The sequence below is a fragment of the Acinetobacter sp. 228 genome (genome assembly GCF_048147885.1).
In genome coordinates, this window is the sequence record NZ_JAYWYV010000005.1 from 1 (window position 1) to 57671 (window position 57671).

General features: G+C 43.7%; 49 protein-coding genes, 5 tRNA genes, 1 other RNA gene and 2 pseudogenes (1 of these 57 running past the window's edge). 29 read left to right on the forward strand and 28 right to left on the reverse strand.

All coding sequences use genetic code 11. The features are described from left to right. Position 1: 1 nt before the first annotated feature. The 4 genes from VXQ92_RS05250 to VXQ92_RS05265 form a co-directional block, all read right to left on the reverse strand. Positions 2-76: transfer RNA gene (locus VXQ92_RS05250), tRNA-Gln, on the reverse strand. A gap of 2 nt (positions 77-78) precedes the next feature. Next, positions 79-906: a 4-(cytidine 5'-diphospho)-2-C-methyl-D-erythritol kinase gene (gene ispE / locus VXQ92_RS05255; RefSeq protein WP_416680859.1), complete on the reverse strand. Its 828-nt coding sequence runs from the start codon at positions 904-906 to the stop codon at positions 79-81. Between the two features lie 21 nt (positions 907-927). Further along, positions 928-1506 carry a lipoprotein insertase outer membrane protein LolB gene (gene lolB / locus VXQ92_RS05260; RefSeq protein ID WP_064102435.1) on the reverse strand — a complete coding sequence of 193 codons (579 nt, stop codon included), beginning with the start codon at positions 1504-1506 and terminating at the stop codon, positions 928-930. A gap of 7 nt (positions 1507-1513) precedes the next feature. Beyond that, a complete protein-coding gene (locus tag VXQ92_RS05265) occupies positions 1514-3226 on the reverse strand; it encodes a tetratricopeptide repeat protein (RefSeq protein ID WP_416680747.1) in 1713 nt (570 codons plus the stop codon). Between the two features lie 79 nt (positions 3227-3305). On the opposite strand from VXQ92_RS05265, the gene hemA reads away from it, so the two are divergent. Next, the gene (gene hemA, locus VXQ92_RS05270) at positions 3306-4595 is read left to right on the forward strand and encodes a glutamyl-tRNA reductase (protein WP_064096347.1); all 1290 of its coding nucleotides are present in this window, start codon (positions 3306-3308) and stop codon (positions 4593-4595) included. Between the two features lie 138 nt (positions 4596-4733). Here hemA and VXQ92_RS05275 read toward each other — a convergent pair whose 3' ends face one another. Then, on the reverse strand, positions 4734-6653 hold the full coding sequence (locus VXQ92_RS05275) for a DNA primase (protein ID WP_416680749.1): 1920 nt from the start codon (positions 6651-6653) through the stop codon (positions 4734-4736). A 196-nt stretch (positions 6654-6849) separates the two neighbouring features. After that, a complete protein-coding gene (locus VXQ92_RS05280; protein ID WP_416680751.1) occupies positions 6850-7845 on the reverse strand; it encodes an outer membrane protein assembly factor BamD in 996 nt (331 codons plus the stop codon). Between the two features lie 71 nt (positions 7846-7916). Between VXQ92_RS05280 and rluD the strand changes: the two genes are divergently transcribed. From rluD to VXQ92_RS05295, 3 genes are read left to right on the forward strand one after another with little or no spacing between them, the layout of a single operon-like run. Then, a complete protein-coding gene (rluD, locus tag VXQ92_RS05285; RefSeq protein ID WP_064102432.1) occupies positions 7917-8969 on the forward strand; it encodes a 23S rRNA pseudouridine(1911/1915/1917) synthase RluD in 1053 nt (350 codons plus the stop codon). A 37-nt stretch (positions 8970-9006) separates the two neighbouring features. After that, a complete protein-coding gene (gene pgeF / locus VXQ92_RS05290) occupies positions 9007-9747 on the forward strand; it encodes a peptidoglycan editing factor PgeF (RefSeq protein ID WP_416680754.1) in 741 nt (246 codons plus the stop codon). Between the two features lie 40 nt (positions 9748-9787). Continuing rightward, positions 9788-10348 (forward strand): flavodoxin family protein, encoded by a 561-nt coding sequence (locus tag VXQ92_RS05295; RefSeq protein WP_416680755.1) that lies wholly within the window; start codon positions 9788-9790, stop codon positions 10346-10348. A gap of 56 nt (positions 10349-10404) precedes the next feature. On the opposite strand, the gene smpB is transcribed toward VXQ92_RS05295, so the two are convergent. Then, positions 10405-10884 (reverse strand): SsrA-binding protein SmpB, encoded by a 480-nt coding sequence (gene smpB, locus VXQ92_RS05300; protein ID WP_064096341.1) that lies wholly within the window; start codon positions 10882-10884, stop codon positions 10405-10407. A 139-nt stretch (positions 10885-11023) separates the two neighbouring features. Here smpB and coaD point away from each other — a divergent pair, with 139 nt between their 5' ends. From coaD to VXQ92_RS05325, 5 genes are all read left to right on the forward strand, one after another. Next, a complete protein-coding gene (gene coaD, locus VXQ92_RS05305; protein ID WP_416680756.1) occupies positions 11024-11515 on the forward strand; it encodes a pantetheine-phosphate adenylyltransferase in 492 nt (163 codons plus the stop codon). Between the two features lies 1 nt (position 11516). Continuing rightward, a complete protein-coding gene (locus tag VXQ92_RS05310; RefSeq protein ID WP_064102430.1) occupies positions 11517-11780 on the forward strand; it encodes a YfhL family 4Fe-4S dicluster ferredoxin in 264 nt (87 codons plus the stop codon). Positions 11781-11806: 26 nt separating this feature from the next. After that, an RNA gene (gene rnpB / locus VXQ92_RS05315) (RNase P RNA component class A) lies at positions 11807-12184 on the forward strand. A gap of 72 nt (positions 12185-12256) precedes the next feature. Continuing rightward, positions 12257-12333: transfer RNA gene (locus VXQ92_RS05320), tRNA-Met, on the forward strand. 53 nt (positions 12334-12386) lie between these two features. Beyond that, on the forward strand, positions 12387-13178 hold the full coding sequence (locus VXQ92_RS05325) for a hypothetical protein (protein ID WP_252146097.1): 792 nt from the start codon (positions 12387-12389) through the stop codon (positions 13176-13178). Here VXQ92_RS05325 and VXQ92_RS05330 read toward each other — a convergent pair. From VXQ92_RS05330 to VXQ92_RS05345, 4 genes and pseudogenes are all read right to left on the reverse strand, one after another. Continuing rightward, positions 13162-13266, reverse strand: a pseudogene (locus VXQ92_RS05330) (antibiotic acetyltransferase); the annotation flags it as partial. The gene VXQ92_RS05325 and the pseudogene VXQ92_RS05330 sit on opposite strands and share 17 nt — an antisense overlap. 54 nt (positions 13267-13320) lie before the next feature. After that, the gene (gene clcA, locus VXQ92_RS05335; protein ID WP_064102862.1) at positions 13321-14697 is read right to left on the reverse strand and encodes a H(+)/Cl(-) exchange transporter ClcA; all 1377 of its coding nucleotides are present in this window, start codon (positions 14695-14697) and stop codon (positions 13321-13323) included. A 116-nt stretch (positions 14698-14813) separates the two neighbouring features. Continuing rightward, a complete protein-coding gene (locus tag VXQ92_RS05340; protein ID WP_416680758.1) occupies positions 14814-15431 on the reverse strand; it encodes a CatB-related O-acetyltransferase in 618 nt (205 codons plus the stop codon). A 112-nt stretch (positions 15432-15543) separates the two neighbouring features. Continuing rightward, a complete protein-coding gene (locus tag VXQ92_RS05345) occupies positions 15544-15939 on the reverse strand; it encodes a RidA family protein (RefSeq protein ID WP_416680759.1) in 396 nt (131 codons plus the stop codon). A gap of 137 nt (positions 15940-16076) precedes the next feature. Here VXQ92_RS05345 and VXQ92_RS05350 point away from each other — a divergent pair, with 137 nt between their 5' ends. Further along, complete coding sequence (locus VXQ92_RS05350) at positions 16077-16670, forward strand: TetR/AcrR family transcriptional regulator (protein ID WP_416680760.1); 594 nt, start codon at positions 16077-16079, stop codon at positions 16668-16670. Positions 16671-16743: 73 nt separating this feature from the next. On the opposite strand, the gene greA is transcribed toward VXQ92_RS05350, so the two are convergent. The 3 genes from greA to carA form a co-directional block, all read right to left on the reverse strand. Beyond that, complete coding sequence (gene greA, locus VXQ92_RS05355) at positions 16744-17220, reverse strand: transcription elongation factor GreA (protein WP_144724369.1); 477 nt, start codon at positions 17218-17220, stop codon at positions 16744-16746. Positions 17221-17311: 91 nt separating this feature from the next. Further along, positions 17312-20542 (reverse strand): carbamoyl-phosphate synthase large subunit, encoded by a 3231-nt coding sequence (gene carB, locus VXQ92_RS05360; protein WP_416680761.1) that lies wholly within the window; start codon positions 20540-20542, stop codon positions 17312-17314. A 13-nt stretch (positions 20543-20555) separates the two neighbouring features. Continuing rightward, entirely contained in the window at positions 20556-21698 is a 1143-nt protein-coding gene (carA, locus tag VXQ92_RS05365; RefSeq protein ID WP_144724371.1) for a glutamine-hydrolyzing carbamoyl-phosphate synthase small subunit, read from the reverse strand. Between the two features lie 309 nt (positions 21699-22007). Between carA and VXQ92_RS05370 the strand changes: the two genes are divergently transcribed. Next, positions 22008-22496, forward strand: coding sequence for a hypothetical protein (locus VXQ92_RS05370; protein WP_064102857.1), 489 nt, complete (start codon positions 22008-22010; stop codon positions 22494-22496). A 102-nt stretch (positions 22497-22598) separates the two neighbouring features. Next, on the forward strand, positions 22599-22823 hold the full coding sequence (locus VXQ92_RS05375) for a hypothetical protein (protein WP_064102856.1): 225 nt from the start codon (positions 22599-22601) through the stop codon (positions 22821-22823). 157 nt (positions 22824-22980) lie between these two features. On the opposite strand, the gene VXQ92_RS05380 is transcribed toward VXQ92_RS05375, so the two are convergent. Continuing rightward, positions 22981-23520, reverse strand: a complete 540-nt coding sequence (locus VXQ92_RS05380) for a DOMON-like domain-containing protein (RefSeq protein WP_064096329.1) — start codon at positions 23518-23520, stop codon at positions 22981-22983. An 11-nt stretch (positions 23521-23531) separates the two neighbouring features. Next, positions 23532-23855, reverse strand: a complete 324-nt coding sequence (gene yhbY, locus VXQ92_RS05385; protein ID WP_064096328.1) for a ribosome assembly RNA-binding protein YhbY — start codon at positions 23853-23855, stop codon at positions 23532-23534. 195 nt (positions 23856-24050) lie between these two features. Between yhbY and rlmE the strand changes: the two genes are divergently transcribed. From rlmE to VXQ92_RS05405, 4 genes are all read left to right on the forward strand, one after another. Then, entirely contained in the window at positions 24051-24701 is a 651-nt protein-coding gene (gene rlmE, locus VXQ92_RS05390) for a 23S rRNA (uridine(2552)-2'-O)-methyltransferase RlmE (RefSeq protein ID WP_064096327.1), read from the forward strand. Between the two features lie 132 nt (positions 24702-24833). Beyond that, a complete protein-coding gene (gene ftsH, locus VXQ92_RS05395) occupies positions 24834-26723 on the forward strand; it encodes an ATP-dependent zinc metalloprotease FtsH (protein WP_064096474.1) in 1890 nt (629 codons plus the stop codon). A gap of 314 nt (positions 26724-27037) precedes the next feature. Beyond that, complete coding sequence (gene folP / locus VXQ92_RS05400) at positions 27038-27889, forward strand: dihydropteroate synthase (protein WP_416680764.1); 852 nt, start codon at positions 27038-27040, stop codon at positions 27887-27889. 108 nt (positions 27890-27997) lie between these two features. Then, positions 27998-28312, forward strand: a complete 315-nt coding sequence (locus VXQ92_RS05405; RefSeq protein WP_064096325.1) for a DUF5713 family protein — start codon at positions 27998-28000, stop codon at positions 28310-28312. A 33-nt stretch (positions 28313-28345) separates the two neighbouring features. Here VXQ92_RS05405 and VXQ92_RS05410 read toward each other — a convergent pair whose 3' ends face one another. From VXQ92_RS05410 to VXQ92_RS05420, 3 genes are all read right to left on the reverse strand, one after another. After that, positions 28346-29029 carry a hypothetical protein gene (locus tag VXQ92_RS05410; protein ID WP_416680765.1) on the reverse strand — a complete coding sequence of 228 codons (684 nt, stop codon included), beginning with the start codon at positions 29027-29029 and terminating at the stop codon, positions 28346-28348. A 93-nt stretch (positions 29030-29122) separates the two neighbouring features. Further along, a tRNA-Leu gene (locus tag VXQ92_RS05415) sits at positions 29123-29208 on the reverse strand. A 171-nt stretch (positions 29209-29379) separates the two neighbouring features. Continuing rightward, entirely contained in the window at positions 29380-30108 is a 729-nt protein-coding gene (locus tag VXQ92_RS05420; RefSeq protein ID WP_416680766.1) for a hypothetical protein, read from the reverse strand. 173 nt (positions 30109-30281) lie between these two features. On the opposite strand from VXQ92_RS05420, the gene VXQ92_RS05425 reads away from it, so the two are divergent. Then, the gene (locus VXQ92_RS05425) at positions 30282-30788 is read left to right on the forward strand and encodes a hypothetical protein (RefSeq protein ID WP_064096322.1); all 507 of its coding nucleotides are present in this window, start codon (positions 30282-30284) and stop codon (positions 30786-30788) included. Between the two features lie 37 nt (positions 30789-30825). Here the strand turns inward: VXQ92_RS05425 and VXQ92_RS05430 are convergent, their stop codons facing one another. The 3 genes from VXQ92_RS05430 to VXQ92_RS05440 form a co-directional block, all read right to left on the reverse strand. Then, positions 30826-31104, reverse strand: coding sequence for a hypothetical protein (locus tag VXQ92_RS05430; RefSeq protein ID WP_416680768.1), 279 nt, complete (start codon positions 31102-31104; stop codon positions 30826-30828). A gap of 61 nt (positions 31105-31165) precedes the next feature. Then, positions 31166-32488: a hemolysin family protein gene (locus tag VXQ92_RS05435; RefSeq protein ID WP_064096320.1), complete on the reverse strand. Its 1323-nt coding sequence runs from the start codon at positions 32486-32488 to the stop codon at positions 31166-31168. A 127-nt stretch (positions 32489-32615) separates the two neighbouring features. Continuing rightward, complete coding sequence (locus VXQ92_RS05440; RefSeq protein ID WP_064096319.1) at positions 32616-33605, reverse strand: LysR family transcriptional regulator; 990 nt, start codon at positions 33603-33605, stop codon at positions 32616-32618. A gap of 660 nt (positions 33606-34265) precedes the next feature. On the opposite strand from VXQ92_RS05440, the gene VXQ92_RS05445 reads away from it, so the two are divergent. The 5 genes and pseudogenes from VXQ92_RS05445 to VXQ92_RS05465 all read left to right on the forward strand — a co-directional run bounded on the left by VXQ92_RS05445 (position 34266) and on the right by VXQ92_RS05465 (position 44534). Further along, positions 34266-35867, forward strand: coding sequence for an isocitrate lyase (locus VXQ92_RS05445; RefSeq protein WP_416680770.1), 1602 nt, complete (start codon positions 34266-34268; stop codon positions 35865-35867). Between the two features lie 255 nt (positions 35868-36122). After that, positions 36123-39218, forward strand: coding sequence for a multidrug efflux RND transporter permease subunit (locus VXQ92_RS05450; protein WP_416680772.1), 3096 nt, complete (start codon positions 36123-36125; stop codon positions 39216-39218). A gap of 160 nt (positions 39219-39378) precedes the next feature. Further along, positions 39379-42504, forward strand: a complete 3126-nt coding sequence (locus VXQ92_RS05455; protein ID WP_416680774.1) for an efflux RND transporter permease subunit — start codon at positions 39379-39381, stop codon at positions 42502-42504. A gap of 41 nt (positions 42505-42545) precedes the next feature. Further along, a pseudogene (gene mgtE, locus VXQ92_RS05460) lies at positions 42546-43881 on the forward strand (magnesium transporter). Positions 43882-43955: 74 nt separating this feature from the next. Continuing rightward, on the forward strand, positions 43956-44534 hold the full coding sequence (locus VXQ92_RS05465) for a DUF4112 domain-containing protein (RefSeq protein ID WP_416680775.1): 579 nt from the start codon (positions 43956-43958) through the stop codon (positions 44532-44534). Positions 44535-44636: 102 nt separating this feature from the next. Here VXQ92_RS05465 and htpX read toward each other — a convergent pair whose 3' ends face one another. After that, the gene (htpX, locus tag VXQ92_RS05470; protein WP_064096313.1) at positions 44637-45542 is read right to left on the reverse strand and encodes a protease HtpX; all 906 of its coding nucleotides are present in this window, start codon (positions 45540-45542) and stop codon (positions 44637-44639) included. Between the two features lie 176 nt (positions 45543-45718). Then, positions 45719-46591 (reverse strand): lytic transglycosylase domain-containing protein, encoded by an 873-nt coding sequence (locus VXQ92_RS05475; RefSeq protein ID WP_144724385.1) that lies wholly within the window; start codon positions 46589-46591, stop codon positions 45719-45721. 500 nt (positions 46592-47091) lie between these two features. Here VXQ92_RS05475 and ttcA point away from each other — a divergent pair, with 500 nt between their 5' ends. Then, entirely contained in the window at positions 47092-48018 is a 927-nt protein-coding gene (gene ttcA / locus VXQ92_RS05480; protein WP_416680776.1) for a tRNA 2-thiocytidine(32) synthetase TtcA, read from the forward strand. Positions 48019-48224: 206 nt separating this feature from the next. Further along, a complete protein-coding gene (locus tag VXQ92_RS05485; protein WP_004280536.1) occupies positions 48225-48611 on the forward strand; it encodes an SCP2 sterol-binding domain-containing protein in 387 nt (128 codons plus the stop codon). Positions 48612-48702: 91 nt separating this feature from the next. Here the strand turns inward: VXQ92_RS05485 and VXQ92_RS05490 are convergent, their stop codons facing one another. Further along, positions 48703-49818, reverse strand: a complete 1116-nt coding sequence (locus tag VXQ92_RS05490) for a transglycosylase SLT domain-containing protein (RefSeq protein WP_416680778.1) — start codon at positions 49816-49818, stop codon at positions 48703-48705. Between the two features lie 363 nt (positions 49819-50181). On the opposite strand from VXQ92_RS05490, the gene greB reads away from it, so the two are divergent. The 5 genes from greB to epmA all read left to right on the forward strand — a co-directional run bounded on the left by greB (position 50182) and on the right by epmA (position 53434). Further along, on the forward strand, positions 50182-50676 hold the full coding sequence (gene greB / locus VXQ92_RS05495; RefSeq protein ID WP_416680779.1) for a transcription elongation factor GreB: 495 nt from the start codon (positions 50182-50184) through the stop codon (positions 50674-50676). Between the two features lie 88 nt (positions 50677-50764). Beyond that, a tRNA-Ser gene (locus VXQ92_RS05500) sits at positions 50765-50854 on the forward strand. Positions 50855-51127: 273 nt separating this feature from the next. After that, a tRNA-Ser gene (locus VXQ92_RS05505) sits at positions 51128-51217 on the forward strand. Between the two features lie 178 nt (positions 51218-51395). Beyond that, a complete protein-coding gene (locus tag VXQ92_RS05510; RefSeq protein ID WP_144725253.1) occupies positions 51396-52463 on the forward strand; it encodes a 4-phosphoerythronate dehydrogenase in 1068 nt (355 codons plus the stop codon). Next, positions 52460-53434, forward strand: coding sequence for an EF-P lysine aminoacylase EpmA (gene epmA, locus VXQ92_RS05515; protein ID WP_416680780.1), 975 nt, complete (start codon positions 52460-52462; stop codon positions 53432-53434). Before VXQ92_RS05510 ends, epmA begins: the two co-directional genes overlap by 4 nt. Positions 53435-53516: 82 nt before the next feature. Here the strand turns inward: epmA and VXQ92_RS05520 are convergent, their stop codons facing one another. From VXQ92_RS05520 to VXQ92_RS05530, 3 genes are all read right to left on the reverse strand, one after another. Further along, positions 53517-54752, reverse strand: a complete 1236-nt coding sequence (locus VXQ92_RS05520; RefSeq protein ID WP_416680781.1) for a multifunctional CCA addition/repair protein — start codon at positions 54750-54752, stop codon at positions 53517-53519. A 94-nt stretch (positions 54753-54846) separates the two neighbouring features. After that, the gene (locus VXQ92_RS05525; RefSeq protein WP_416680782.1) at positions 54847-57126 is read right to left on the reverse strand and encodes an NADP-dependent malic enzyme; all 2280 of its coding nucleotides are present in this window, start codon (positions 57124-57126) and stop codon (positions 54847-54849) included. A gap of 140 nt (positions 57127-57266) precedes the next feature. Next, positions 57267-57671, reverse strand: the 3' end of a protein-coding gene (locus tag VXQ92_RS05530; RefSeq protein WP_416680783.1) for an EAL domain-containing protein. 2472 nt of this gene lie beyond the right edge of the window; 405 of the gene's 2877 nt are visible here — the last part of the coding sequence; its start codon lies off the right edge, out of view; the stop codon is at positions 57267-57269.

The window sequence follows — 57671 nt, forward strand, 5'->3', positions numbered from 1 at the left end:
ATGGCAGGGGTAGCTGGATTCGAACCAACGGATGCCGAGATCAAAACCCGGTGCCTTACCACTTGGCGATACCCCTATCTACACTTTAAACTGAACTAAAGGTGATTCTTGTAAACTGTTGACCAGGTAAGCTTTACATGGTGCATTTGCAAGAATATCTTCGATATTCAGATTTTTAGTGACTTCAATAAACACACAAGCACCTGTACCTGTAAGCTTTGCTTTTCCGAACTGGTCGAGATATTGCATTGCTTCATCGACTTCAGGATATAAGCTTCTTGCCAGTGGCTCAAAGTTATTTCCAAAATCAGATGGCGTTTCCTGATAGGCGCAAAATTTAGAGCTCTTCGTGTCTCTTGTCAATGCTTTTTGCGAAAAAAGCAGTTGAGTGCTGATAAAACAATCAGGTTTTAACACAATGAATTTTTTTTGATCTAAGTCTATGAATGTTAAGTGTTCACCAATGCCTTCAGCCCAGGCATTTTTACCATGCACAAATATCGGGACATCTGCACCTAGCTTGACCCCAAGCTCTGCCAGTTGTTCAACATTTAAACCGCACTGCCAGAGCTGGTTTATTACAATCAGGGTCGTCGCGGCATTGGAAGACCCTCCACCCAGACCTGCACCCATCGGAATGTTTTTTTCCAGACGGATCTTTAGCCCGCAAGGCGTTTTGGCATAAGGCTTCAACAACTGTATTGCCCGATAGATTAAATTCTGTTCCAGATCGACAGAGGCCAGACCTTCAATCTGAATCGCATCATCGGCACTTGGTTCAAGCTCCAGCCAGTCATACAGGTCAATCAGCTGAAAAATACTTTGTAGTTCATGATAGCCATTTTCACGGCGACCGGTAATATGTAAAAACAAATTCAGTTTGGCAGGCGAGGGAACACGAATTATCATGGGCTGGAATCAGGTCAATTAACGGTTTTCAATGATCATTGTAATACGGTTTTCCGCGCCATTTTCAAGTGACTGCTTTAAAATCAAGCGGTTTGGCATTCTGGCCTGCGCATTATAATTAAGATCGACTGTCCAGCCCTGTTCCATAATCTGGCTAATCCGTTGCGTGTCGTCTTTTTGTAATTTTGCAGAGGTAGTTGCAGGACGGGCCTGTACCCAGTCCACTAAATAACTGATCGGTGCTTGCCAGCCGGTTGCACGTTGCAGTAATTCTTCGGCACTGGCTGCTTGAATCACACCGGTTTTTGCGCTGTTTAAGGTTACTTGTCCCGGGGTGCCAGAAATTTGGGTTTTACCCACGCCTAAGATACCGCTGAGCTCAATATCAAATTCTTCCTGCTGTTGTACCCAGGTAAAGAATGCACTGCCAGTCTGTTGAGGAGTGCGAACACCAATTTTACCTTGCAGCTGGAATTGATTGTCTGCCTGGACAGAAGGCGTCACGGGCTTTTGTGGATTGATCATCTGCTGACAGCCAGTCAAGAATAAGGCAGTTGCTGCAAAGGCACAGCAACCCAATTGGCTCAAATTGCGCATAAATAAATTAACTCGTTTGGGTTTGTGGTGCTAACAATAGCGAATTAAGTTGTTTCAATTCTGGGTCATTTGGATGATTTTGTTGTAATTGTTGTAACACTTGATGAAATTGTTGCAGATCACCTTTCATGTATAACGCACGGGCATAACGCACGCCAATCTTCACATTCGGGTTCAACTGATAAGCTTTGTAGAGCACGTCCGCAGCCGTGGCAAAGTCATTCTGTAAATAACAGATATAACCATAGGTATCCAAAATTGATGCCTGTTCTGGTGCATATTCCAGTGCCTGTTCGACATAGCGACGTGCTTCTTCCAGACGGCGGTTCTGCATCGCCAGAGTATAGGCATAGGCATTCAGATAGGTCGGACTATTCGGTTCAATGTTGAGTAAAGTAGTGAGTAGTTCGTCCAGCTTGACGCGATCCTGGTGCGGGTCCAGTAACAGGACTTGCGCGTAAACCAGTTCAGGGTCATCCGGCAGATTTTTGCTGGCTTCTTCCAGCAGGCGAATAGCGGCTTTTTTGTTCTGCATACGCGTCAAGATATCTGCCTGGGCCAGATAGAGAAAGCTGGCATGTTGCGGATAATTCACCCTTTCCTGGGTTAAGAAACGCAGTGCATCATGCAGTTTATCCTGCTGGGCGAAAATTGAGATTATATTGCGACGTGATACGGTATACAGACTGCCATCGACCAGACGGTAATAGGCTTTAGCCGTTTCATAATGCTGTTTGCGTTCTGCATTGACAGCCAGATAGTAATAGGCTTCGTTCTGATACTGCGCAGAATAACGCAGTTCGACCAGATATTTTTCGGCCTTTTCGTATTCTTCCAGATCAATGCTGGTCAGTCCGGCAATAAACAGGGCTTCTTCAGCAGTCGGCCATTTTTTTAGAATATCCTGCAGTTTTTTCAGCGCCAAACTAGCTTCATTCAGCTTGACCAGATATTTGACTTCAGCCAGACGTACGTCCAGATTATTGCGGTGCTTGCGGCTGGATTTTGCATACCATTCCTGTGTGGCATTGGCGTCGCCTAACGCGCTCAGCAGGTTGGCCTTCATTAGAATATAACCAGTTGCCTTTGGACGTTTCTTCAAGGCACGGTTAATTGTGTTTAATGCCTGTTTCAACTGGCCATTTTGTGCTTCCAGTCCGGCCACAAGGACGAGAATAGACGGATTGTCCCGAGCCTTGGTGGTGCTTAAAGCCTGAATCAGATAAGTACGATCCTCTGTTCCTTCGGGGGAAATTCCTGCCAGAATTTCTTCCAGATCGGCACTATCATCAATTTGCAGGATTTTTTCCAAGGTCTCTGCAGCCAGTTCATACTCATGCGCTTTTAAAGCAATATGCGATAAATAAAATAGGGCAGGGACATCTTGCGGCTCTTGTACCACCCAGTGTGTGGAAATGTCCAGGGCCGCCTGCAAGTCATTATGTTCTAGTGCGACATTTAACGCACGCTGTTTGACTGAAGTGGAGTTGCTCTTGATCGCCAGCACCGTATAGTTGTGCAAAGCAGTGGGAATGTCATGGGCAGCGATGGCAAACTCGGCCATCATACTTTGTTTTATCGCATCATAATTTTGATTTGCATGGTAAACTGCTTCCGCTGCATAGAGATGCGCAGTCGAAGCCATGCTACCCACCAGTAGGAATGTGGTAGAATATTGCTTAATTGTAGGGCCGTTGATACGGCTGATTGTTTGACGCAATTTTTTCTTGATCCAAGTAATGCTTTTTATGACACCGATGTTGCACAATAGCATAAATTTAGTGAAATGATGACCTGATATGTCTTTCTTTGCATTGGGTGTCAACCATCAAACTGCCTCTGTAGAATTGCGGGAACAGGTGGCTTTTAACCCTGAAAAGTTAAGAGACATTCTTGCCGAACAAAGCCAGCACCCTGAACTGAATGACATGGTGGTGGTGTCTACATGTAACAGGACCGAAGTTTATGCCATGTCAGAAAACGCTGACATGGTGCTGAACTGGCTCGCCCAAAAAAATGGGGTGGATGTCAAGCAACTGCAGCAGCATGTCTATCGTTACGAAAATGCGCAGGCAGTAACTCACTTGATGCGTGTCGCCAGTGGTTTGGATTCACTGATGTTGGGTGAACCGCAAATTCTGGGACAGGTCAAAACCGCCCTCTCTTTGGCCAAAGACTCTCATACAGTTTCGCGTGATCTCAACCGGATTTTTGAATATGCCTTTTATGCCGCCAAACGCGTGCGTTCGGAAACGGCTGTCGGCAGCCATGCCGTCTCGATGGGATATGCGGTGGCGCAACTTGCTCTGCAAGTATTTAGTCACCCTGACAAGCTGACCATTATGATCGTGGCAGCCGGGGAAATGAACAGTCTGGTGGCCAAACACCTCGCAGAGATGGGGGTAGGCAAGATCATTATCTGTAACCGTACCCGCGAGCGTGCGGATATTCTGGCACAGGAAATTGCACATCGGGTTGAGGTCGAAATTATAGATTTTGATCAGCTTGCAGAAAATCTGCATCGTGCCGATGTCATTTCCAGTTGTACCGGCAGTTTGCATCAGGTGATCCATTTTGCCGATGTGAAGGCTGCACTGAAAAAACGCCGTTACCAGCAGATGCTGCTGGTCGATCTGGCCGTACCGCGTGATATTGATGCCAAAGTAGAAAGCCTGGACGGGGTTTATCTGTATGGGGTCGATGACCTGCAAAGTGTCATTGAGGAAAATCTGGCACAGCGGCGTCAGGCTGCGGTTGAAGCCGAGATCATGGTCAATCAGTTGGCTACAGAACTGCTGACCCAGCAAAAGGTCAAACAGGCCGGGGCGACCATTCATGCTTACCGTGACCACGGGGAAACATTACGTCAGGAAGAGCTGGCATTGGCAATGCAGCGTATTGCCAAGGGCGAAAAGGCGGAAACGGTACTGGCCGATTTTTCACATCGCTTAACCCAAAAACTGTTGCATCCAACTTCTATTGTGCTGCGTGAAGCAGCCAAAGCGGAAGATCCTGCCTATTTTGAGCTGTTACAGGAAGAACTGGGCAATGTAGTTGCGAAGCGTCGTAAATCCAGGCACTCACTGTAATCAGCATGATGAGAGGCTTGGTTCTTTGCGGATTTGTACTTCAACATAAAACCCAGCCTGATTATTTGAGAAAATTATAAATAATACTGTGATCTAGTCTGACTTCATTTGATTCAAAAGAATCAATAATTTGAAAAATCAGTCTTCTAACAGGGTCATCGAGCGTTTGCGATCAATCTCATAAATCTGCATTTTCAGGTTTTTCATTTCAGCAATGCTGCTAAATTTCTTGGATTTAATCTTATTTTTCAAGCACTGATATTGCAGCTTGGTTGAAAAATCAGCCGCGAGCTTATCGGCCTGTTCTGGCGATGAGGTGTAATCGCTGACATTGGCATGCTGCAAAATATGCTGCAGTTCATGATGATGGGCTGCGCAGGCACCGAGCACATAATAGATCGACAGTTCTGGGTCATCCGGCAGGTCATCAAAAATCACATTCAGAATATTCAGAATTTTAAACAGCAGCTGATCTTCAGAGACCAGCGCGCGCAACGGTTCAAAATGAATATACAGATAAGGGTGATTCATCAAGATCGCAATTACATATTCTTCGGCATCAATTTTGGTACTAAAGCTTAAGGATGCATCCGTATTGACCTTGGGTTGCCATTTACGGTTAAAGCCCAGTTTTTCACGGAAAAATTGCTGCAGCAGATAACGGAAGGAACCGTGTTTGGGCAGTAGCTCGGTCAGATTTTTTAGTTCACCCATAACCTGACTCTTGCCTTCAGGTGTGGTGATGTCCTGATTTTGGGTCAGATGGGCAAACACGAAGTCCGACATCAACGGCGCCTGTTCCAGCAAGCGTCTGAAGTTTTCTATCCCTTCACGACGGATCAATGAATCCGGGTCATGGTCAGCGGGCAAAACAAAGAATTTCAGCTCTCGGCCATCATTCAGCAGGGGCAGGGCAATATCCAGAGTACGGCGTGCTGCTTTTTGACCGGCAGCGTCCCCATCAAAGGCAATGGTCAGCCGGTTGCTCTGCTTGAACAGAATATTCAGATGATCCGTATTACTGGCTGTACCTAAAGTGGCTACTGCGCCATGAATGCCATATTGCTGGAGCGCAATGACATCCATATAGCCTTCGACCATCAGCCATTCTTGGGCTTTCTGTTTGCGGCCCTCATAGAGGCCGTACAGCAACTGGTTTTTATGGAAGACTTCAGAATCTGGCGAGTTGATATATTTAGGCTTGATCTCGTCATTCAGGGCACGGCCGCCAAAGCCGACTACGCGCCCCTTGGTATCACGGATCGGGAAAATAACCCGCTCACGCAGCAGGTCAAAATCACGGCCACTGTCGCTGGTGCGAATCAGACCTAAAAGTTTTAAGCCCTCAATATCCTGAGGAAAGGCCTTTTCCAGATGTTGCCAGTCTTCAGGCGCATAGCCTAAGCGCCAATAAGCAATGGTCTCTGCAGTCAGACCACGCTGCTTGAAGTATTGCTGAGCACTTGAGCTATTTGGGAGTTGGCGCTCATAGAACTGCGCGATATTTTCCAGCAGATCATAGAGATTGCCATCTTGCTGAACTTCCGCCATGGGCAGATGTTCAAAAGAAGCAAAAGGGTCACCATAAAAATCCTGTTCGGCTGCCTGAAACTCTGCAAATGGGTCAAAACTCGCCGTAGATGCAGCACTCTTGTTTTCTGTTGCTGCATTTTGTTGCGGCTGAGCTTGTGGAACAGCTTGAGCAGGCGCAATTTTAGGTTTGGCTGCTTCACGTTTATATTTTAATTTATTGGAGTCGGTATTGTCTTTAGGCAGTTCGATGCCGGTCTGGCTGGACAGGTCCTTCATTACTTCGACGAAATTACGGCTGCCTATGTCCATCAAAAAACGGATGGCATTACCATTAGCCTGACAGCCAAAACAGTGAAAATACTGTTTGTCACGATAGACGTGAAAAGAGGGTGATTTTTCCTGATGGAATGGACAACAGCCCGAATAAGTACGGCCAGTTTTTTTTAGTTTTACGTATTGACCAATCACATCGACAATATCGGTGCGATCGAGAATCTGATCAATCGTATGTTGAGGAATGGCCATGGTCTGCTGAGCTTCTCGTGCTGCGTTATTTAGGAGTTAAATTATTGAAAATTAAGAGTCGGATGATTATTCCAACCCTATCAATGAATTACTTGGTATAACCTTTTTGCACAATTTGTTCAAGCATTGCTCAGAAAATGCAAAAGGGCAAGTATGATAACTTGCCCTTTGCAAAAATGCACCTGTAACAGTTGGCTTATTCAGCAGTTGGTTCAGCTTGCTCGGTTGTTGTATTTTTCGGACGGTCGAGTAAACCAAACGTCATACGATTGGTCAGGCTGCGTTTTTCTGCCTGTGATTCTGGAGACTGGGTAGAAGGATCCGTTACAGTCTTGGCTTCTTTACCAAAAATACCCAAGGTTGCACGGTTAAAGAAACTGCCTTCACTACGTGCTGCACGCAGGTTCACCGTACCATTGGTATTCACCAGGCCTGGATAGTTCAGTTTGAGCACTTCAATATATTGCTGTGAAGTGGCTTTATCGCCCAGTTTGTCATAGCCATAGGCAACTGTTGCCAAGGCTTCCGGAATCTGCGGAGTTTGAGGATAATGTTCAATTACCCACAAGCCACGCTCCACTGCTGCCAGATAAGCCTTACGCTTGATATTGAAACGTGCTGCATTCATTTCATGTTCAGCCAGTTCCTGACCGATAAACTTCATACGTTGTGCTGCATCGACTGCATACGTGCTAGATGGGTAACGGCGAATGAAATCGACAAAATTCTGGTAAGCCAATTTCAGGTAGCTGACATCACGGTGTGACTGTTTCAGTGAGGTATAACGCATCAGACCGTTATAATTCTGTTCCATGTTGGCGACACCACGTACATAGTAGGCGTAGTCGACATTTGGATGTTGCGGGTTCAGACGGATAAAACGCTCTGCCAGTGTAACTGCAGCTTCATATTCTTTTTGCTGGAATTTTACATACAACAGCTCAAGCTGGGCTTGTGGAGCGTACTGACTGGTCGGGAAATAAGTTTCCAGCGCTTCTAGCTGTTTTGCTGCATCGGTATATTGATTACGATCTAGCGCTTTCTGTGCTTTTTGAATATAAACCTGTTCGCTAGATTCCGGACCTTTATCCACGACGTCTTTTTTTGTTGGATTACTGCTACAGCCTACCATTGCCGATGCAATGCCTAATGTCACAGCAAGCATTGTCATTTTATAATGTGGTAGCGACATAAAAATTCCTCTGTTAATACGGGCAATGAGCTACAATTGCACTATTAAACCACTTTTGTCTGAATGAGCAAATGAGTCAAGCACAATCTTCCAATTCTAATATCCCTGATACTGATTTCAATTTACTTGAAGATTCTGAGGATGCAGATAACCATACTTCAGAAGCAACTGCAACACGTTTATCGTTGCAATTTCAACTGGATGAAACTTATATCGGGCAACGAATCGACCAGATTGCAGCGATGGTCTGGAGCGATTTTTCCCGAGAAAAATTAAAGCAATGGATCAAAGAAGGTAATTTATTGGTGAATGGCCAACCGGTCAAGCCTAAATTTAAAAGTGATGGTTTCGAAATCCTGACCTTAAATGTCGAGCTTGAAGCGCAAACGCGCAGCCTGCCGGAAGACATTCCACTGGATATCATCTATGAAGACGAAGATATTATCGTCATCAACAAACCAGTCGGTATGGTGGTACATCCGGGTGCCGGCAATACCTCGGGCACCTTGGTGAATGCTTTATTACACCACTATCCAAAATCTTCTGAGCTGGCGCGAGCAGGTCTGGTACATCGTATCGATAAAGATACCAGCGGTTTATTGGTGGTTGCTAAAAATCTGGAAGCACAGTTTGCCTTAAGCAAACAGCTTGAGAAGAAATCGGTGTATCGTCTCTATGATCTGGTGGTTTACGGCAACATTATTGCTGGCGGCACCATTGATGAGCCGATCAAACGCCATCCGGTGGATCGTGTAAAAATGGCAGTTCTGCCAGGCGGCAAGGATGCAGTAACCCATTACAATGTTAAAGAGCGGTTCCAGCACTTCACCCGTGTTCAGGCACGTCTGGAAACCGGACGTACCCATCAGATTCGTGTGCATTTTAGCTATATCGGCTATGGCCTGGTGGGTGATCAGGTATATATGCCGCGTGTCCGTATGCCTGCAGGCGCATCGCAATTGCTAGATGATACTTTACGTGGCTTTAAGCGTCAGGCTTTACATGCCGTGCAACTGGGACTGAAACATCCGCGCACCAAAGAAGAAATGACCTTTGAAGCACCGTGGCCGGAAGACTTTGCCAATCTGGTAGAAGTGCTGCGTACCGAAAACAAAGCCTATTAATCTTTTTATTTAGCTCGCGTCAAAGCAAGGAATCGAGATGCAATTTGTACCAGGACTTCCACAAGGTGTGTATGTGGGTCAGACCCGTGTCCATCATGCGAAAGTGCAGCCATCTACACAGCCTGAACTTGCAGGTTTTAATCTGGCCTTGCATGTGCAGGATAATGCGCAACGGGTACAACAGCATCGTATGGCTTTACTGCAGGATTTCGCTGCCTTTGGTGTAGATAAGATTACCTGGATGACCCAGACGCATAGCACCATCTGTCATACGATTAATGAGCAGATACCTTTTGAGGCACTGGTCGGCGATGGTCTGGTGACGCAGCGTAAGGCGCATGCCTTAATGATGATGACCGCAGACTGTTTGCCAGTAGTATTAGGTAATACGGAAGGTACGGAAGTTGCGAACTTGCATGCTGGCTGGCGCGGTCTGGCGGGTGGGATTATCGAAAATACCCTTGCAGCCATGCAGACTCCGCCGACTTGGGCTTGGCTCGGTGCAGCCATTAGTCAACCTTGTTTTGAAATTGGTGCTGAAGTAAAAGCAGCTTTTTGTGAGAAATATCCTGAACTGGACAGTGCGTTTCAGCCCGGTGGACAGGCTGGTAAATATTATGCTGACCTGTATGCGATTGCGCGTTATATCTTGCAGCAACACGGCATAAATACCGTATTGGGTGGGGATCAGTGTTCTTATCGTCAGGCGGATGAATATTTCTCTTATCGCCGCGAAGCTAAAACCGGGCGTATGGCGACATTCGTGTTTATGACATGAAAATGTTAAACTTAACTGAATTTTTTGGCTTTTGAGCGTTATGTCCCTATCTTCCAAATCTGTTGCGATTGTTTATCACAGTCCTTATGGACACACGGCTAAAGTGGCAAATTTTATTGCCGATGGTGCACGGGAAACCGGTGTTCAGGTACATATGATGAATGTCGAACATATAGACTGGGAGGTGCTGGACGCTGCCAATGCGATTATCTTTGGCTGTCCAACCTATATGGGTAGCCTGACAGCTGCCATGAAGCTGTTTATGGAACAGTCTTCCAAGCGCTGGCTGGCACGTAGCTGGCAGGGTAAGCTGGCAGCAGCCTTTACCAATGGTGGCGGACTCAGTGGCGACAAGTTGGCAGTATTGCAGCAGATCAACCTGTTCGCCATGCAGCATGGCATGTTGTGGAGTGGCTTGCCATTAATGCCGACAGGACGTGCCGTCACGGATCTGAACCGGATGTCGAGCTTTTTGGGTTTAATGACCCAGTCGGATAATGCGCCAGTAGAGTTGACCCCGCCTGAAGGTGATTTAAAAACTGCATTCTGGTTTGGTGAGTATATTGCCCTGACGCTTGCGCGACTAAATAGTCATACTTAAAATCATAAAAAAAACCTCCAAATGCGGAGGTTTTTTTATATGCAACTTTTAATCCATTATTTATGGAAAATTCGCGCTTTATCACGTTGCCAGTCACGGTCTTTTTCAGTAGCACGTTTGTCATGGAGCTGCTTACCTTTGACCAGGGCAATTTCCAGCTTGGCATGCGGGCCTTTCCAGTAGCAGGCCAACGGTACGCAGGAATAACCTTTTTGATTAATTGCACCTTGCAATTTTTCAATTTCACGACGGTTCAGCAACAGCTTGCGAGTACGGGTTGCTTCAGGCACTACATGGGTCGAGGCGCTTAACAAAGGTTGAACCTGAGCACCAAACAGGAAAGCTTCACCATTTTTAAAGGTAATATAGCTTTCGACAATGGTCATACGCCCAGCGCGCATTGATTTGACTTCCCAGCCTTTTAATGAAAGCCCCGCTTCAAATTTCTCTTCAATAAAATAATCGTGGCGGGCACGTTTATTCAGTGCAATGGTACCGCCATTATTTTTTTTTACTACAATAGATGCTTTCGCCATAATCTGATACTTCCAAACGTGCTGCTATTGTACCGCAACTAGAAATAAGGTGAAGTTTTTTAAATTAATGAGGATTATTCACCAAAAAAACAAGTTTTTGCTAAAATAAGATTCTACATAACAAACAGAGTACAAATGGATGTCTAAAACTCGTGTGATTTATCCGGGGACTTTTGATCCAATTACCAATGGACATATTGATTTGGTAGCACGCGCAGCGCGAATGTTTGATGAAGTCGTAGTGGCGATTGCCATTGGTCATCATAAGAATCCGGTATTCAGTCTGGAAGAACGTGTTGCATTGGCGAAAGAGTCATTGAGTCATTTGGACAATGTTGAATTTGTAGGTTTTGATGGGTTGCTCGTCAATTTTTTTCGTGAGCAAAAGGCGACGGCTGTACTGCGTGGTTTGCGTGCAGTGTCCGATTTTGAGTATGAATTTCAGCTGGCCAATATGAACCGGCAGCTGGACTCCCACTTTGAAGCAGTGTTTTTGACCCCTTCAGAGCAATATTCTTTTATTTCATCCACTTTAGTGCGTGAAATTGCTCGATTAAGAGGTGATGTAACCAAGTTTGTACCACCAAACGTGGTTGCTGCCTTCGAGCGTAAACTTCAACAAGGTTGGTAGCGTGTCTTTATATATCACCGATGAATGCATTAACTGTGATGTCTGTGAACCTGTATGCCCGAATGAGGCGATTTTCATGGGTGAAGTCATCTATGAAATTAACTCGGACCTGTGTACGGAGTGCGTCGGACATCATGATCAACCGCAGTGCCAGCTGTTCTGTCCGGTGGATTGTATTCCACTGGATCCGAATCATGCTGAAACGCAGGAACAGCTGCAAGCCAAGTATGAAAAACTGACTGCTCAAAAAACATCAAGCAATTAGTCTGGATATTTGGTACTATGCCGCTCGAAGTGAGCCAGACGATCGCTGCTGTGGAAATCTCCGTGATTGAAGCAGGGGAGGAAAGTCCGGGCTTCATAGGGCAAGGTGCCAGGTAACGCCTGGGCGGTGCAAACCGACGGCAAGTGCAGCAGAGAGAAGACCGCCTTCATTATGTTTTCGAGCAATCGGAATCGGAGGTAAGGGTGAAAGGGTGCGGTAAGAGCGCACCGCATGGCTGGTAACAGTTCATGGCGAGGTAAACCCCACCGGAAGCAAGACCAAATAGGAATCCATTAGGCATGGCCCATGCTGGATTCGGGTAGGTCGCTTGAGCGCATGAGTGATTGTGCGCCTAGAGGAATGATCGTTCACGACAGAACCCGGCTTATCGGCTCACTTCAACAAATTTTGATCAAACAGCACAATATGGGGTTGACGCTCTTTAAAGAAAATCCCATAATGCGCGCACAGTTTAAGGCTATGTAGCTCAGTTGGTTAGAGCACCGCACTCATAATGCGGGGGTCACAGGTTCAAGTCCCGTCATAGCCACCATATTCTGAAAAAACCCACTCCGATTGAGTGGGTTTTTTTATGTCTGATATTTGATGATGATGTTGGTGGAAAATCTGAAAAGCACTACAATAGTTAAAATAAAACAAATAACAAGAATATGTATGATGATTAAAAATTTAATACTATCAACTCTGATTTTCTTTATTGCTTTACCTGTTTTTGCTGCAGATTCAATTAAGTCACTTCCTTTTAAAGAAAAAAATATTTCCAAAGCAGAAATAAGATCAATTTGTCAAAAAGTAAAATTTAGTTGTGATGAGAGTGATGCAAAACTTTGGGTAGTTAAAATTGCTGAAGCTGAAAAATATTATTTAATTGATGAAAATTTACAAATTATTCAGCTTTCAAAAAATCTTGGAAAATATCAAATCATTGATTATTGGGATCTAACCACGTATCAACAGGTTTATGCGCTTAAAGAGGATAAGAGTGGTATAGAATTTATATATCCTGCCTTATACCCACTCAATCGGCATAGTTATGCTATTGCCTTAATTCATGGCTGGGTTTCAAATGATGCAGGTGAACAGAATGCACAGTTTATTCAATTACTTCCAAAAGGAAAGACAAAACTGGTCTTCGAGCATTTACCTTTTTACGAATACCAGAATCGACTTTCCTGCTACAAAGATATGAAAGATAAAAAGAATAATTATTGTGATGATCAGAAGGAGACCGTACTTAAGATCAGCTATAGAGATGTAGGATTGGCTTATTATGAATGGCGTTTAAGTTATTTGAATATAAACTGGCTTAAGAATAATAAAATCGACGAATATAAACAGCGGAGTTTGGCGTTAATCCCTTTTATTCAAGCGCAGTAAAGGCATGTAGCAGTGATCTAAAATCATCCGTCTGCAACTGTTCACGCATTTTTAAAAACTGCTTTTCATCTAAGTCATAGAGCTTTATTAATCATAGTGTCAGCCCAAAAGGGAGAATTGTTAGCTATTTTCAAAGTTAACTTTATTTTTCTTTTGACTGATCCGGTTCATTTTTCGAACTGGCTAAAGTACTATTTAAAATTGCACTATAGATAGGCGTTGCACCTAACGTTTGTGCCATAAATGTTGCTGCCAGACAGGTAATAATCAGCGGTAGAATGAGCACAAAACTTCCCGTCATTTCCATAACAACCATGATACCTGTTAGTGGGGCGCGAATTGTGGCAGCAAAAAGACCAGCCATCCCCAGCACTGCACAGTTCAGTAATTCAATATCATATTGAGGAAAAACGGGCTGTGCGATCATGCCAAACAACACCCCTATAATTGCACCTAAAGCAATTGTCGGTGCGAAAATACCGCCAGGCGCACCTGAACCGAAACATAAAATAGTGGCAATAAAACGTAAACACAGAAGAATCAAAAGCGGATAGAACATGGTCATGCCATCTACAAGATTTGGCAAAATAGCGAAACCACCCCCTGTCATTTCAGGTTTTAGTAAGCTTAAAACCCCAAAAGTACCTGCAAGCACAGCACCTGTTAAAGGAAAGAAATATTGTTTCTTTTGATAAAACAAACCCAGAATACGACGTAAAGTTAAAATAAGAGAATTGGATAAAGAACCAATCAAGCCAAGAAACAGACCTAAAAAAATATAAATCCAGACAGATTTTAAGGGGGCTGCCAAAAAAGTCCCCATATCTAAAATGGGATTAGACCCCATAATAAACTGATAGACCATGCAAGAAGTAATACAGCCAACAAAAACAGCTTTAATAGAGGCCTTGGTATAAGTAAATTCAGGCCGCATCTCTTCAATAACAAACAAGATGCCACTCAGCGGTGCATTAAATGCAGCAGTAATACCTGCACCTGCACCAGTCGCAATGAGAGTATGGAGAGACTCATTATTTTTAACTTTACATAGGTCGGCAGTCATTTTTCCGAGATTGGCACCTATTTGCACAGTAGGTCCTTCACGTCCTAAGACCATTCCGCTACCTAATGCGCCTAAACCACCAAAAAATTTAACAGGAATGACACGCCACCAGCGTACTGGGCGTAAATTGAGTAGTGCTCCTTCGACTTCGGGAATTCCTGATCCTCCTGTTTCAGGGGCAAACCTTTGTACAAGATAATAGGCAAACGCACCCATAGCAGCAGTGATGCAGAAAATTAAAAAATAGCTTAAATAGGGTGAGGCATGCTCAACATGCTGTGAGAACTGTTCACGGTAGCTAACTGTATAATTAATGCAAATATGAAAAAGGGAGCCAAGTAAACCTGTTGCAGCGCCCACAATGCTGGCGAGTATAAGAATGATAAAAGGTGAGCGTTTTTGCCAGCTTTCTATCTTATGGGTTGCAGTACTGGCGAGTACTTTGGCTGTTTGCATACGCTATCCTGCACTTGGCTTTTCTAATTATAATTGAACACCTTGGCGGTATTTTTACACACTCTGTATCAAAACTTTCTAGTTATCGATATTGGACTGAGCAGTATTTAAGGTCTCTATGTTAAATAAAGTGCCAGTTGCTGAATGTCATCTGTTTGTAATTGTTCACGCATTTTTAAAAACTGCTTTTCATCTATATCGTAAATTTTAAGTGAAAGCAGTTTTTCGATATCTTCTTGCGGGAAACGGTATTTAATGATTTTTGCAGGTACGCCGCCCACAACTGCATAAGGTGGCACATCTTCAGTCACAACAGCACCTGTTGCGACCACAGCACCTTCACCAAGCTTTACACCGGGCATAATCATGGCACGAGAACCAATCCAGCAACCATCACCAATGATCGTGTCACCCGCAAGCTCAAAACCCCGTGTATCGAACGGAAACGCTGAAATCCAGTCCGTGCGGTGCAACTGGTTGCCACCCATCATGATCACGCACTCAGCGCCAAAACAGACGAAATTTCCGATATAAAGCTGATCAATCGGTTTCTCAGGCGTCGCAGGCTTATCATGCAGATAACGCACTACACAACGCTCAAAACCCTGATCCCAATACGCTGAGTAGTAAGAGTAATTCCCTTTAATGTGAATGTTCGGATTCTTCACTGTTTTTGAGATGAATTCGAATTCACACCAGTGATTCACAGGAGAATTAATTAACTTTTCAGACATGAGGAGGCTATAATCACAAGGAGTGCACCATTATACCGAATTGCCCTTTAAGCTGAATCAACAATCTCAAGTCAGCTAGTGAATCGAATATTAAAGCACGTGCTGACCTTGCTTAAGTGCTACGAGGAATACGGGCAATCACTTTAATTTCAAAATCAAAACCTGCTAACCACGTGACACCTACAGCTGTCCAATTAGGATAAGGCTTTTGCGTAAACACCTGATTTTTCACCTTCATGATGCTTTCGAACTGCCGTTCCGGATTAGTATGAAAGGTGGTGACATCAACTATATCATCGAATGTACAACCAGCCGCTGCCAATGTCGAAGCTAAATTTTCAAAAGCTCGTTCTACCTGTTTCTCAAAATGTGGTTCAGGAGAGCCATCTTCACGGCTACCGACCTGACCCGATACAAATAGTAAATCTTCCGATTTGATCGCAGCAGAATAACCATGCTGTTCATATAGGGCATGGCGGTCTTGGGGAAATATCGCAGTTCTAGTCATGTCTATTCTCATTCAACATCTAATTTATAAGTGAGTGAAAGCAGTCCAACTTTCACATACGCATCGTATGTCAAAATAATTGACATACGATGCGTATGTCAATTAAAATTTTTATAAAGATGGTGTGATGAAAATAAATGTCTGTCCGTGAACAAAAGATGGCGGAAACCCGCAAGAAATTAATTGAAGTGGCACGCCGTGCATTTGCAGAATATGGCTATGCGGACACTTCAATGGATAAGCTTACTGCAAAGGCAGGATTGACCCGTGGTGCGTTGTATCATCATTTTGGTGATAAAAAGGGCTTATTTGCTGCAGTAGTCGAACAGATCGATTCGGAAATGGCTTTATCTGCGCAGCAACATCTGGAGCAGCCTGATGATCTGTGGGAAGGATTGTTGCTTGAAGGTCAAACCTATATTCAAAATGCCTTGAAGCCGGAATTCCAGCGCATTGTGCTGCGTGACGGACCGGCTGTGCTAGGTGATCCTGCACATTGGCCAAGTCAAAACAGATGTTTGCAGTCCACGCGTGAATGTGTTGAACAACTGTTGGTAGCAGACCGAATTAAAACAGTTGATCCGGAAGCTGCTGCGGTATTTTTAAATGGTGCTGCAATGAATGCAGCACTCTGGGTGGCTTCTAGCGAATATCCTGAGCAGGTACTGCCTAAGGCTTTACATGCATTTAATTTATTTGCCTCGGGGTTTTTAAAAGAAGCACAGCACTAATTCGTTTGTAGGAAGCGTGTAAAGGTAAAAAACCCCTCAATTGAGGGGGTTTTTAAGCTTAAGTATCTAATATTTAGATATATTCAACTTTTACAATTTCGTATTCAACTTCACCGTTTGGTGTATTGATTTTCACATCGTCGCCTTCGCTTTTACCCAAAAGGCCACGTGCAATCGGCGAGTTTACAGAGATCTTGTTAATCTTAAAGTCTGCTTCGTCATCGCCTACAATTTTGTAGGTTTTCTGTTCTTCAGTATCCAGATTTTCAATCGTGACTGTTACACCAAAAACCACACGACCATTCTGTTCCAGTTCTTTGACATCGATCACCTGAGCTGCACCCAGTTTGCCTTCGATGTCCTGAATACGGCCTTCACAGAAACCTTGCTGTTCACGTGCTGCATGGTATTCTGCATTTTCTTTTAAGTCGCCGTGTTCACGAGCTTCCGCAATCGAAGCGGTGATACGTGGGCGATCAACTGTTTTCAGTTGGTGTAATTCTTTCTCTAAGGCAATTTTGCCTTCAGGTGTCATAGGATAACGTTGCATGTTGTCCCTCAAAAGTCAGTTGAAAGATATAAAATCTATAAATAAAAAAAAGCCCGCCACCAAGAAGGTAGCGGGACTTCTTGGAAGCGAATTAACCTTTAGTTAGGTCTTGCAAACGATATACATCCATTGGCAATTTAATTGCTAAAGCTTGGCATACAGCGTCCGCACCATTCAATGTAGTTGTGTTATACACTTTACCTTGAAGCGCTGAACGACGGATCGAGAATGAGTCTTCTTGTGCCTTTTTGCCTTCAGTCGTGTTAATCACAAGGTGGATTTCGCCGTTTTTGATACGGTCCACAATGTTAGGACGACCTTCAGTTACTTTATTGACACGTTCGCATTCCAGACCAGCTTCGCTAATCACTTTAAATGTACCATCAGTCGCAAGAATCTTGAAGCCTAGGTCAATTAATTGTTTCGCAATGCCAGCAGCACGTGGTTTATCTGAGTCACGTACCGAGATGAAAGCATGTTTGACTTCACCTTCAGTTGGAAGACCAGGTAAACGCTCATTTGCACCCAGTACAGCTTTATAGAATGCTTCACCGAATGTTTTACCCACACCCATCACTTCACCTGTAGATTTCATCTCAGGACCAAGGATCGGATCAACACCAGGGAATTTGTTGAATGGGAACACGGCTTCTTTTACAGAGAAGTGTTCAGGAATAATCTCTGATGTGAAGCCTTGCGACTCAAGAGATTGACCTGCCATACAACGTGCAGCCACTTTTGCAAGCGATTCACCGATACATTTAGATACGAATGGAACTGTACGTGATGCACGTGGGTTCACTTCCAGGATGTAAACGTCTTCACCTTTAACCGCAAACTGAACGTTCATCAAACCGATTACGCCAAGCTCTTTTGCCATTGCCACAGTTTGACGACGCATTTCGTCCTGAATCTCTTTAGATAGAGAGTAAGGAGGAATTGAACATGCTGAGTCACCTGAGTGAATACCCGCTTGTTCGATGTGCTGCATGATACCGCCGATTACCACATCTTTACCGTCAGATACGCAGTCTACGTCAACTTCGATCGCATCATCTAAGAAGCGGTCAAGAAGAACAGGCGCTTCATTTGATGCCTGAACCGCATCACGTAAGTAGCGTTTGAGTTCTTCGTCGTTGTACACGATTTCCATCGCACGACCACCAAGGACGTAAGAAGGACGTACTACAAGCGGATAGCCGACTTTAGATGCTTCAGCCATACCTTCTTCAGCAGATTTTACAATGCTGTTGTTTGGTTGACGAAGTTGCAGACGTTGAATCATTTGCTGGAAACGTTCACGGTCTTCTGCACGGTCAATCGCGTCAGGTGATGTACCGATAATTGGTGCACCAGCTTCTTCTAAAGCGCGCGCCAATTTAAGCGGAGTTTGACCACCGTACTGTACGATAATGCCTTTAGGCTTCTCGATACGTACGATTTCAAGTACATCTTCAAGCGTGATCGGCTCGAAGTACAAACGATCTGAAGTGTCATAATCCGTTGAAACTGTTTCAGGGTTACAGTTCACCATGATGGTTTCGTAACCGTCTTCACGCATTGCAAGGGCAGCGTGTACACAGCAGTAATCGAACTCGATCCCTTGACCAATACGGTTAGGACCACCACCAATCACCATGATCTTGTCACGGGTTGAAGGGTTGGCTTCACACTCTTCATCGTAAGTTGAATACATGTACGCTGTATCAGATTCGAATTCTGCAGCACATGTATCGACACGTTTGTAAACTGGCGTTACGCCCAGATTCCAACGGTGTTTACGGAATTGTTTTTGTGAAATACCCATTAAGTCCGCAATGCGAAGATCTGATAAACCTTTACGTTTGAACGCACGGATATTCTCCGCATTCAAATCACCAAAACCTAAAGTTTTGATTTGGTTTTCAGTTTTGATGATGTCTTCGATTTGAATCAAGAACCAGCGGTCAATGTTCGTTGCAGCGAATACTTCGTCTAAAGTAAAGCCGTGACGGAATGCATCGCCCACGTACCAAATACGCTCTGGGCCTGGCACTTTAAGTTCTTGCAAGATCTTGTCGCGCGCGCCTTCAGCACCCACTTCAATTTTTTCGTCAAAACCAGAAGCGCCCACTTCAAGACCACGAAGTGCTTTTTGTACAGATTCCTGGAAGTTACGACCAATCGCCATGACTTCACCGACAGATTTCATCTGTGTAGTTAAAGTCGCATCCGCTTGTGGGAATTTCTCGAAGTTAAAACGAGGAATCTTGGTTACAACGTAGTCGATTGCAGGTTCGAATGATGCAGGTGTTGTACCGCCAGTGATGTCATTTTTCAGCTCATCAAGCGTGTAACCTACAGCCAGTTTTGCAGCGATTTTCGCAATCGGGAAACCAGTTGCTTTCGATGCAAGCGCAGATGAACGAGAAACACGCGGGTTCATCTCGATCACAACCATACGGCCATCTTTCGGGTTAATACCGAACTGAACGTTCGAACCACCTGTTTCAACACCAATTTCACGAAGTACAGCTAAAGAAGCGTTACGTAGTAACTGGAATTCTTTATCTGTCAGCGTTTGAGCAGGAGCAACAGTGATTGAGTCACCTGTATGCACGCCCATTGGGTCAAAGTTTTCAATGGTACATACAATGATACAGTTGTCGTTTTTGTCACGAACAACTTCCATTTCGTATTCTTTCCAGCCAATTAATGATTCATCGATCAATAACTGTTTGGTTGGAGAAAGATCGAAACCGCGTTCACAGATTTCAATGAATTCTTCTTTGTTGTATGCAATACCGCCGCCTGAACCACCCATGGTGAATGATGGACGGATAATCACAGGGAAGCCGAAGCGTGCTTGAATTTCTAAAGCTTCTTCCATTGACTCGGCAATGTCAGCTTTCGGACATTCAAGACCGATTTTACGCATTGCCTGGTCAAACAGTTTACGGTCTTCAGCTTTTTCGATTGCTTCTTTGGTCGCACCGATCAATTCAACATTATATTTTTCTAAAATGCCGTGCTCATCAAGGGCAAGGGCACAGTTCAATGCTGTTTGACCACCCATAGTAGGAAGAACTGCGTCTGGACGTTCTTTCTCAATGATCGCTGCAACAGTTTGCCAGGTAATCGGTTCGATATACGTTGCATCTGCCATTGCAGGGTCGGTCATAATAGTTGCTGGGTTAGAGTTCACCAAAATAACACGGTAGCCTTCTTCACGAAGAGCTTTACACGCTTGCGCGCCTGAATAGTCAAACTCACACGCCTGACCAATCACAATAGGACCAGCACCAAGAATTAAGATGCTTTTAATGTCTGTACGTTTAGCCATGATGCTTCCTTAATTACTTCTTAGATGCTTCGATAAGTTCGATGAAATGATCGAACAATGGTGCGCAGTCATGTGGACCAGGGCTTGCTTCAGGGTGACCCTGGAAGCTGAACGCAGGCTTGTCTGTACGATGAATCCCTTGAAGGGTTTGGTCGAACAGTGATTTGTGCGTCGCTTTAAGGTTTGCAGGCAGTGTATCTGCATCCACTGCAAAGCCATGGTTTTGTGAAGTAATCATCACTGTACCAGTTTCGATGTTCTGTACAGGATGGTTGGCACCGTGGTGACCGTGAGGCATTTTCACAGTCTGAGCACCGCTTGCAAGCGCAAGAATTTGATGGCCCAGGCAGATACCAAATACAGGTACGTTGCGAGCATCTTCTACAATTGTTTTTACAGCTTCAATTGCGTAGTCACATGCAGCCGGATCGCCAGGGCCGTTCGATAAGAACACGCCATCTGGATTCAGTGCAAGTACGTCAGCAGCAGGAGTTTGCGCAGGCACAACAGTCAATTTACAACCGCGGTCTGCGAGCATACGTAAGATGTTGGTTTTGACACCGTAATCGTATGCAACAACATGGAATTTAAATTCTGGTTGAGCGAAGCCTTTACCTAAAGTCCATGAACCTTCAGTCCATTCAAAACCTTCAGGATCACAGCATTCTTTTGCAAGGTCTAAACCATTCAAACCACCGAATGCGCGTGCTTTTTCGAGTGCTTCTTCTTCAGTGATGTTTTCGCCTGCAAGAATACAACCGTTTTGTGCACCTTTATCACGTAAAATACGTGTTAATCGTCGCGTGTCGATGTCAGCAATGGCAACTACATTGTGCTGTACTAAATATTCACCTAGTGATTGTTCAGCACGGAAGTTACTGTGTAATAAAGGAAGGTCACGGATAATTAAACCGTTCGCCCATACTTTATGAATACGACCTGATTCTGTGTCTTCTTCATTGCAACCCGTGTTACCGATATGTGGGTAAGTTAAAGTTACAAGTTGCTGTGCATAACTTGGATCAGTCAAAATTTCTTGATAGCCAGTCATGGCAGTGTTGAAAACGACTTCGCCAGTCGTACTACCCGGTGCGCCAATCGAAGTACCTTTAAAGATAGTTCCGTCGGCTAGGGCTAAAATTGCTGGGGTGCTCAAACCAAAGCTCCTGAAATTTAGGCTGTAAAAAAGCGAGAAGACGAAAAAAAAGGAAGGCTATTTTTTTAACCAACCCTCCTATGTCTGCTCGCTTGAACTTAACACGGCATTATACGCAGAATGACCCTTGAAGTCCAATGGCTTTGCAGCGAAAGTATGAGATAAATGGCTTGCTTTTTGCATGGAAGTCTGTTTTGTAGACAATGTGAAAAAATGTAAGCAATTAATAATTGTCAGACAAATCAAATCTTAATTTTTATCAGATCTACTAATATAGCTTAAGTCAACATAACAATAGGAATAAGACAAATGACTACAGCCCCGAAATCTACTACATCTAAAAAAGTTACCCCAAGCGTAGTCAGTGAAACTGCCGAAAAGCTTGAAAAAGTGGCGGTTGAGGCTAAAGATCAGGCAATTGAAACCATCGAAGAAAGTAAAGAAAAGCTTGAGGTCGAAGCGAAGCAGTTAACTGATACTGTGCAGGAACAATTGCGTCAATTAAAGCAGGAAGTGTTGCAGCGTATTGATACTTTAAAAGAGCAGATTTTCGGTTCGCAGAAAGAATTAACTGAATTAAAAAGCTTTATCAAGACAGAATTCAGCGCGGTCATTGAAGACCTGTCCAATCTGGGTAAAGAGCTGAAAGAAGATGTCAGTCAGATTTCGACCAAGCATAAAGAGCATTTGACTGGTACGTTTAAACGTTCTAAAGACAGTACCATTGAAGTATTGAAAAAAGTTAAACCCGTCATGAAGACGGAAAGCTCGGACAAAAGTCCTGAGCTGAAAAGTTAGGCTGCGCTGAAAGGCCGCTATTTAAAAAGGAGAACAATGATATGTTCTCCTTTGTCTTTATGCAGCAAAACGGACTCACAATAACAATTAGAGGGGGTCACGATGCCACAGCATTATTTTATAGGTGTACTTATTTTACTGATATTGATCATGCTGCTGAATCTGGAAAGCGGATTGAGGCGCATACTTTATCTGGGTGTAATCCTGTTATGTCTTGGAATACTCGGACCAGTATTTGGGAGCATTCTTCTAATGATCATTACTTTTGCTTTTATACTCTATGCTGCCGTGAAATCTATTCAGGAACAGCATCATCTGCATCATTAAAACATGTACACGGGAAATAATCTAAACTCCATAATAATGAAATACACGATCAAGATGATTTTATTGTTTTAAACAAAAAACGTGAGACTTCAAGTCTCACGTTTTATTCGCCTGTTACCCATTCTAGTGGCTAACCCAACATCTGGCATCAACCTGTTTAAAATATGTGCAGCCAGTCGCGTTTATTATGAAAATCTGCCTGAGGGCTACTATGCTGCATGGCATAGAACTGATCACCTTGCGAGGTTTTTAGAACAGCAGATAAACCCAGGAACAAGTTTTCCCATTTCAGTTTATGGGTTGCCATAAAATCAGTCAGATCCAGACTGACATTGAGACCATAATGCGTACGTTTGAGCTGATTCAACTCAATATCATTCGCAGCCTGCGGTGGCATATCTTCAGGATAACGGTATTCTTCAAATTGATAAGCCTGCCAGGCCTGAGAAGGGGAGAGATTAATCTCACGATAAAAATCTTCACCCTGAACCCCAATAAAAATTTCGAAGCAGGTCTGTTCCCACAAAAAATCCTGACGCGGATGAGCCGTCACCATGTCGGGCCACAGGATGTACTGATTGGGATCACGAATCCAGAAGCCCACATTTAAACTGCATGGGCCTTGCTGTTCAATGGCGGCAACCAGAGAGATGGCCTGAAAACGGCGATCAAATGCGCTAAGTTCGTAACTTGCCATAAGTCCTGTACTTAGTTTGAAAGATGAGCGAAACGGACAAGGTTGGACAATTTTTGGTTTTGTTTTGCAGCTTTCTTGTAAAGCAGTGCAATCTTACCAATAGTTTGAACCACCTCAGCGCCAGTTGCTTCTGCAATTTCAGTAATCAGTGCTGAACGTGCTTCGCGATCTTCGGCCACGATTTTTACTTTAATCAGTTCGTGGTCGTTTAAAGCACGCGCCAATTCTTCGATAACATTTTCAGTCAGGCCTTTGTCACCCAGCATAACCACCGGGTTTAAAGCATGTCCGATTTGACGTAAACGCTTACGTTCCTGAATAGATAAAGACGCCATGAGAGATAACCTGAATTTTAAAACGGCTTAGTATAGCAAAATCAAAAAACAAACGCTTTAAATTATCAGGAAATAATCACTGCGCATATCTCCTGATAAGGAGCAAAACTCCTAGATTTAGATACACATGTATACTGCAAAATATGTCTTTTTCACGTACAATTAATAATTAGACGTTTTTTTATTTAGAGAGTTATGGCTACACGCATTACCAACCAAAAGTTATCTAAAAGTAGTCGTGATTGGATGAGAGAGCATTTAGACGATCCTTATGTGAAAAAAGCACAGAAGGAAGGCTATCGTGCGCGTGCAGCATATAAGCTCTTAGAGATGCAAGAAAAGTACAAAATCATCAAACCGGGCATGACTGTGGTCGACTTGGGTGCCGCACCCGGCAGTTGGTCGCAAATCGCCGGTAAGCTAGTCGGTGACAAGGGTTTATTGATTGCATCTGATATTTTACCAATGGATGCATTACCGGATGTAACGTTCTTGCAGGGCGACTTTCGGGAGGAAGAAGTCTTCCAGAAACTGTTAGAAATTTTAGATGGTCGTACTGTAGACGTTGTAATTTCAGATATGGCCCCCAATACATCAGGTAATAAGGCTGTAGATCAACCGCGTCAGATTTACTTGTGTGAACTTGCACTGGATTTTGCCAATAAGGTGTTAGGCCCCAAAGGTCAATTTGTGGTAAAAGTTTTCCAAGGCTCAGGTTTTGACGAATTTCGTAAGCAAGTGGTTGATAGTTTTGATGTTCTTAAAACATCTAAACCTTTGGCATCACGTGCTCGCTCCAAGGAAGTTTTCCTGATTGGGCAGGGACGTAAGAAGGCTTTAAAATAAGTCTACTTGCCAAGTCGTTAAAAATTGTGCATTTTGTAAGTTTTCATATAATTGTAAGTTGATTTACAGCTTAAGTATTAAGGTCACCCTGAACAGGGCATGATCAAATTAGATTGGAATGGGAATAAAGCTTTGAGCGATCTTTTTAAGAATGCCGTATTGTGGCTCGTGATACTGGGTGTGCTGGTGTTAATCTTCAGCAACGTCAGTGACCGCAATCAACCGACTACAATGAACTACTCAGAGTTTGTTGCCGCGGTCAATGCTGGCCAAATTAAACAAGTTGTGATTGACGGCGAAAGAATCCGTGGCGAAAAAACAAACGGTTCAGAGTTTGAAAGTATTCGTCCGGCAGTTCAGGATCCTGAGCTGATGCCAAGCCTCATTAAAAATAATGTTGTGGTCGAAGGTGAAGCACCACAGCGTCAAGGCTTGCTCATGCAGTTGCTTATTGCAAGTTTCCCTGTACTTTTAATCATTTTGTTATTCATGTTCTTTATGCGCAACATGGGTGGCGGTGCAGGTGGTAAAAACGGCCCAATGAGTTTTGGTAAATCTAAAGCCAAAATGCTGTCTGAAGACCAGATTAAAGTCACTTTTACCGATGTAGCTGGTTGTGATGAAGCCAAGCAGGAAGTGGTCGAAATCGTAGATTTCCTCAAAGATCCAACCAAATTTAAACGTCTGGGTGCAAGTATTCCACGCGGTGTGTTAATGGTGGGGCCTCCAGGTACAGGTAAGACCCTACTTGCTAAAGCCATTGCAGGTGAAGCTAAAGTTCCATTCTTTAGTATTTCAGGTTCCGACTTCGTTGAAATGTTTGTCGGTGTCGGTGCATCACGTGTGCGTGACATGTTCGAACAGGCTAAACGCCATGCACCATGTATCATCTTTATTGATGAGATTGATGCAGTCGGTCGTCATCGTGGTTCAGGTACTGGTGGTGGTCACGATGAACGTGAACAGACCCTCAACCAGATGCTGGTAGAAATGGACGGCTTCGAAGGTAATGAAGGTATTATCGTTATTGCTGCAACCAACCGTGCAGATGTACTGGATAAAGCTTTGCTTCGTCCAGGCCGTTTTGACCGTCAGGTGGTTGTTGGCTTGCCAGATATCAAGGGTCGTGAACAAATTCTGAATGTACATTTGAAAAAATTGCCTTCAGTGACAGGTGTGGATGTTAAAGTGCTTGCACGTGGTACACCGGGCTTCTCCGGCGCCCAATTGGCCAATCTGGTGAACGAAGCTGCTTTGTTTGCTGCACGCCGTAACAAAAACACTGTCGATATGCATGACTTTGAAGATGCAAAAGACAAGCTGTATATGGGTCCTGAGCGCAAGTCGATGGTTCTTCGTGAGGAAGAGCGTCGAGCGACGGCTTATCATGAAGCAGGCCATGCGATTGTTGCTGAAAGTTTACCAGGTACAGATCCTGTGCATAAAGTAACGATCATGCCACGTGGTTGGGCTTTAGGTGTTACCTGGCAGCTGCCTGAATTTGACCAAACCAGCCATTACAAAGATAAAATGCTGAATGAAATTTCTATTTTGTTTGGTGGTCGTATTGCTGAAGAAGTCTTTATTAACCAGATGTCAACAGGCGCTTCCAATGACTTTGAACGTGCAACCAAAATGGCACGTGCGATGGTGACCAAATACGGTATGTCTGACAAATTAGGAGTCATGGTCTATGAAGAAGATGCACAGCAATCATTTATGGGCAGTATTGGTAGCCGCAGTATTTCGGAAACCACACAACTAGAAGTTGATCGTGAAATTCGTCGAATTCTGGATGAACAATATAAAGTCGCACGCAATATCCTGGAAAGTAAAAAAGATGTTGCCCATGCGATGGTGAAAGCTTTAATGGAATGGGAAACCATCGATCGGGATCAAATCCGTGACATTATGGAAGGTCGTGAACCTCAACCGCCAAAAGTTTATGTTGCAGAAAATCCTGTGATTGATGTAACACCAAATGATGGCCCGTTGACACCTCCACCATTGCCAGCCAATTAAGCTTAATAAAAAACCACCTTCGGGTGGTTTTTTATTGCAGCCATTTGAGCCACGGGTTAAAAAATGATTTTGCTATAAACGATATAACATCAAAATAAACTATGAGAATGAGATTATTCAACTATTTAAGATAGCAAATATCTAAAGCATATTAGACAGTGAATGGCTGCAGGTGAAAGAATGACCGTAATGCCAACTTATGCATTATTCAAATAAAACCTGCTTTAAAATTTAAGTATTGGTTATATTCATCTTTGCTTTAATTAACTATCCATAAGACAATATTGGGGTTATTGTGAAATGAGTATTGAATCATGCAGCTGATGCCTTTGTTACCACATGTATGGACATTTGGTGATTTAAAATTGGACTTATCCCAGCCGCATGTAATGGGGATTCTCAATGTCACCCCGGACTCTTTTAGTGATGGTGGCCGGCATAATCAAAAAGAAGATGCAGTCGCCCGCGCACTGGAAATGATGGCCGAAGGCGCGACCGTAATTGATATTGGTGGTGAATCAACCCGTCCAGGTGCAGCAGCAGTGGAAGTGGAGGAAGAAATTCACCGCGTGGTGCCTGTCGTTGAAGCTTTATCCAAACATAAGGTCATTCTTTCGATTGATACGTCGCAACCTGAAGTGATTCGTGCAGCGGTTCAGGCCGGAGCACATATCTGGAATGATGTTCGTGCTTTGACTCGGCCGAATGCATTGCAGACCGCAGCAGAGCTGAATATTCCAGTGATCATCATGCATATGCGCGGTGAACCAACCACAATGAACAATCTGGATCAATATGAGGATGTTACTGTTGATGTGATTCGCGAGTTATCCCAACGCGTTCAGGATGCCTTGGATGTGGGAGTAAAAGCGGAAAATATCATGATTGATCCGGGTTTTGGTTTCGCTAAAAATGCCCAGCAAAATTTACAGCTGCTGAACGAATTTTATAAACTGACAGAAATGGGCTATCCGATTCTGTCTGCTTTATCTCGTAAACGCTTTATCGGGACAGTGCTAGATGGTGCAGTACCGCAAGAGCGGGCAGTAGGCTCTGCAACAGCACATTTACTGAGTATTCAGCAAGGTGCCTGCATGGTACGGGCACATGATGTTAAGGCTACAGCCGATGCGATTAAAGTCTGGCAAGCCATGCAAATGGCTTAGAAAGCGAGGCTGGGAAATCCCTACATTGGCAATGTGGTTTGGCTTTTAAGCAACAATATGCTATATAGGCACGCTTAGATTAGATAGTCATCCTTTAGAGTGCCTGTAATGTTTGCAGATTTACTTCTCCCCATGTTCGATGATGAATATTATCCCGATATTCTGGTTGCTGAAATCAAGCAGCACATCGAACGTTTTGCCCAAAAAGTCGCTAAATCAGGTTTGTCAGATCAAGAAATTTACCAGCTTGCCAATCTGACTGTGGCTGATATTAATGTCATGAAACCTCAGTTTGAAGATCTGGATTCATCTCTGGATGATAGCGCTGCAGATTATATTGCCGAAGCCATGATGATGGTGGTGCAAGAGCATGGTCTGTTCGAGATTGAAATGGAAGAACTGATTACCAATCGTGAATGGTGATTTAAGAAAACCCTGCAGCTGCAGGGTTTTTTATTATCTATTGAAATACTCTTTAAAGCTATTAAAGCGAATCGAGCCTAATAATAGTTGCTCTTCATTCATGCATTGCTGATACAGATTCTGGTAATAAGCTTGCAGATCTGACTGACCTTGAATTGGTTGTGGTGTTTTTGATCTGGATTGTTGATAAGCCCAAAAAGCCAATTGCCGGAGTTTCTGCAATTTGATCTGATCAATTGCGCTACAGGAACTTTTAAATAAAGGTTCCAGGATAACCACCCCAAAGGAGGAAATCGCTAAAAAGATCATGCTGATAATGACCAGAACATCCGAATGAACCAGATAAAGGTTAAGCAGCAAACATAGAAAAATTGGAATTTGCAGATAGAGGCAATGTTGCAAACGCTGACCATAGGCTTTGGAGCTGTACTGTGCCTGATATTGCGCATAACAAATATAAGGATACAGTAGTGCCATCAGCATAATTAAGGTGACATTAAACGCAATCGTGGCATTTTTGAAAAAATAATATTCCAGAAATACCGAGCTGATACTACAGGCTACACAGACCAGAAGGGACAGTAAATTAATCGCGATAACAAACTGGATATTTTGCAGGGCATTAAATTTAAAGCGGCTATAATGCAACTTCAGGAAAAAAGCGTCTGGATGACGTAATTGTAATGTGGCGAGATCGAAGTGTTTTAATTCTGACATGGGGGATTTCGCGCTAAAAAATATAAAATTCAGGCACAAAAAAACCAGCACAATGCTGGGTTTTTTATTGCACCATTTTAATAAAAATTAAAATGGTGCCCGAGGCCAGACTCGAACTGGCACGCTTTGTGGGCGGGGGATTTTAAATCCCCTGTGTCTACCGATTTCACCACTCGGGCATGTGCGCAATAATAGAGGACGAAATAAAGCTTGGCAAGCAAATTTCTAAATGATCGCTTTCTTTTCAAGCAATTCCATCACTTCTTATCTACAAACTAGGTCTATCTACCTGTTCTCTTAATGAAGAGTTGTAGATATTTAATAGAGAGAATTAAGAGTGATTGATATTACTATGAGTTATCTTTCAGATAACTATCGATGTCCAGATACTTGATGGTTTTGCAATATTGATGCTCATATTTCAGCAGTCGCGTATATAACCCGGCATAGTGATTTAATTGCTGTTTTAGTTCGGCATGCCGAGGATCATGGCTTGAATAAAAACGTAATTTTAGTCGGATCAGACAGGTCTGTTTATAAGCCCAGAAGCAGATTTTACGTAATTGTTGCAGCTGGTAATGTTCAGCATTCTGGCTATTTGTTCGGAATAAATTCTCCCGATAAAAGCGTACAAAGCCAAAGCTCACACCAAAGAAGAAGAGAGCCCACATCAGCAAACTGCTTTTCATAAACAGTAAATTTAAGGCTAGCAAAAGAATCACAATAGCCATTTTGATCGGAGTGTGACGCAATGACTGGTACAATGAATAAGAAGAATGTTGAATCTGTTGCAAAATCAAGGTAAGACTCAACATCAGGAACAACAGAATGCCTAAAATGGCATAACTCTGTGCCTGAAATTCGCTGATTTGCATAAAAGCATGCTCTAGCAGATCTCGTGACATCAAACTGAGGGGAATAAAAATCATGGCGGCCAAAGTCCATGGAATAAAAGACTTGGCTTTATCCCAGATTCCTCGAATTTTGATCTGGCTATAGAACAGGTAATTTCCTTTAAATGCAGCCGGATACTGTCGTTTAAGCTGCTGTAACAACAGCGTCACTTGTCTAGTGGGCATCATCCTAAGATTAATTTAATATTTAGATGAAGCACTATAGTCGATTTGGCGCAAAATCGCAGAAGAAATGCAGTTTCAGAACGTAGCGCTGTTTTAATCATGAAGATTTTGATTTTTTAGCGTCGAATTATGCGAAAATAGTCCATTCAAGATTTATTTTTTAAGGACAGTTTATGACTGATCAATCTCCTCAGGCGTTAAGCGACATCGAAATTTTAGACATCCTGCAAAGTATGAAAAAGGATGAGCTAAATACTGAGGCGCAAGCAGCAATTCGTCAGGGTGGTAAAGCTGGTCGTCAGGAAGCACATAAAGCAGCCTTGGTAGCATTGAATCAGTCATTTGAAGACAAATTTGTTGAGGCGGTATCTTTGGCTTTGGGTTTAAATTCGGCACAGATCAAAAAAATCCGTTATAAAAAAGACCGGATCCGTATTTTAAAAGCACACGGTATCGATTATATGGCGATTGATGGTGCTGAAACTGCACAGGTACTGTCACAAATTGCACAAGCAATTGTGCGTGAAGATGCCATTGTTACTCATGACCTGCACAATATTTTTCCGTTCTGGAAAGAAGGCTGGCCTATGGTGCAATTCGATAATGCTTATAAAATTTTAGAAGATGATATCCAGATTCACTATCAAGCTGTTCTAGAGGCTTTATTAGCGAAAGTCTAAATTATAAATAGTTTTAAAAAGCACCTTCGGGTGCTTTTTAATCGCGATAGATCAGTGAAATGAGCCAGCTGATGGGCAAAATAAATAAACGCCACCAAGTGATCAAGGGCCAATAAAAATACTCTCCAAATCTCAAGGTCGAGTCGAAACCTTGTCGGCGACGTTCATGCGGATAGGGAATAATGAAAACGGTTAAAACCATCAGAATGATGGCTGCCAGTAAAAGCAGGGGATTCTGCAGTTTGGCAAAAAAGAAATAAAATAAATATAGGGCGGAATAAAAAAACAGACATGCCAATAATGCAGAAATATTCATCACTCACCTTATGATTTTTTATTAGAATAATTTTGACTATTTCTTAGAAAGAAGAACCAGACTAATCTGATTCTTCTTGAATAACTGAATTGGTTTCGATTAAGCGGGTCACCAGTAACTGGTCAATTTTAAAATGATCGACATCCACCACTTCAAACTTATAAGCCCCAAATATCACTGCATCTGCAGGACGTGGAATCTTGCGTAATTTATACATCATGAAGCCAGCGATGGTTTCATAGTTTTCATCATCAGGCATTTCATCAATTTCAAGCGCATGCTTGATGTCTTCAATCGGGGTGCTGCCTTCAATCAGCCAGGAATTGTTGTCACGTTTAATAATTTGCTGATCGGCTTCAATTGGCGTCACCCAGTCACCCATCACGGTAATCATAATATCGGAAAGGGTAATCACTCCAACGACCAGCGCATATTCATTAATGACGACGGCAAACTTTTCCTTGGTAGAGCGGAAACGGTCCAGAACTTCCGATAAGGTCAAAGTATCCGGAATGGTCAGGACATTACGGATGGTATTTTCATTGAGCTGCAGCAGTGACTGGTTATTCAGAATACGCACCAGAATGTCTTTGGCGTCCACATAGCCAATCACACTGTCAATGTCATTGCTGCATACCAAAAATTTGGAATAGGGATATTCCGCCAGCTTTTGCCGAATACTTTCTTCAGGTTCATTCAAGGTGAAAAACACCACATTTTCACGTGTGGTCATACTCGAAGGCACGTTACGTTCTTCCAGCTCGAATACGTTTTCAATGAAATGGTGTTCCTGCTTCTGGAGTACACCGGCCTGTGCACCGGCATCCATCACTGCAGAAATATCATCAAAAGTAATATTGTCATCACGGATGGTATTCACTTTAAACAGACGGAACAGCATGTTGGCAATCGCGTTAATGAACCAAGCCAAAGGTTTACAGACTTTAATGAAAATCTGAATTGGCTCGATGACTGAGACTGCGATCTTTTCTGGTGCAATCATGGCCAGACGTTTCGGCATCAGGTCCGCAAATAAAATAAATAATGAAGTGACGACAGTAAAGGAAAGCGCAAAGCTGATATTTTCAGCCCAAGGTCCTTGGTAAAAGCGGGAAACAAAATTATAAATATAAGGACGAAAAGCGCCTTCACCTAAAATACCACCGAGAATGGCGACTGCATTTAAACCAATTTGAGAGGCTGCAAAGAAGTCAGCAGAATTTTCTTGTAGATCTAAAACTTTTTGAGCGCGATGTTCACCCGATTCAGCCAGAATTTTCAGTTTGACTTTACGGGCACCTGCGAGGGCGATTTCTGTTAAAGATAAAAAACCGGCCCCCGCGATGAGTATTAAGATAATCACGATATTTTGTAAGAGGCTCACAAATCCACCTGTGGATAAATAATATCTTAGGATATTTTTAGCATAAAAAAAGACTTGAGGTGTAACAATGACAGCTCAAGTCCTCAAAGTATAATCTTCAAAAATAAGAATTTAGAAGATTGTAAGGTTAATAGTTTGAAAATTGAGAATTATTGCTCAGGAATTCACGATTTTCCTCTTCAATCATTTGCCGTGCAACATATAAAATCAGCTGACGTAACCAGCGATGTGCCGGATGATGATGCAATAATGGGCACCACGCCATTTTCAATTCAAATTCCGGAATATAAAACGGCGGATCTTTTAAAATCAGATTGTGATTTTTGGCTTGCAAGCGCGCAATACGTGAAGGCAGTGTTGCAATCAGATCTACATTGGATGCTAATAAGCCTGGCATTTGATAATGACGGGTAAATACCGAAATCTTACGTTTCTGGCCAATACGTTCCAAAGCCTGATCAATCCAGCCTAAACCGGCCTGTTTTTCAGGATTCACCCCGAAACCAACACCCATACCGGTTTTAGAAACCCAGATATGCTGTGCATCCAGGTAACTTTTAAGGTTTAAGTTGCTTGCGGCAGGATGCTTGTTATTTAAAAGACAAGAAAAGCTGTCACGCCAGACCAATACCTGATGAAAACTTTGCGGAATCTCATTAAAGCGGTTGATTGCCAGATCGACCTTGCCCTGCTCCATATCCCGATAAGACACGTCACTTGGCGTCAGGAAGTCGAGAACAACATTTGGAGCTTCTGAACGCAAGGCTTTGACTAAGCGTGGTACTAAAGTGGCTTCGGCATAATCCGAGGTCATGATCCGGAAGACACGATTTGAGGTATATGGACGGAACTCGGTACGCGGTTCCAGAATCATGGACAAGTCAGCCAAGGCATCCCGAATGCGGGGCTGCAATTCCAAAGCACGTTCAGTGGGTGTCATGCCTTCAGAAGAACGAATCAGGAGGGGATCATTAAATAAATTGCGTAATCGGCGTAAAATATTACTCATGGCAGGCTGGGTAACACCCAATTGTTCTGCTGCACGGGTGACATTTTTTTCGCGAAGAAGTACATCAAGATAAATTAATAGATTGAGATCAACTCGCTCCAGATTCATAAAAGAAATACCGAGAATAAATACAAGAAATTATGCTCATTATGCCATAACTGACGGGCTTTGTGTAAAGCACCGATGAAAAAAAAGCCATGATAAAACAACCATAGTCCATGGAATTTGTTTAGGTTGAGCTGGATTATCAAGGGGGTTTGCTAAGGGGAATAGGAGGGATTTCTGAAAGCTGATCTAGTAACTTGCTCTCTAGAGACCAACCCTTAATACACTAGTTTTATAGGTAGATATTATGAGTTTGATATATGAATATTTGCGTGAAAAATAAACCAATAAATTCATGTCTTAAGACTAAGAAATAATCAGAAATCTTTATTTTTGTGAAATAAAATAGTATCTGACCCCGTCCCAGACTTAAGTCTAATGAATTATTTTTAACCTTAATGTCTAAATTTTACTCATTAATATTTTTCAATAAATTTATATAAAACAGTGTTTTAATTTGTTGTGTTGAAACTTTACTAAGACTTTGATCTACTCATTTTTTAAATAAATACTGAAGATTCTTGCAGACTATTGGATTAATTTTCATAAGCCAACTAATCTTTAGTTATCCCAACGGATCGTCGAAAATCTGAACAAGTCATTGAGGGTGTGATTTGAGCGGTTCGTTGCAGAAAAATCCTAATATTATTACAGGAATATATCATGACTACATACCAAACAGCGATTGATGCAATCCGCGAATTAAAAGCGAAATTCGGTAACACTTGGGCAGACATCAGTCCTGAAGATGCTGCGCGTATGCAACTTCAAAACCGTTTCAAAACTGGTTTGGACATTGCGAAATATACAGCGGCAATTATGCGTCGTGATATGGCTGCTTATGATGCCGACTCTAGCAAATACACTCAATCACTAGGTTGCTGGCACGGTTTTATCGCGCAACAAAAAATGATTGCGAACAAAAAATACTTCGGTACAACTGAACGTCGCTACATCTACCTTTCTGGCTGGATGGTTGCTGCACTTCGTTCAGAGTTCGGTCCACTTCCTGACCAATCTATGCACGAAAAAACATCTGTTCCTGCATTGATCGAAGAAATCTACACATTCTTACGTCAAGCGGATGCGAAAGAACTGAATGATCTTTTCCGTGCGCTTAAAAAAGCTCAAGAAGCGGGCGATACTGCTAAAGCAGCTGAAATCACTTCACAAATCGACAACTTCCAAACTCACGTTGTGCCAATCATTGCGGACATCGACGCTGGTTTCGGTAACGAAGAAGCAACTTACTTGCTTGCCAAGAAAATGATCGAAGCGGGTGCTTGTGCACTACAAATCGAAAACCAGGTTTCTGATGCAAAACAATGTGGTCACCAGGCTGGTAAAGTAACTGTTCCACACGAAGATTTCATCGCGAAAATCCACGCTCTTCGCTATGCATTCCTTGAAATGGGTCTTGACGACGGTATCATCGTTGCACGTACTGACTCTGAAGGCGCTGACTTGACTCAAAAAATCCCAGTGGTTAAAGAGCCAGGCGACATCGCTTCTCAATACATCAGCTACTTAGACACTCAAGAAATTGACATCTCTGAAGCACAAGAAGACGAAATCCTGATCAAACGTGATGGCAAACTTCACCGTCCTAAACGTCTTGCTTCTGGCTTGTACCAGTTCCGTGAAGGCACTCAGATCGACCGCGTTGTACTTGACTGTATCACTAGCTTACAAAACGGTGCTGACCTTCTTTGGATCGAAACTGCGACTCCAAACGTGGCTGAAATCGCTCACATGGTTAACCGTGTACGTGAAGTTGTGCCAAATGCGAAACTTGTTTACAACAACTCTCCATCATTCAACTGGACACTGAACTTCCGTCAACAAGCGTATGACCGTTGGGTTGCTGAAGGTAAAGACGTATCTGCATACGACCGTGCTAAATTGATGAGCGCTGAGTACGACGATTCTGAATTGGCTGCTGAAGCTGACGAAAAAGTTCGTACATTCCAGGCTGATGCTGCTCGTGAAGCGGGTGTGTTCCATCACTTGATCACACTTCCGACTTACCACACAGCTGCGCTTTCTACGCATGAGCTTGCTCAAGGTTACTTCGGTACTGAAGGTATGTTGGCTTATGTTGCTGGCGTACAACGTAAAGAAATCCGCGGCGGTATCGCATGTGTTAAACACCAAGCAATGGCTGGTTCTGACATCGGTGATGACCACAAAGAAATCTTCGCTGGTGACAATGCATTGAAAGCTGGTGATGATTCTAAAAACACAATGAACCAGTTCAGCGCTTAATCCGCTTAATTGATTCACCAAAAAACCCTGCAGACGCAGGGTTTTTTGTTTGAAAAAATGCTATTAATTTAGGGATGCGCAACCTCAGGAACGTGTACAGCCAGGATTATCCATAATTTCTCCATGATTGGTTTTTATCGCAGTTTTATGTGTTTAATTCTTGCAATCTGCTGCTATGTCACTGAATATTCAAATATAGACTGCTTGTATTTTGCACGACCTCTATCCCCAATTAATTAAAAGTGACTCGGACTTATGCTGTCTAAATTTTTTATCCACCGCCCGATCTTTGCTGCAGTACTGGCGATTATGGTCATGGCAATTGGCATGTTCGCGGTAATGAACTTGCCAGTGGAACGTTATCCGGATATTGCACCGCCACGGATAACAGTGGCAGCAACCTATAGCGGTGCTTCTGCGGAAACTGTAGAAGAAAGCGTGACCCAGGTGCTGGAACAGCAGATTAAAGGTATCGATCATTTGCTGTATTTCAGTTCGAGTAGTGATTCTTCAGGGCGCAGCCGGGTCAGTATTAGCTTTGAAAATGGCACCAACCCAGATACTGCACAGGTTCAGGTACAAAATGCGATTAATGGCGTTCTGAACCGCTTGCCAGAAGATGTACAACGCCAAGGTGTTAATGTCTTTAAGTCGCTTGGTGATACGCATATGGTGATCAGCCTGTACGATGAATCCGGACGCAGCAACAATATTGAACTTTCTGATTATCTGATGACCCATCTGGAACAGGATATTTCCCGGATCGAGGGAATTGGTGAGGTGGATGTCTTCGGGTCGCAATATGCGATGCGGATCTGGCTGGACCCAAGGAAATTAAAACAATATAACCTGATGCCAAGTGATGTGCGTGCCGCAATCGAATCCCAGAATACCCAGGTCGCTGCAGGTGCAATCGGAGATTTGCCTGCAGTGGAGGAGCAATACCTGAATGCCAAAGTCACTTCGGGTTCGCGACTGAAAACCGTGGACGAATTCCAGAATATTATTGTCAAATCGGATCGTGCCGGCAGCTTTATTTATTTAAAAGATATTGCCCGGGTGGAACTGGGTGCTGAAAATTATCAGTCTTATAGTACCAATAATGGTTATCCATCAGCAGGTCTGGGTATTTCACTGGCCTCAGGGGCGAATGCTATTGAAACCTCTAATCTGATTAAAGCTGAAATTGCCCGGATTTCTCAGCAATTGCCTGATGGCTACAAAATTGCCTACCCACGGGACAATACACCTTTCGTACAGGAATCAATTAAAGAGGTTGTAAAAACCCTGTTTGAAGCAGTGATTCTGGTGATCATTGTGATGTTTATTTTCTTGCAGAACTGGCGTGCGACTTTAATCCCAACTGTGACGGTTCCAGTGGTGATATTGGGGACGATGGCAGTCCTCTATACGCTTGGGATGAGTATCAATACGCTCACATTGTTCGCTCTGGTATTGGCAATTGGCCTGCTGGTCGATGATGCAATTGTGGTAGTAGAAAATGTCGAACGTCTGATGCATGAACAGAATCTGTCTGCGCAGGAGGCAGCTTTAGAGTCCATGCAGGAAATTAGTGGGGCACTGATCGGGATTACTTTGGTGCTGACCGCAGTATTTATTCCCATGGCTTTCTTTGGCGGTTCTACCGGGGTGATTTACCGTCAGTTCTCTATTACCCTGGTTGCAGCCATGTCTCTGTCCCTGATGGTGGCGCTTGTTCTGACTCCCGCACTGTGTGCCCTCATTCTCAAGCCAAATCCTCAACCAGCCAAATGGGCTGCATGGTTTAACCGGAAACTGGATCATCTGAAACAGCGCTATCTTAAACTGGCTCAGATGACGATCCGGCATCAGGCGGTGTGTCTGGTGATATTTGCCGGATTGATCTGTGTATTCGGTCTGTTCTACCGGGCCTTGCCGACCAGTTTCTTGCCGGCTGAAGACCAGGGGATTTTAAGTCTGCAGATTAAATTGCAGGAGGGCGCACCGCTGAAAAATACCATTCAGATCGGAGAGCAAGTCCGCCAATATTTTCTCGATCAGGAACAAGCCAATGTCAATCTGGTGATGATCCGTTATGGGCGAAATTTCTCTGGAACTGGTCAGAATCTGGCGACCGGTTTTGTGGCATTGAAACATTGGGATGAGCGTTCAGGTCAGGACAATACCGCACAAGCGATTCGTGAACGGGCCCTGAAGCATTTTCAAGGCAATCGCAATGCACAAATTAACGTGTCCATGCCACCTTCAGTCAATGGTCTGGGACAAACGGATGGTCTGGATTTCTGGATTCGTGATATTAATGGCAATGGCCGACAATATCTGGAACAGCAGTTTAAAGCACTGGAAGCTCAGACCGGCAATTACACCGGTTTTGAAAACCTGGGCAAACGTTCTAATCCGGACAAAGCAGAGTTGCGCGTCAATATCGACCAAAAACAGGCCATGGCCAATGGTCTGACCCAATCGGCAATTAACAGTACTTTATCCAGTGCCTGGGGCGGCAGTTATATCAATGACTTTATTGATCGTGGCCGGATTAAACGGGTAATTATGCAGGGGGATGCAGAATTCCGTTCCAAGCCGGAAGATCTGGCGCAGTGGCATGTACGCAATGACCAGAATCAGATGGTACCTTTTAGCAACTTCTCGCAAGTGGACTGGAGTGGTGGCCCTGAAGTGGTGAACCGGTTTATGGGCTATACCGCGCTGCAAATGGAAGCAGACCGGGCCAAAGATAGCAGTTCAGGTCAGGCTATGCAGGATGTGGAAGCACTGATTGCCGAACTGGAGGGAGTCGATGTGGTCTGGAGCGGTCTTTCCTTTGAGGAGAAACAGTCGAGTAATCAGGCCATTTGGCTTTATCTGATTTCAATTGGTTTTATTTTTCTTTGTCTGGCGGCATTGTACGAAAGCTGGAGTATTCCTACTGCAGTCATGTCTGCGATTCCATTGGGTATTGGTGGTAATATCATTTTCAGTTATCTGGCTGGTTTCCCAAATGATATCTATTTCCAGATTGCCTTGCTGACTACTATTGGCCTGTCCTGTAAAAATGCCATTCTGATTGTAGAATTTGCTTCGCTGGCACAGCAACAAGGCAAATCTGTAGTGGAAGCGGCTCTTGAAGGTGCATCTTTGCGTTTGCGCCCAATTCTGATGACTTCTTTGGCATTTGGCGCTGGGATTTTACCTTTGGTCTTTGCTACTGGTGCCGGCGCGGTGAGCCGTCAGGAAATCGGGGTAAGTGTACTGGGCGGGGTGATTTTTGGAACTGTGCTGGTTCTAATTTTTATTCCCTTTATGTATGTTCTGATTCGTCGACTGATCATTAAAAAATCGCGTGCTTAATATACACAAAGACTGCAAAGCTAAAAAATCCCCGTATTGACGGGGATTTTTTATGGCCAATCATTTATCCGATGGCTGGTTAATTTTGCAGCATGGTTTAAAAATTGCTATAGAAATCATCTATTGATAACAGAATGCATCTGATGGGGATTTCTAGTTTATGTTGTCGCGCTTTTTTATTTACCGTCCCAAATTTGCAGCAGTTATTGCGATTTTCATGATGAGCCTGGGAATATTTGCCCTGCAAAAAATTCCCGTTGAACATATGCCGAATATGGATGCGCCAGCACTAGGAGTTTATGCAGGCTATCGTGGAGCATCGGCAGAAACTGTTGAGCAATCGGTCACCCAGATTCTGGAACAGGCAGTCAAAGGGATTGAAGGCCTGGAAACCTTTCATTCCAGCAGTTCGGTAGGACGTGCTCAACTTGATTTGCAATTTGAACAAGGGGTCGATCTGGATCAAGCCCAGTTACAGGTGCAAAACGCCGTCAATGGTGTACTGGGTCGCTTGCCGGAAGAAACCCAGCAAGGCGGGGTCAATGTCTATAAGTCAGGTTATGATCAGTTTGCACTGTTAAGTTTATATGATGAGAGTGGTCAAAGTACTGTGACCGAACTTTCAGATTATTTGATGGTACATGTAGAACCTCGTCTGTCACGTATTGAGGGTATGGGGGAGATCGAGCTGTATGGTGCTGGCTATGCCATGCGGATCTGGCTCAATCCCCACAAGTTAAATCAATTCAACCTGATGCCCAGCGATATCCGTAATGCCATAGAAACCCAGAATGCACCATTGGCTTCAGGTGCGATAGGCGGTTTGCCAACCCTCGAGGGTCAATATCTCAATGCCAAGGTAAGTGGTGGTTCACGTTTAAGTAGTGTTCAGGAATTTGAAAAGATCATTGTGAAAACGACTGATTCCGGTTCATTGCTGTATTTAAAAGATGTTGCGCGAGTAGAACTTGGTGCAGAAAGTTATAACCACATTAACTATACCAATGGTCAGTTATCTTCAGCTTTATCCATTACTTTGGCCCCTCGTAGTAATGCCCTTGCTGTCTCGGAGCAGATTCAGGCGGTATTAAAAAATGCGCAAGCCAATTTGCCGCCACACTATCAGTTGCGTATGACCATGGATAAAACGCCCTTTATTACCGGTTCCATTGAACAGGTGGCCAAAACACTGGTTGAAGCCATTTTTCTGGTGATTATCGTGATGTTTATCTTCCTGCAGAACTGGCGTGCCACCATTATTCCTGCTGTCACCATTCCGATTGTAGTTCTGGCTACGTTTGCCGTGTTGTATGTTTTGGGGATGACCCTGAACAGTTTTACCTTATTCGCCCTGATTCTGGCGATTGGCCTATTGGTGGATGATGCCATTGTCGTGGTTGAAAATATTGAACGGCTGATGCATGAAGAAAATCTGGATGCCAAAGCTGCGGCCTTAAAGTCGATGCAGGAAATGAGCGGGGCACTGGTCGGCATTACATTGGTGTTGACCGCAGTATTCATTCCCATGGCATTCTTTGGCAGTATCACCGGCGTGATTTATCGGCAATTTTCTATCACTTTGGTGGTGGCCATGTTGCTGTCATTATTCGTTGCCTTGATTATTACCCCGACATTTGCAGCACAACTGCTTAAACGCAAAACTCATCAAGCACGCTGGGCGCGAAGTTTTAATCGTGGTATGGATCGGCTCAATGCAGGCTACCAGAAAGTGTCTGCAGGAAGTATGCGATTTAAATTCGGCATGTTGGCATTGTTCGGTATCTGTATCTTGGGGTTTGGATGGGTCTATAAAAATTTACCCGAAGGTTTAATGCCTACTGAAGACATGGGCTTTGTGATGGGGAAGATCGTAATGCCCGGTAATGCGCCACGCTCCGAGATTGAGAAAGTGGGACGTGAAGTACAAGACTATTTAATGCAGCATGAATCGGAACGTATCAAGAGTATCGGCGTCTGGTATAGCGGAAATAACGTCGGTGTGGGGCCTTATCGTGGGCAGCTCTTTGTGGTATTGAAGGACTGGGCAGCACGTAAAAATCCCGAAGATTCGGTTTTTGCCATGGTAGATCGCGCCCAGAAACACTTTGCCAATCATGCCAATGCCCAGATTTTCTTTATGGCACCGTCCATGTCGAGTAATGGGCGAGTCGTAGATTTCTGGTTACAAGATTTGGATTATAAAGGAGCCGGGTTTTTACAGGAGGCATTTGGCCAGATTGAGTCACGCGCCCAAGGACAAGCATCCATTGAATTTTTACAGTTGGACCAGCCCAAAGAGAGTGCTGAGCTAAATATGCAACTCGATATTGAGCGCGTATTGAAGCATGCTATTCCTCAGCAAAATGTCAACACTACTTTGGCTGCAGCGTGGGGTGGTACCTATATCAATGACTTTATTGATCGTGGGCAGATTAAGCGTGTCATTATGCAGGGAGAGGCTGAATACCGTTCCAAACCTGAAGACCTGGCCCATTGGCATGTCAGAAATAACCAAGGTGAAATGTTGTCTTTTAACCAGTTTAGCAGCCTTAACTGGCAGGGTGGTCCAAACAGTATTAACCGTTATATGGGCTATAACGCCGTTCCGGTCTATGCCGGTATTCCAAAAGACAAATTCTCCAGTCAGACCATGCAGGATGTTGAAACATTGGTCGATGAACAGGAAGGTGTGAACCTGGCCTGGAGCGGAGCCGCACTGGAAGAAAAGCGTAGCAGTGGTCAGGCCATTTTCCTTTACATTATTTCTATCGCATTTATTTTCCTGTGCTTAACGGCGTTATATGAAAGTTGGACTATTCCTGCGGCAGTCATCAGTGCCATTCCATTAGGGGTAGGTGGCAGTATCTTATTTTGCTGGGCTTTTGGTTTCGCCAATGACATCTTTTTCCACATTGCTTTACTCACGACCATCGGCCTGTCCTGTAAAAATGCCATTTTGATTGTGGAGTTTGCTGCACAGGCAGAGCAGGCAGGTAAAACCACCATGGCTGCAGCTTTGGAGGGCGCAAGTTTACGCTTACGTCCTATTTTGATGACCTCTATAGCCTTTGCTGCTGGTGTACTTCCTCTGATTTTTGCGACAGGGGTGAGTGCGATTAGCCGTCAGGAAATTGGTGCCAGTGTTTTTGGAGGGGTTATCTTTGCGACCATTCTGGTACTGTTCTTTATTCCATTTATGTTTGTCTTGATTCGAACTCTGTTTCGTGTCAAAGCAACAAATAAAGTTATACAAATCAATCAAGAAAATCAGGAATACTCACTCTAGGGCGGGTAGCTTTCATACCTGCAGCAAATAATGGGATGGGAATGCAGCATCAAGAAAAAATACAGCAGTTACATGAGAGTCTGCTTACTGGGAACAATAATATTCACCAACTTCTACAGCAGTTAAACATTGCCGATCAGGCCAGAATTTTGTCGGAACTTGGACCTGCGGAACGCTATCTGCAATTTCAGCAGCTAGAGCGGCAGGCCGAGGTACTGGAGTTCTTGCCACTGGCCATGCAAATCCAGTTGGCTTACCAGTTTCCTCCAGATCAGCTGGCCAGTCTGATGGATGCCATGCATTCAGATGATTTTATTGATTTATATAAGCAGATGCCTTATGAAATACAGCAGCAATTACTGGGCAAGCTGTCTACCCAGTCGCTGCAGGTGCTGCGAGAGCTGCATGCCTATCCGGAGGAAACGGCTGGTGCCTTAATGAGTTCGGACTTTATCACACTGGCGCCGGAACTTAATATGCGTCAGGCGATCGAAGTACTACGTGATATTGCCGGAAATCATGACACCTTATATCTGATCTATATTGTAGATGCACAGCAGCATCTACTGGGTGTAATTTCCTTGCGGCAGATTATCCAGGCAGCGCCGGATGCCACGATTGCCGAAGTCATGACTACGGACGTGGTTGTATGCCACAGTCGATGAAGACCAGGAACAGGTCGCCCGTACCTTGGCCTATTATGATTTTATTGCCTTACCGGTAGTCGATGCTACACAGAAGCTGGTCGGCATTATTACCTATGATGATGCCATGGATATTGCGGAGGCTGAAAGTACCGAGGATATTTTAAAATCTGGTGCCGTCACACCTTTGAATGAACTCAGTCTGAAAACTGCACCGATCTTTAGCCTGTATCAGAAACGGGTATTCTGGCTGGTGATACTGGTTTTCGGGAGTCTATTGTCTGGAATCGGGATTGCGTATTTTGAAGAGATTATCGCCTCCCATATTGTGCTGGTATTTTTCCTCCCTCTACTGGTCGGCAGTGGCGGAAATGCAGGTTCGCAGTCAGCTACCTTGATGGTGCGTGCCCTGGCCACAGGCGATGTACAGTTTAAGGACTGGTTTAGTCTGCTTGGACGTGAATCCCTGGTTGCCTTATGTCTGGGAGGCACCATGGCGATTGCCGTATCCATCTTGGGGTATATAAGAGGTGACTGGATGGTCGCTGTGGTGCTGGCCTTAAGTATGCTCGGTATTGTGCTGATGGGTTGTCTGATCGGCATGAGCTTGCCATTTATACTCAATAAATTAAAGCTGGATCCGGCCAGTGCATCAGCGCCACTGGTTACTTCAATCTGTGATGCCACTGGTGTGATCATCTATTTATTTATTGCATCTAAATTACTATTTTAATCTGCAACTGGATACACCTTAAATTAAAAAATACTTTATGCTCAATTACATTGGTTTCATTTCTGGAAAATTACATGCCTGATCCTCAACAAAAAACAAAATTAAGCCAGCAAGAAGTGATACGTCTGGAGCGTGATCTGGCCAAGTTTGCCAATATGATGGATTCAGTGGTGCGTATTCCGTTTACCAAGCAAGGCGTGGGGGCAGATGCGGCTTTAAGTACGATTCCGGTTGCTGGAGATATTGCCGGTTTTGTGTTGACCTGTTATGCCATTCATAAGGCCAAACAGATCGGGGTGCCGAGCGCCAAACTCAATCCGGTCATGAAGCTGGCAGTAATGGATGCAGTGGTTGGATTTATTCCTGTGGCTGGTACCGTCTTTGATATTTTTATCCGGCCGAGTCGCAAGGCGCTGGATGTCGTGCATCTGCATATACGTGAGGAATATCAGATTAGCAGCGACCGGCATGTGGTACATCCATTTCTGCATGAAAGTCTGGAACGTAAACAGCAGCAATCTGCTTTCTGGCGGAATCGTGTCGTGGCCTGGATCTGGATTCATATCCCGGATATTTTGGGCACCATATTCCTGATCCTGTTTGTTTTCGCGATCGGATGGGGCATTATGGCGCTGTATCAATGGATCAGCTGATTAAATTGAGCTAAAGAATACGCGAATGAATCCAATAAAAAAGCCTGCAATTACTGCAGGCTTTTTTGAATTAATATGGGTATTACTTGTGCATGTTTTAGATTAAGCACAATCAAGCTGTTGTAATGCAGCGACACGCTGTTCGATGCTTGGATGCGTCTGGAACAATGCAGCAAGGCTAAAACCTTCCTCTTTACCCGCAGAAATCGCAAATGCTTTCATTTCTTTCGGCATGGCATCTGGCATTTCAGATTCTGCCTGTAAGCGTAGTAATGCTGAAATCATGGCCTGTTTACCAGCCAGACGTGCACCTGCTTCATCGGCACGGTATTCACGGTGGCGCGAGAACCACATCACAATAGACGACGCAAGAATACCGAACACGATATCTAGCACAATAGTAATCACGAAATAGGCAATACCCGGAGCTTCACCATCTTCACGACCAAAGACATTGCGATCAATAAAATCACCTGCGACACGTGCGAAGAACATTACAAAGGCGTTCACCACACCCTGGATCAGGGCAAGAGTCACCATATCGCCATTGGCAACGTGACCGATTTCATGCGCCAATACAGCACGAAGTTCGTCTTTGTTCATACGCTCAAGCAAGCCGGTTGATACCGCAACTAGAGCATCGTTTTTATTCCAGCCAGTGGCAAAGGCATTGGACTGGTAAGAAGGGAAAATACCCACTTCCGGCATTTTAATGCCTGCACGCTGAGAAAGCTGTGCAACTTCATGGAGTAACCAGGCTTCAGCTTGGTTACGAGGAGCATTCGGGTCAATCAGTTCAGTACCCGTGGTTTTTTTCGCCATCCATTTAGACATGAACAGGGAAATGATTGAGCCGACCATACCGAACACAAAACAGATGACCAACAGGTTGCCTAGATTCAAGCCACCTGCGCCATGGTAACTACCGACACCGAAGAGTGACAAGATAATGCCAGCTACAACCAGTACCGCGAGGTTGGTTAGCAAGAACAAACCAATCCGCATCATTGAGAAATCCTCTTATTACAGAAAAATAATCTGATTATTAAATGTAAATCATTGAAATCAATATGAGGCGAAATTGAGAAGAATTCAAGGAAAAAATAGCATTTGGCTACAAAAAATACAGGGTATTTTTTGTTCGAATTAAAACATAGGTGTTTAAAAATAAAGCTGTTTAGAGATTATTCACTCAAATAGATCTTTGCTGATGCCGTTGCATTTGCAGTGGCATAAGAGCCTGCGGGTGCATCCGTGAAACTGCCATCGGCCTGTGCGATGATCTGACGCTGATACTTGGCAGCCTGAATATTGGAAGCGGTGGTGGAGCCCGTGGAGTAATTGTCGGAGCTGGCAATAATACGCCCCTGACTCGACGCAGGGCTAGGTGAAATACTATTGGTGCTCAGGCCTTCGGTATACAGATTCTGATAGCGACTGGTCACACGGCGCACATAGTCCTGGGTTTCACGAAAGGGCGGAATACCACCGTATTTGCTGACATTGCCTTCACCGGCATTATAACCAGCCAGTGCCAGACTGGTATTGCCATTAAAACGTTTCAATAACCAGGCCAGATATTTGGCGCCCGCCATAATATTCTGCTGGGGATCATAGGCATTGCTGACATTAAAACGACGGGCAGTGGCCGGCATGAGTTGCATTAGGCCCTGTGCACCGACTGGTGAACGCGCATGTACATTGAAACCAGATTCAGTATGCATCACGGCTTTAATCAAGCCTTCAGAAACGCCATAAGTTTGGGATGCCTGACGGATAATCGAGTCATAAGCATTTTTATTTCTACTATAGCTAGGCAACACCGAAGCTTCACTAGAGCCCCAGTTGCTATAACTGTGAATATTGCTGTCTGGATAATAAGTCTTCTTTTCTACCTGTAAGTGATTATAGCGACTTTTCTTGTTAGTCAATAAAGTACTGCCATTACTGTCACGTAACTGATAAATCGTTTGACCGGCATAAACAAAATGACAACAACTTGCCAATAGCAAGCCGCTGATCCCATAACGCCCCAAAACATGTACATTTATTTTCATTGTTTATATTAAGTAAACACAATAGAGAAAAATTTAATCAAGAGTTTAACAAAAAATTACGGAATGAAAAGACTTGTGCGCTGCATTTATAAACGAGTTTGTAAATGCAAGTCATTTTTTACATTTTAGCAGTAGAAAAAAAAATATGATTTAATTTAAAACCTTAGGCTTGACAGGTATAAGTTATTGATTTTTATATATAATTAAATTGATCAAAAAATGATCAATTTAAAGAAAAGCCTTATCTTTTGAGCCGGACAAGTTGTCAAGCCTGTTTCAATCCACAAAGTTATCCACAGCTTTTGTGGACAACTGTGGAAAAGTCCAAAAGATAAGCATTTTGCCTAAAAATTGAACGCAATCGTTCAATATATCAATCTAAATAAAACATGAAAATGAAATTAATAAGACATTTTCATGAAAATAAATTCTTTTGATGCGATACGGGGCCGAATCGGCTAAAATTGCGCGGTATTTTTATTTATGGGTTAATCTCGTCTATGTACTCGCCAGTTGAGTCCGAACAAGGATTTAATTTCAAACCTGAATTGCCAACAAGCTCAGTCTACTACCGTTTGTTAAAGAAGCTTCGCCGCCAGGTCGGACATGCCATTCGTGACTTCAAGATGATTGAAGAAGGCGATAAGGTCATGGTGTGTATTTCTGGTGGTAAAGACAGTTATACCCTGCTAGATATCCTGCTGCAGTTCAAGCGTATCGCACCGATCAACTTCGATGTGGTGGCCGTCAATCTGGACCAGAAACAGCCAGGTTTTCCGGAAGATGTATTGCCGCGTTATTTAGAAGAAAATAACATTCCTTATTACATTCTGGAAAAAGACACGTACAGCATCACTAAAAAGCTGACACCTGAAGGCAAAACCTATTGCGCCGTCTGTTCGCGTTTGCGTCGTGGTTCTTTATACGGTTTTGCACAGGAAATTGGTGCGACCAAAGTTGCTTTAGGCCATCATCGTGATGATATCCTGGCGACTTTCTTCCTGAACCTGTTCCATGGCGGCAGCTTGAAGGCGATGCCACCGAAACTGCTGTCTTCAGACAAAAAGAATATTCTGATTCGTCCACTGGCGTATGTGGAAGAAAAAGATATCATCAAATATGCAGAAATGCGCCAATTTCCAATTATTCCATGTAATTTATGTGGCTCTCAGGATAATCTGCAGCGCGCAATTATCAATGACATGTTACGTGATTGGGATAAAGCACATCCAAAACGTCTACATAGTATTTTTGGCGCCTTGCAAAATGTCTCGCCATCGCAGCTGGTCGATCGTGAATTATTTGATTTTGAAGTGCTGGACAGCCAGCGTGAATTCGACTTCAAAGGCAGTGATTCGACTGAAGAAGCCGTAGAAGGGGAGAATCGCCGGATCAATATGGTCAATCTGGGCTTTGCTGCAGAATAGTTTGAGAATTTGCAGACATTGGCCTACAGGTTGATGTCTGTGCTGTAAATATAAATAAAACAGAACTACAAAAATTGAACGGGGCGTACAAAATTCGTTAGCCTTTGCGCTAATGATCATGATATAACAAAGCACAAGCATAATAGCTTCAACATGATGTCGTCTGGATAGCCGACACAAATGAACAAATAATTTGAGGAAAGATCATGCCTGCTTTTTTAACTGATGATTGGTTTTCAACTGTAGAAACTCTAACAGCGCAAGCTGGCGATTTGAATCTGCCACCGGCTTTGGCGAACCTTGCGATTAATTTGGTTGTAGCAGACACTACAGGTAATACTGAACTCTCTTTAGATGGTGGGGCAATCAAAAAAGGTTTGTCTTCAAACGCCAAAACCACGTTGAATATGGATGGCGAAACCTTACGTAAAGTTTTCCTGGAATTTGACATGGCTGCTGCAATGCAGGCGTTCATGACTGGCAAAATCAAAGTACAGGGTGATATGTCACAATTGATGGCACTTCAAACTGCCAAGCCAAGTCAGGAACAGAAAGACCTGTTCAAGAAAGTGCTTGAAAATACTACGGCTTAATTCTTGCTGGGATTTGCTCGAATAAAGACGAAAAAAGCTTACCCTAAGGTAAGCTTTTTTTATGGCATTGTGATCAATGTGCAGGGTTAACCTAGATATTCACCAATTGCGGTGTGGTCTTGATATGTTCCAGATAAGCACGAATACGAGTTACATATTGTACTGCTTGACGGTAACGACCATTATTGGCTTTATTCTGATCCAGATAGGCATATAGGTTGACCCAGTTATCCGGGTTCTTGCCTTGTGACTGGATACGTTTTTGCAACTGATTCACTGCACCTGGGCCCATATTATAAGCTACTAGTGCAAACCAGTTCCGATCTGGAAATGGAATATGATCATAGCGACTAAGCATTTGATCATAATACTTGGCACCACCCTGAATACTTTGAGCCGGATCAGTACGGTTACTCACGCCCATGGCTTTGGCTGTACTGTTGGTCAGCATCATCAAGCCGCGAACACCTGTTGGAGAAACCGAATTTGGTTTCAGATAAGATTCCTGATAACCAATGGCGGCCAGTAAATGCCAATCCAGATCATATTGCTGTGCGGTCTGTTTAAAGCTAGCTTTATACATCGGCAGTCGGCTGCTCAAGTCACGTTGAATGGTTGTCCAGGATTCCTCTTTCACCACATTCTGATTATAAAATGAAGCAAGCTGCTTGATGGCACCGCTTTGTTTGCCTTTACAGATAAACGCACTGGCAGTCTGGCTTAAAGGATCGGTGGCAGATTTAAATACCAGATTTAAATTGGTATTCAGGCCATTATTTATCAAAATTGACTGATCTCCACACGTGGCTGAAAATGAGGTCAATTTCTTATTTTCAATTGCACTTAAATCGGTCGTGGTCATGGCCAAGTTGGCTTTGCCCTGCGCAACCCACTGTAGGGCGGTCTGATTGTCAGGAACAATCTTAAAATCGAGCTTTACATTCAGGCTGTTGGCATAGTTGCGAACCAGATCATAACCAAAGCCATGCAGATGTTGCCCATCTTGAAATACAGTAGTCGGATTTGCAATCGCAACTACGGTTAACTTATTGCTGTTTACCACATGATCAAACTGGAGAGTGGTCTTACTTGCATTGATACTGTGTAGTGGAATAAATGCAGTGCTCAGTACAAGTACTTTCAAAGGGAGAGAGGAAATTACAGATCTTAGGCAAAGCCTCGACCCAGTGGATGAACTACTGTGCATGTTGTCTCCGCTACAAAGTAATTTATGCCCTAAAAATCACAGCTAAAACAGCCAGAGATTTTAACAGTTTGATAAATTCAATAAGGGTTGGGCAGTCATGACGTCATTCAAAATGACAAGAGATTTAAAGATAATTATGTAGAAAAACTACATAGTTTAAAAAGTAAGCATTTCCGGAAATTGTTGGCATATTAATGATCTGAAAAACGATTGTCAAATTTTGTACACAAATTATTTTTAAAAATAATTTTAAATTATTGAAATATAATGATTATTTTTTTTGAAATTTGGCATTGTTTTAAAATGGTAAATAAAATAAGCTGTTTGTGAGTTAAAACAGTGAAAATATGATCAGCAAGATGTATGAAATCTAACTTAATTACTCGTGGCGGACACGATAAATTGGTGGCAGAACTTAAGAATCTCTGGCATGAAGAACGTCCGGAAATTACCAAAAAAGTGAATTGGGCAGCCAGTCTCGGTGACCGTTCTGAAAATGCGGATTACCAGTACAACAAGCAACTTTTACGCAAAATTGACCGCCGGGTTCGCTATTTGGGAAAACGTCTGGAAGAGCTGAGAATTGTCGATTTTTCTCCAGAGCAGGAAGGCAAGGTCTATTTTGGTGCTTGGGTGGACATTGAAAATGAAGAAGGTGAACAAAAGACTTTGCGTATTGTAGGAGTAGATGAAATTTACGATCATCATCCGCAGCATATTTCGATTGATTCGCCGATGGCACGCGCCTTACTGGGCAAGCAGATTGATGATGAGGCCGAGGTGCTGACACCCTCTGGAAAGAAGCTCTGGTTCATTAATTCAATTCGCTATGAAAAGCCAGAAAATTCAGAAGATTAATTGAATTGATTTTATTTTGTGCAGTTGATTCGGTAAAAGCATAAAAATATTTGCCAAGCATGATTTTTGTTTATATTATGTCGGCCATGGAAGCGTGGCAGAGCGGTTTAATGCACCGGTCTTGAAAACCGACGAGGGTGTGAGTCCTCCGTGAGTTCGAATCTCACCGCTTCCGCCAAATTTTAAAAACCCAGTCAATTTGACTGGGTTTTTTTATGTCTCAATATTTTTCGATTGTTGATCGGACTGGATGCCGAATGTGGTTATTTCTCTCATCATTCTCTACTGAGTTAAATTCAACTCAAGATCATTTCAAGATTCAAATCTTTGAATGGAAATACTCAGGTTGGCTTTGATTTCGGATGATTTTTAGCTGAATAAACTGCTTTTTATAGAAGTTTCGCTAAATTTTATTGCCAAAAATCTGATTTATTTATATGATGGCGGCCATGGAAGCGTGGCAGAGCGGTTTAATGCACCGGTCTTGAAAACCGACGAGGGTGTGAGTCCTCCGTGAGTTCGAATCTCACCGCTTCCGCCAAATTTTAAAACCCCAGTCGAAAGATTGGGGTTTTTCTTTTTAAGCTGCAAATACTGAATCTTAAATTCCTCAGTTCTGAAATCAAGCTACCAAATCTTGAAAATTGACACATCAGCCAAATATAGAGTCAGAAGCATCAACGCGCTATCATACGCTCAAGCATCATATGGATCTCATTATGAAAATTGTCGCAGATGAAAATCTGGCATTTACCGATTACTTTTTTTCCGAGTTTGGTGATATTCAACATCGTGCAGGACGAACCTTAAGCGCTGATGATGTCAAAGATGCTGATAGCTTGCTGGTACGTTCAGTGACTCAGGTCAATGAAGCACTGCTAAAGAATAGTTCGATCAAATTTGTAGGAAGTGCCACCATCGGCACAGATCATTTGGATATTGCTGCATTAGAACAGCATGGGATTCAATGGAGTAATGCAGCCGGCTGTAATGCGCAAGCAGTGGCTGAATATGTGATTACCGCGTTATTGCAGGTGCGTCCTGAATTAATCGATGCCAATGCGACATTTACCTTGGGTATTGTCGGTTTGGGTAATGTTGGAATCCGACTGGCCTACATGGCGAAGCTCTTGGGCTGGCGCGTGATTGGCTATGATCCTTTGGTGCAAAGAGAGCAGGTTGATCAAGTTGAATTTCATGAATTATTGCAGCAGGCGGATGCAATTTCGATTCATGTCCCTTTAACCATAACAGGCGCATATCCAACCTATCATTTATTTAATGCTGCTTCGCTGGCGCACATGCGGCCTGATGCAATCCTGATTAATTCAGCACGTGGGCCAGTCATTGAAGAAGCCGCGCTGATCCAGGATATACAGGCGACACATCGCACCGTGGTTTTGGATGTTTTTGAGCATGAGCCGCTGATTTCAGCAGAACTTCTGGATCTGGTGACTTTGGTCACTCCGCATATTGCCGGCTATAGTCTGGAAGGCAAGGCACGTGGTACCCAGATGATCTACGAAGCTTTTTGTCACACTTTCGGTTTTGCGGCCAATAAACAGTTTGAATCCCAGCTGCCTGTCTGTGAGCAGTTTTTTCAGGGGCAGGATTTAAAAATGGCATTGCAACAGCATTTATCCCAAATTTATGACATTGCTCGTGATGATGCCAATCTACGTGCCTGTCTCAAAGAAGGTAAAGTCGATCAGCAGGCATTTGATCATTTACGTAAAACCTACCCACTACGTCGTGAGTGGGCAGCACATGGTGGGCCGAAGGCATGATGATGACATATCAACCCACTTGTGACCTTCAAGCCATGCATGCGCGTGCGAATTTATATCGTCAAATCCGTCAGTTTTTTGCTGAGCGCGATGTATTAGAAGTCGAAACACCGATTTTATCTCAAGCCGGTGTGACCGATGTGCATTTGACTTCGGTACAGGCCCAGCGTCATGTGCTGGGTAAAGCGCATACACATTATTTGCAGACCTCACCTGAATTTGCCATGAAGCGCTTATTGGCAAGTGGTTCTGGACCCATTTACCAGATCTGTAAAGTTTTCCGTGATGATGAGCATGGGCGTAAGCACAATAGCGAATTCACCATGCTGGAATGGTATCGTCCGGGGTTCAGTTTAAAAGATCTGATGTTTGAAGTATCTGATCTGTTGAATGTGACCTTGAAAGCACGTTTTGGCGAAATCCGTCCGACCATTCTGAGTTATAAGAATGCATTTATGGATCGTCTGGATCTCAATCCGCTTCAGGCAACTATACAAGAACTGAAAGACTGCTGCCGCCGCGTCGGTCTCAATCTGGATTTAGGCGAGGATCGTCTCGCTTATATCGACCTGTTATTTTCACATATGGTTGAACCTAGTCTGGGGTTTGATACCGCAGTATTCCTGACCGATTTTCCCCCTGAAATGGCTTCTTTGGCCAAAACCCGAATCGATGAAGATGGTGAACTGGTCGCCGCACGTTTTGAACTGTATATCGAAGGTTTAGAATTGGCCAATGCTTATGATGAGCTGATTGATGCCGAGATATTGCGTTCGCGCTTTGAGGCAGATAATGCTGAACGAGCCAAACTTGGCTTGCATGTCATGCCCATCGATGAATATTTACTGGCGGCTTTACCGAAGATGCCGGAATGTTCAGGAATTGCTTTGGGAATTGACCGTTTGTTGATGATTGCAACTAATCAAATGAAACTGGAGCAAGTAATCAGCTTTCCGGCAGATATTTCCTGATGGTACTGATTCAATATTTCTTAATTTTTTTGTGATAAAGAGAAACTAAGCCATTAAAAAAGCACCCGAAGGTGCTTTTTTATTATTCAATCGCTACGGTTTGTTGCGCTTTGAGCTGACCAAGTGCCTGAATCCGTCGTTCAATCAGCATTTCGCCAATATCCGGACCCTGAATATCGGCAGGAAGGTCTTGTGCCTTGATGGCACGTACGGTCTGCATAGCATCAAGAATATACTGTGCTTGTGGATAAGCACGATCTTCCAGACCCAGGCGGCCACGTGAATCACATTCACAAGCCTGTACAAAAGCTTCAACACGTTCAGGGCGACGTAATACATCCAGGCGTTGTAATAATCGCCATAAAGTTCCCGGTTTAAGATTGAAGGCCTGATGACATTTCAGATGTTCTTTGCACACCGCCAAAGCCAGTTGCTTGGTATAAGTCGGCACTTTTAAACGCTCACACAGTTCATTCACTGGTTTAATGCCACGTTCTTCATGCATGATATGTCGCGGTAATTCTTCAAGCGGCGTTAAAGCCTTGCCTAAATCATGCACTAAAACGGCAAAACGTACATCCAGGCTGTAGTTTTGACGGCAAGCTTGCTGTAAGGACATCATGGTGTGAATGCCACAGTCAATTTCCGGATGATATTCAGGACGTTGCGGAATGCCATATAAGGCATCAATCTCAGGGAATAGCACCTTTAAAGCCCCACATTGACGTAATACTTCAAAATACACATCAGCATGACGTTCCGATAATGCACGCGAAGTTTCTTTCCAGACACGTTCAGGTATGAGCGCATTTAATTCGCCAGATTCAGTCAAGCGCTGCATCAATGCCATGGTTTCATCGGCAATCACGAAACCCGTACTGGTATAGCGTGCAGCAAACCGGGCAATCCGCAGTACCCGTAATGGATCTTCAACAAAAGCATCGGAAACATGACGTAGAATCCGATTTTCCAGATCTTGCTGACCGCCATAAGGATCATAAATCTGACCAGCTTCATCCATGGCCATGGCATTAATGGTCAGATCACGCCGGATCAGATCTTGCTCCAGGGTAACGCTCACATCGGTATGAAACTCAAAACCATGGTAACCATGCCCAGACTTACGTTCAGTACGCGCCAGTGCATATTCTTCTTTTGTTTGGGGATGTAAAAAAACAGGAAAGTCTTTGCCTACTGGCTGATAGCCTAGCTCAAGCATTTGTGCGGGAGTTGCACCCACGACGACATAATCTTTTTCGTGATAGGGGTGTCCGAGCAAATGATCTCGAACGGCGCCGCCTACTAAATAAACTTGCATGAAAAAACCTCTATTCTTAGAAGCATCATGCTACAGAATAGAGGTTTTCTCAAGTTAAGAAACGAGGCGAATGCGTCGTTATCTTGTCATTGGCTTAAAGTGCATCTTGTTCCGCTTGCTGGATTTCTGCCACAGTGAGCGCAGTCATATTGATCACACGGCGCGTAGTTGCAGTCGGTGTCAAGATGTGTACAGGTTTTGCCGCACCCAGAAGAATTGGTCCAATGGTCACATTGTTGCCTGAAGTTGCTTTTAACAGGTTAAACGAGATATTGGCAGCATCTAGATTCGGCATGATCAGCAGGTTTGCAGAGCCCTTGAAACGTGAATTCGGGAATGCAAACTGACGAATGTTTTCATCCAGTGCTGCATCGCCATGCATTTCACCTTCAACTTCCAGCTCAGGCGCGATTTCAGACAGAATGTCATACACTTTACGCATTTTTTGCGCGCTGGCATCATGCTGGTCTGAACCAAAGCTTGAATGAGAAAGCAGGGCAATACGTGGTGTCATACCAAAACGGCGCACTTCTTCAGCCGCCAGAATGGTCATTTCAGCCAGCTGTTCAGCCGTTGGATTAGTATTGACATAGGTATCGGCGATGAACAGGTTGCGGTCTTCGAGCATCAAGGCATTCAAGGTAAAGAAAGTGTTATGACCATCTTTCTTGCCAATGATGTTGCTGACGAAGTCCAGATGAATATCGTAGCTAGAATACGTACCACACAGCATACCGTCTGCCATGCCATGTTTTACCAACATCGCAGCGATCAGAGTAGAGCGGCGACGTGCTTCACGCTGTGCATATTCAGGCGTTACACCCTTGCGCTGCATGATATTGTAGTAATCATCCGCAAACATTTCATAGTTCGGGTTCTTTTCCTGATCAATGATAGTGATATTTACACCATCTTCAAGACGTAAACCCAGTTTCTTGATATTGGCTTCGATGACTGCCGGACGGCCTACCAGAATCGGTTTTGCCAGGCCTTCATCCACAGCAATTTGTGCAGCACGTAATACACGCAGGTCTTCACCTTCAGCATAGGCAATGCGTTTAGGATCAGATTTCGCCTGTTCAAAAATCGGTTTCATGACGAATGCCGAGTTGTAGACAAACTCAGACAGACGTTGACGATACGCCGAGAAATCCTGAATTGGACGAGTCGCAACACCAGAATCCATTGCAGCTTGTGCCACAGCAGGTGCAATCTCCAGAATCAGACGTTGATCCAGTGGACCAGGAATCAGGTATTCGCGGCCAAATGAAGCTGATTTTTCACCATAGGTTGCCGCATCGGCTTCAATATGCGCCATACGTGCAATTGCATGGACACAGGCAATTTTCATGTCTTCATTAATAGTGGTTGCACCCACATCCAGTGCACCACGGAAGATATACGGGAAGCATAGCGCGTTATTCACCTGGTTCGGATAGTCAGAACGGCCAGTCGCCATGATGACATCATCACGAACTTCATGCGCATGTTCAGGCAGAATTTCTGGATCCGGGTTCGCCAATGCAAAGATGATCGGATCTTTTGCCATGACCTTGACCATTTCTTTGGTCAGAATGCCGGCAGCAGAAAGACCGAGGAACATGTCTGCGCCTGCAATCACGTCACCTAGCTGAGTAGCTTCAATGTCTTGCACATAAGCTTTTTTGGATTCATCCAGACCTTCACGATGCGTAGTCAGCAGACCGCGTGAATCGGCAACAATGATGTTCTCTTTATTAGCACCCAGAGCACAAAGCAGATTTAAGCAAGAGAGTGCTGCAGCACCGGCACCTGAAGCTACAATCTTGATCTCTTCAATTTTTTTGCCATTAATTTCCAGGGCGTTAAGTAAAGCAGAACCGACAATGATCGAAGTACCGTGCTGGTCATCATGGAATACAGGAATATTCATGCGTTCACGCAGTTTCTGCTCAATATAGAAGCACTCTGGCGCCTTGATATCTTCCAGGTTAATCCCGCCAAAAGTCGGTTCTAATGCCGCGACAATATCTACAATTTTGTCTGGATCATTTTCAGCAATTTCAATATCGAATACATCCACACCAGCAAATTTTTTGAATAATACGCCTTTACCTTCCATCACCGGTTTAGAAGCCAAAGGGCCAATATTACCCAAGCCCAGCACAGCAGTACCGTTGGTTACTACAGCAACCAGGTTACCCCGTGCTGTATACAATGCAGCAGTTGAAGGGTCGCGTTCAATCTCAAGGCAAGGTGCAGCTACGCCAGGCGAGTAAGCAAGGGCCAAGTCACGTTGGTTGACCAATTGTTTGCTTGGTGTAACGCTGATTTTCCCCGGGGTAGGAAATTCGTGATAGTAAAGGGCCTGTTGCTTTAAAGATTGTTCGTCCATCAGTCTCTCGATCGTTGTAAAGATTACCCAGTCAGTGGGCAAAGAATTTATTTATGTTCCTGAATATACCATTTGTTAACCAGTTCGGACAGACAAAGACGGCCGTTTTTCCAACAAACTTATTGTGGTCAAATATAGACTTAGACTTGATATGTATAAGATTGAGCTGTCTTGTCTTGCACTAAATAAGCGGTTGCTTCTCGTTCAGGCAGGGCTTTGGAAAATAAGAAGCCTTGGGCTATATCACAGTCTAAATCCCGTAAATATTCTAATTGTTCTTCAGTCTCGATCCCTTCTGCAACCACGGTCATACCCATGGCTTTGCCCATGGCCACCATAGCACTGACAATTGCTTCATGTTTGTTTTTTCCAATCTTAGAAACAAAACTGCGATCAATTTTTAAGGTATCGATTGGAAAATCAGCAAGATAGGAAAGGGATGAATAGCCTGTACCAAAATCATCCAGCGCAATATGAATATGTCGCTGTTTAATCTCGTTCAGCAGGTTTTTGACTGCTTCTGAATTTTCAATTAACGAAGATTC

Bases quoted from the DNA above. Each gene is read 5' to 3' on its own strand.
- lolB (WP_064102435.1), bottom strand. From the start codon at position 1,506: ATGCGCAATTTGAGCCAATTGGGTTGCTGTGCCTTTGCAGCAACTGCC.
- hemA (WP_064096347.1), top strand. From the start codon at position 3,306: ATGTCTTTCTTTGCATTGGGTGTCAACCATCAAACTGCCTCTGTAGAA.
- VXQ92_RS05275 (WP_416680749.1), bottom strand. From the start codon at position 6,653: ATGGCCATTCCTCAACATACGATTGATCAGATTCTCGATCGCACCGAT.
- VXQ92_RS05280 (WP_416680751.1), bottom strand. From the start codon at position 7,845: ATGTCGCTACCACATTATAAAATGACAATGCTTGCTGTGACATTAGGC.
- rluD (WP_064102432.1), top strand. From the start codon at position 7,917: ATGAGTCAAGCACAATCTTCCAATTCTAATATCCCTGATACTGATTTC.
- pgeF (WP_416680754.1), top strand. From the start codon at position 9,007: ATGCAATTTGTACCAGGACTTCCACAAGGTGTGTATGTGGGTCAGACC.
- VXQ92_RS05295 (WP_416680755.1), top strand. From the start codon at position 9,788: ATGTCCCTATCTTCCAAATCTGTTGCGATTGTTTATCACAGTCCTTAT.
- smpB (WP_064096341.1), bottom strand. From the start codon at position 10,884: ATGGCGAAAGCATCTATTGTAGTAAAAAAAAATAATGGCGGTACCATT.
- coaD (WP_416680756.1), top strand. From the start codon at position 11,024: ATGTCTAAAACTCGTGTGATTTATCCGGGGACTTTTGATCCAATTACC.
- VXQ92_RS05325 (WP_252146097.1), top strand. From the start codon at position 12,387: ATGATGATGTTGGTGGAAAATCTGAAAAGCACTACAATAGTTAAAATA.
- clcA (WP_064102862.1), bottom strand. From the start codon at position 14,697: ATGCAAACAGCCAAAGTACTCGCCAGTACTGCAACCCATAAGATAGAA.
- VXQ92_RS05340 (WP_416680758.1), bottom strand. From the start codon at position 15,431: ATGTCTGAAAAGTTAATTAATTCTCCTGTGAATCACTGGTGTGAATTC.
- VXQ92_RS05345 (WP_416680759.1), bottom strand. From the start codon at position 15,939: ATGACTAGAACTGCGATATTTCCCCAAGACCGCCATGCCCTATATGAA.
- VXQ92_RS05350 (WP_416680760.1), top strand. From the start codon at position 16,077: ATGTCTGTCCGTGAACAAAAGATGGCGGAAACCCGCAAGAAATTAATT.
- greA (WP_144724369.1), bottom strand. From the start codon at position 17,220: ATGCAACGTTATCCTATGACACCTGAAGGCAAAATTGCCTTAGAGAAA.
- carB (WP_416680761.1), bottom strand. From the start codon at position 20,542: ATGGCTAAACGTACAGACATTAAAAGCATCTTAATTCTTGGTGCTGGT.
- VXQ92_RS05370 (WP_064102857.1), top strand. From the start codon at position 22,008: ATGACTACAGCCCCGAAATCTACTACATCTAAAAAAGTTACCCCAAGC.
- VXQ92_RS05375 (WP_064102856.1), top strand. From the start codon at position 22,599: ATGCCACAGCATTATTTTATAGGTGTACTTATTTTACTGATATTGATC.
- VXQ92_RS05380 (WP_064096329.1), bottom strand. From the start codon at position 23,520: ATGGCAAGTTACGAACTTAGCGCATTTGATCGCCGTTTTCAGGCCATC.
- yhbY (WP_064096328.1), bottom strand. From the start codon at position 23,855: ATGGCGTCTTTATCTATTCAGGAACGTAAGCGTTTACGTCAAATCGGA.
- rlmE (WP_064096327.1), top strand. From the start codon at position 24,051: ATGGCTACACGCATTACCAACCAAAAGTTATCTAAAAGTAGTCGTGAT.
- folP (WP_416680764.1), top strand. From the start codon at position 27,038: ATGCAGCTGATGCCTTTGTTACCACATGTATGGACATTTGGTGATTTA.
- VXQ92_RS05405 (WP_064096325.1), top strand. From the start codon at position 27,998: ATGTTTGCAGATTTACTTCTCCCCATGTTCGATGATGAATATTATCCC.
- VXQ92_RS05410 (WP_416680765.1), bottom strand. From the start codon at position 29,029: ATGTCAGAATTAAAACACTTCGATCTCGCCACATTACAATTACGTCAT.
- VXQ92_RS05420 (WP_416680766.1), bottom strand. From the start codon at position 30,108: ATGCCCACTAGACAAGTGACGCTGTTGTTACAGCAGCTTAAACGACAG.
- VXQ92_RS05425 (WP_064096322.1), top strand. From the start codon at position 30,282: ATGACTGATCAATCTCCTCAGGCGTTAAGCGACATCGAAATTTTAGAC.
- VXQ92_RS05430 (WP_416680768.1), bottom strand. From the start codon at position 31,104: ATGAATATTTCTGCATTATTGGCATGTCTGTTTTTTTATTCCGCCCTA.
- VXQ92_RS05440 (WP_064096319.1), bottom strand. From the start codon at position 33,605: ATGAATCTGGAGCGAGTTGATCTCAATCTATTAATTTATCTTGATGTA.
- VXQ92_RS05445 (WP_416680770.1), top strand. From the start codon at position 34,266: ATGACTACATACCAAACAGCGATTGATGCAATCCGCGAATTAAAAGCG.
- VXQ92_RS05450 (WP_416680772.1), top strand. From the start codon at position 36,123: ATGCTGTCTAAATTTTTTATCCACCGCCCGATCTTTGCTGCAGTACTG.
- VXQ92_RS05455 (WP_416680774.1), top strand. From the start codon at position 39,379: ATGTTGTCGCGCTTTTTTATTTACCGTCCCAAATTTGCAGCAGTTATT.
- VXQ92_RS05465 (WP_416680775.1), top strand. From the start codon at position 43,956: ATGCCTGATCCTCAACAAAAAACAAAATTAAGCCAGCAAGAAGTGATA.
- htpX (WP_064096313.1), bottom strand. From the start codon at position 45,542: ATGATGCGGATTGGTTTGTTCTTGCTAACCAACCTCGCGGTACTGGTT.
- VXQ92_RS05475 (WP_144724385.1), bottom strand. From the start codon at position 46,591: ATGAAAATAAATGTACATGTTTTGGGGCGTTATGGGATCAGCGGCTTG.
- ttcA (WP_416680776.1), top strand. From the start codon at position 47,092: ATGTACTCGCCAGTTGAGTCCGAACAAGGATTTAATTTCAAACCTGAA.
- VXQ92_RS05485 (WP_004280536.1), top strand. From the start codon at position 48,225: ATGCCTGCTTTTTTAACTGATGATTGGTTTTCAACTGTAGAAACTCTA.
- VXQ92_RS05490 (WP_416680778.1), bottom strand. From the start codon at position 49,818: ATGCACAGTAGTTCATCCACTGGGTCGAGGCTTTGCCTAAGATCTGTA.
- greB (WP_416680779.1), top strand. From the start codon at position 50,182: ATGAAATCTAACTTAATTACTCGTGGCGGACACGATAAATTGGTGGCA.
- VXQ92_RS05510 (WP_144725253.1), top strand. From the start codon at position 51,396: ATGAAAATTGTCGCAGATGAAAATCTGGCATTTACCGATTACTTTTTT.
- epmA (WP_416680780.1), top strand. From the start codon at position 52,460: ATGATGATGACATATCAACCCACTTGTGACCTTCAAGCCATGCATGCG.
- VXQ92_RS05520 (WP_416680781.1), bottom strand. From the start codon at position 54,752: ATGCAAGTTTATTTAGTAGGCGGCGCCGTTCGAGATCATTTGCTCGGA.
- VXQ92_RS05525 (WP_416680782.1), bottom strand. From the start codon at position 57,126: ATGGACGAACAATCTTTAAAGCAACAGGCCCTTTACTATCACGAATTT.